This window comes from Streptomyces sp. NBC_01283 (assembly GCF_041435335.1).
Lineage (GTDB): Bacteria > Actinomycetota > Actinomycetes > Streptomycetales > Streptomycetaceae > Streptomyces.
The window spans coordinates 793,140-848,369 of sequence record NZ_CP108430.1 but is presented as its reverse complement, the minus strand read 5'-3'; the positions used below and the strand labels follow the sequence as shown (position 1 = coordinate 848,369).

The following is a 55,230-nucleotide window of genomic DNA, read 5'->3' as shown; positions in this document are numbered from 1 at the left end:
GTTGCGCGGAGTGATCTCGTCGAACGGTATCGCGTGAGGGGTGGCGACCGGTGGCGGCGTGTGCGGCCACAGGTCGGCCAGGGCCCATTGCTCGCCACCGGTGCCGAAGGCGCCGGTGCCGTAGGTGAATATGGGTCCGACCACCGGGAAGATCATGTAGATGGCCGGTCCAAGCAGGCCGATGACCAGGAACGTGCGCACAAGGTGATGGCCCGGGAAGCGGCGCTCGACGGACACGTTGCGCAGTTGGTACAGCGCGACGATGACAGCGGCCACCGCGAGCTGGATGTAGACGTAGTCGAGGACGTGGGCGCCGACCGGGCCGGTGGCCGAGACCAACCGCCCCGCCAGCCAGGAGGGGTTGCCCAGCGCGTGGTCGGCGGTGGCGACGTACTGGTCGAGCACCGTCGGGCGGGTCTTCGACGTGATGAGCAGCCAGGTGTCGCCCGTCTTGCGGCCGGCCACCAGCAGCAGGCTCAGCCCGACGCCCTTCAGGAGCAGGACGCGTTCCTGACCGGTGCGGCGCGTGACGGCGATGACCGCGCAGCCCAGGATCACCCACAACGCACCGTTGCCGAACATCATTTCGGCGTCGACAGCCCACCGCACCAGGAAGAAGACGACGTCGATGCAGACGGCGACACCCAGCGCGATGAACCGCTGCCGCCAGGTGAACACCACCATCATCAACGCCATGCCGGCGTACAGCAGCGGCCCCGACTTGGGGGCGAAGATCACCTCTCGCGCCTGGTTGGTGATCGGCCCCGCGACGCCGTAGTGGCGCGCGGCGATCTCCAGCGCGACGAGGAACCCGAAGGCCACCACGGCCGCCGCGGTCCACAGCATCGCCCGCGGTCGGCGCCACGCCGCGAGCACTGATCGGTAGTCGATTCGCGAAGAAGTCCGCGATGCTCTAGATATCAATTGATTTGGCCGATTTGTTAGTTGTGGGTAATAGCTCACTCTTCGTGCTAGATGGCGTCAATTCCTGGCGAAATAGGGGCGATCAGGGCACTCGTCGTGAGTTCGATCATGTTAGCGGAGCGGCGCGGATGGCGGTATGGATGAGTTTCGCTCCCTGGAAACACCCCGTTCACGCTTCGGGGCGGACCTGGACTCCCCGCTCAGGTCAGGGCTTCCCACCCGTTCTCAAGTAGCTCGAAGGCGCGGGTGATGGCCTGCCGGGGGTCCTCGCTGCCGCGCGCGGTCCGGGGGGCTTCGAGGGCGAAGTGGGCCAGCGCGGCGCAGGCGGGGTCGTTCGCCGGCAGGCCGCTGTCCTCGGCGATGACCCGAGCCAGGGCGGAGGTGTGGCGCAGCCACATGTTCTGGACGTAATCGCGCAGGGCCGGGGTGCTGTTGACCAGGCCGAAGAAGGCGGTGAAGCGGGCGTCGCCGCCCGCGGCCGCCATGCGGTGGCGCAGCGCGTGCTCGCGCAGTGCCGCGGGGATGGACTGGCCCTGGGGCCGCTCGCGTACGGCGGCGAGCAGACGGGCTTCTTGCGCGGAGTCCTCGTCGAAGACGAGGGCCTCCTTGACCGGGAAGTGCTTGAACAGCGTGGTGGTGCTCACGTCGGCGGCGTCGGCGATCTCGCGGATGCCGACATCGTCGTACCCGCGCTCCAGGAACAGCCGCAGGGCCGCATCCGCGATGGCCTGGCGGGTGGCGGCCTTCTTGCGCTCGCGGCGCCCCATGGGCGCCGGCGGGGCGCCGGTCTCGCCCTCGGTGCCGCCTTGGGTGTCGCCCTTGGTCTCGATCTCGGTCATGCCGCGACTCTACCCCTTCGGTTGCCCAGCTTCAAAAGTTGAGTCGTTGCACTTAGTGAGTCGATGTGCTTTTCTGGATCGGCGGGCTGCGAGGCGCCGCCCGGCCCTCACGTCTCCCCTCCTGGTCGTCATCTCCGAAGTTCCCGAAGCCCCGAAAGGGGTGATCAGCCATGTCCGCGTCTGCGTCCCTCCCTGATGGCTCCACCGACCCCACCGGCCCCACCGCCGTACCGAAAAGCGTGCGCTGGGTGCTGCTCGGCGTCATGCTCGCGATGCTGCTGGCGATGCTCGACAACATGGTCGTGGGCACCGCGATGCCCACGATCGTCGGCGACCTCGGCGGCCTCGAGCACATGTCCTGGGTCGTGACCGCGTACACGCTCGTCACCGCCGTGACCACGCCGGTCTGGGGCAAGTTCGGCGACCTGTTCGGCCGCAAGCCCATGTATCTGGCCTCGATCGCCGTGTTCGTCCTCGGCTCCGCGCTGTGCGGCGCCGCACAGTCCATGACCGAACTGATCGCCTTCCGGGCCCTGCAGGGAATCGGCGCGGGCGGCATCGGCGCAGGCGCCTTCACCCTGATCGCCGCCCTCGTGCCGCCCCGGGAACGGGGCAAGTACCAGGGCATGACCGCCTCGGTCATGGCGATCGGCACCGTCGGTGGCCCGCTCCTCGGCGGGTTCATCACCGGGCACTGGGACTGGCGTTGGGCCTTCTACGTCAACCTGCCGCTCGGCCTGATCGCCCTGGTGTGGCTGTGGCGGATGCTGCACGTGCCCACCCAGCGCCTCAGGGCGAAGATCGACTGGGTGGGGATCGCCCTGCTCACCCTCTCCATCGGCGCCATCGTGCTGGCCGCCACGTGGGCGGGCACCACTTACGCGTGGGGCTCCTGGCAGATCCTCGCCCTGGGTGCCGTAGCCGTGATCGGGCTCGCCTTGTTCGTCCGTACCGAGAAGCGGGCCGGTGAGCCGGTGCTGCCCTTGTCGGTGTTCACCGGACACCGCAACTATCCGCTCGCGGTGACCATGATCCTGGCCGCAGGCGTGGTCACCTTCGGCGCGGGGCTCTACCTGCCGCTGTTCCAGCAGACCGTCCAGGGCGCGTCGGCCGCCAACTCCGGGTTGCTGATGCTGCCCATGATGATCCCGGTGGTGATCGTCTCCACCCTGGCGGGGAAGGTCATGTCCGCCACGGGCAGGTACAAGATCTTCCCCGTTCTCGGCACGGCGTTCCTGGCCACGGGCCTGGCCCTGCTGGCCACCATGGACACCGGCACCTCACGGCTCCTTACGGGGCTCTACATGGTGCTGGTCGGCATCGGCCTGGGCTTCACCCTGCAGATGGCGGGCACCATCGCGCAGAACAGCGTCGCCATGCGTGACATGGGTGCCGCGATGAGTTCGGTGAACCTCTTCCGCACGCTGGGCGGCTCACTCGGCGTCGCGGTCTTCGGCTCGCTGTTCACCCGCTCCGTCCACTCGCACCTGCCGGGCGTCGGTGCCCCGGCCGACATGTCCGCCGTGTCCGTGTCCGAGCTGCCCGCCGGTGTCAGGAACGCCTACCTCGGCGCGGTCACCGACGGCACCCACCAGATCTTCCTCACCGGGGCGGCGCTGTGTGCCCTCGCCTTCGTCGCCGCACTGTTCGTCATCGAAGTCCCCCTGAAGAAGGCGGGGCCGCCGCCCGCCACCGACCGGCCCCGGAACAGCCCCGCCCCCACGGCGGCCAACTGACCTCCGCTCCACCGCACATCGCGTCGTAGAAGAGCGCGGCACACCACTACGCACCACAGCACGGCACCGCTGTGCGACCCGAAGGGACACCACTTTGAACACCACCTTGAATGCCGCCTCCGCACCCCGCATCGCCATCATCGGCGCCGGACCCGGCGGCCTGACCTGCGCCCGCATCCTGCAGGAGCACGGCATCACCGCCACCCTCTACGACGGGGACGCCTCCCGCACCGACCGCGACCAGGGCGGCACCCTCGACATGCATCCCGAATCCGGCCAACACGCGCTGCGGACAGCGGGGTTGCTGGAGGACTTCCTGGCGGAGGCCCGGCCCGAGGGCCAGCAGATGCGGCTGATCGGCCGCGACGGCCGGATCCTGTTCGACGCGGTGCCGCCCGAGGCCGACGTCGCCGGGGGCAATCCGGAGATCGACCGCGGCCGGCTCCGCGCCCTCCTCCTGGACTCCCTCAAGCCGGAGGCGGTGCGCTGGGGCCACCGGCTGACCCGCGTCGATCCCCTCGGTGACGGCACTCACCGCCTGCACTTCGCCGACGGCACGATCACCGAAGCCGACCTCGTCGTCGGAGCCGACGGCGCCTGGTCCAAGGTGCGCCGCCAACTGTCCGACGCGACGCCGGTCTACACCGGCGTCACCTTCGTCGAGACCGGCCTCAGCGATGCCGACCGCCGCCACCCCGGCCTCGCCGAACTCACCGGCGACGGCACCATGATGGCCCTCGACAACAACCAGGGCTTCGTCGCCCAGCGCAACAGCGGCGGACACATCCGCGTCTACGTCGGCATGCGCACCGACGAGAACTGGCACCGGAAAGCCGGACTCGACCTCACCGACAGCGCTGCCGTACGCGACGCCCTCCTCGACGAGTTCACCGGCTGGAGCCCCGACCTCCTCGGCTTCATCACCGCCGCCGACACCGGCTACACCAACCGCCCCCTGTACGCCCTGCCCGTCCCGCACACCTGGCCCCACACACCCGGCCTCACCCTCCTCGGTGACGCCGCCCACCTGATGTCCCCCTTCTCCGGGATGGGCGCCAACCTCGCCATGCTCGACGGCGCCGACCTCGCCCGGGCCCTCGTCGACCACCCCACCGTTGACGCGGCGATCACCGCGTACGAGAGGACCCTCCTGCCCCGCTCCGTCGAAGCCGCCGAGGGAGCGGCCGAGGGAATCGACGGCGCCTTCGCCCCCGACAGCGCCGCGCAGACCCTCGCCCACATGACGCAGCAGCACTGAAACCGGGGCCGAAGCCGCCCCGGCGCGCGCTCAGCGGGTGTGTGCGTCCAAGGTGTCGATGATCTCGGGCCAGAGTTCCCGGGGGCGGTCGTGTCCCATGTCGGGGATGAGTACGAGCTTCGCTCCGGGCGCCAGGTCGGCGGTTCGGCTGCCGCCGCTGGGATCGATCAGCGTGCCGTCCAGACCGTGCGGCACCAGAGTCGGCACGCGAAACTCTCGCAGTGCGTCGGCGCGTGAGCCACCGAGGATCATCGCGCCGAGTTGCCGCCCGATCCCGGACGGGCGGTAGGCGCGGTCGTAGCTCTGGACGGCCAGTCCACGCAGGAGCGCAGGGCTGCCGTAGCGCTTGGAGGCCCACACCATTTTCTTCGCCGCCGCGGCGATGTACCTCTCGCGGTCTGCCGGCCTCGGGCTGAAGAGCACCGCCTGGGCGTCGGCGCCGACCCGGCCGTACTCGCTCTCGCCGGTCCAGGACATCATCGACGTCAGGGTCAGCACGCGCTCCGGGCGGCTGATGGCCATGGTCTGGGCGATCATGCCGCCGATCGAGGATCCGACCACGTGCGCTCGTTCGATCCCGAGGGCTAGCTCACCGCGGCGATGAACCGGCCCATGCCGACAGGGATCGTCGAAGGTGGTGGAAAGACCGCAGTCGCGGTTGTCGTAGCGGATCACATGGCGCCCACGCCGGGCGAGCGCACGGCAGAAGTCCTCGTGCCAGGCGATCATCTGGCTGCCGAACCCCATCACCGGCAACACGGCCGGATCCGCGGGATCACCGAACTCCTCGTTGGCGATGGACACTCCGGGCGAGGCTTAGACGATCGGCATGGCGGAAGTGTCCCAGTCTCGCGTGAGGAGGCAGATGGAGGGTTCCTTGGTCTATACCAGCACTCTCCGTCCCAGTAGTCTCATGCGTGGCCAGTAGCACGCCTTCCCCCACCCAGGTTGCGCGCCGGCGCGGGCGACATCGCCTCACCTCTGCCCCCAGCAGCCGGGTGACCTCCCCCTTTTCGCCGCCTCCAGGAGGATCACGGTGAACGTTCGCACCAGAAGCACGGCCGTCATCGGCGCCATCTGCCTTGTCGCCTCCCTCGCCTTGACCACCGCGTCCGCCGACGAGCCCGCCGCCCCACGGAAAGCCCCGGCGGTCGCGCTCGAAAAAGTGGCCACGGCCACGAACCCGACCGCGGGCACCGCCGGCCCCGGCGGCACGGTCTGGCTGGCCGAACGCGCGGGCACCGTACGCGTCCTGGACCGCCATGGGCTCGGCCACCCCGTCCTCGACATATCCAAAGAGACCACCACCGACGGCGAACGCGGGCTGCTCGGCATCGCGTTCGACAAGAAGTTCGCGCACTTCTACATCTCGTTCACGAACCTCGAAGGCACCAGCACCGTCGACGAGTTCGCCGTCCGGAAGGGCAAGATCCGGCCGGAGACCCGGCGCACCGTCATCACCCAGACGCAGCCGTACCCGAACCACAACGGCGGCGACATCAAGATCGGCCCGGACGGCTACCTCTACATCGCCCTCGGCGACGGCGGCTCGGGCGGCGACCCGCACGGCAACGGCCAGAACCTCGACACGCTGCTCGGCAAGCTGCTGCGGATCGACCCGAGGGGCGGCAAGCCCTACGCGATCCCGCGGGACAACCCGTTCGTCGACGACCCGAAGGCGAAGGACGAGATCTGGGCGTACGGCCTGCGCAACCCCTGGCGGTTCTCCTTCGACAAGGGCACGGGCGACCTGCTGATCGGTGACGTCGGTCAGAGTGCCTGGGAGGAGATCGACTGGGCCCCGGCGAACAGCGAGGGCGGCGAGAACTACGGCTGGTCCCAGATGGAGGGCACCCACCCCTTCCGGGACGGCACGGAGCCCGCGAACCACGTCCCGCCGGTCCACGAGTACGACCGCACCGGCCTCGGCTGCTCGGTGACCGGCGGATACGTATACCGGGGCAAGGCGATCCCGGCCCTGCGGGGTCAGTACGTGTTCAGCGATTACTGCGACGGCACCATCCGCGCGCTGCGGATGGAGAACGGCAAGGTGACCGGCGCGAGCGACCTCGGGGTGAACGGCGGTGAGGTCATCTCCTTCGCCCAGGGCGGCAGTGGCGAGCTGTACGTGCTCGACATCGGCGGCAGCGTCTACCGCATCGCCCCGGCGTAACGACCGCTACGACCGCCCGCCGGAGATCATCCGGCTCGGGCGCATGCGGGGACACACGGCTCCGGTGGCAGAGTGGAAGTGCTAGTTCCGTCGCCGCCCAGGGAAGGTAGTCCCCGCATGCGCCTGCTGCTCATACGCCATGGCCAGACCCCGTCCAACCTCAAGCACCTCCTGGACACCGGGGCACCGGGCCCGGGGCTGACACCGCTGGGGCAGGACCAGGCGGCGGCACTGCCGGAGGCGTTGGCGGCAGAGAAGATCGATGCCCTGTACGTCTCCACGCTGCTGCGCACCCAGCTCACCGCCGCGCCCCTCGCCGCCGCGACGGGGCTTGAGCCCCGGATCCGGGACGGTATCCGGGAGCTGGTCGCGGGGGACCTGGAGATGCGGGGCGACAAGGAGGCCGCCACCGTCTACATGGGCACCGCCTTCGCCTGGTCCGGCGGCGACACCGAGCGCCGGATGCCCGGCGGCGAGAACGGCGTAGAGGCCCTCGGGCGCTTCGACGCCGTCGTAGCCGAGGCGGCCGCTACGGGAGCCGGGACGGTGGCGCTGGTCAGCCACGGCGCCGTGATCCGTACGTGGGTGGCGGCCCGGGCGGCCAACGTGGACGTCGCGTACTCGGCGGGTCACCCGCTGGCCAACACGGGCGTGGTGATCCTCGAGGGCTCACCCGACGAGGGCTGGCAGGCACTGGTGTGGGAGGGCCGCCCGCTGGGCCCGGAAGGGGAGTTCCCCGAGGAGAGTGGTCCCGCGGGAGAGGTCACGGTCCCGGTGGCCTGAGACGCGGCCCCGGCAAAGGGCGCCGCGCCGCGGCGAACGGCTCGGACCGCATGCTCGGCAGGCGGAACCGTGGCGGTGATCGTACGGTGGCCGCATGCGTTCCCGAGGACGCTGTGGGTGGGTCCGTTTCCGTTCGCACGTGGCGGGCCCACCTTTTCCTCTGCCCCCTGCTGCACGGGCGGGTCAGGCCCGGCGGGCCGCCCAGACGCTGCGTTCGGTGCGGACCGCGAGGTCGCCGCGGCGCAGGATGCTGAACGGGCTTTCGGCGTCGAGCAGTTGGTCGAGGGCACCGAGATCCTCGGCGGGCAGGGCGTGGGCGGCGCCCGCGCGCAGGCGCTTCATGCTGCTGAGCGCGTACCGGCCGACCGCCGCGCTGCGGGAGCCGTCGACGTGCACGGTGATCGTGCGTTCGCCCTCGATGCCGAACCCGGCGCCCACGAGCTTGGGCCCCCAGTCGGCGCCGCGGTGCGGCATATGGGCGGCTTCCTCGTGCGCGAGAGCGGCGTGGCAGCGCTCCTCGAGGCCGGGCCGATCCGTTGGGGCGTCGGCGGGCAGGAAGCGCGGGAAGCCCGCCAGCTCGATGACGGCGAACAGGCCGCCGGGCGCGAGCAGGCCGTGCACCTCGCGCAGGGTGCGGTCGGGGTCGGCCATGTGGTGCATCGACGCCGACGCCCACACCAGCTCGGGCCGGTCGAGGCCGGGCCGTCCGAGGTCGGGCCAGTCCGCGTCGAGATCGGCCTGCACCGTGTGCACTTGGCCGACCAGACCGAGCTCCGCGGCCCTTGTCCGCAGGCGGTGCAGATGATCGGCCGACGCGTCCACGGCGGTCACCTGCGCTTCGGGGAAGCGGGCGAGCAGGGCGAAGGTGCCGGCCCCGGTCCCGCATCCCAGGTCCACGATGTGGCGCGGCGCTTTCTCCAGGGGCAGCCATGCGGTGATGGACGCGAGGTGCTCGGCGAGCAGTTCCGCGTCCAGGTCGAGGATCTCCGCCTGGCTGTCGGTGTCCGGCTCGTGCTGGTGGTCGGCGCCGTGGTGGCCCGCGTGTGAGGCAACGTGGTTCATGCAGGCGACGCTAGGTCGGTCATGCGCTCGCGGCACCATCAATCCCGGACTGCGCAAGAAGTTGGCCCGCCGCGCTGCCGTACGCGCAACTGACTGGTCGGCGCTCCTGGGTGCGGACCTGCGCGGCGGGGCCCGACGCCCGGCAGGTCAGTGCCCGGTGCGGCCGCTTTCGCTCTCGTTGCCCGTGTCGTCCTTGGCCTCGCGCTGGTGCCCGCGGCGGGCGTCGCGGTCGAAGATGCCCAGGATCTCGCACGGCCCGTGCTCGGCGCCGATGGCGTGCGGGAGCATCGTGGGGAACTCGGCGGCCTGGTTGGTCTCGATGCGGAAGCGCCGGTTGCCCAGCAGAAGGACGGCGGTGCCGGACAGCACCACGAGCCATTCGCGGCCGGGGTGCGCGCGCATGCGTGCGGGGCTGTCCGGCGGCGGATTCGTCATCCGCTGGCGTACGACACTCATGCCGGGCTCCGCCTTGATCGGCCAGCGCATCTGTCCGTGGGCCCCGTCGATCGTCGGGCTGGTGATGACGTCGTCGGTGGCCGTCTCGACGAGCTGGTCCAGGGAGGTGTCCAGGGCCCGCGCGAGGGTGACGAGCTGGTCCAGGGCCAGGCGGCGTTGACCGTTCTCGATGCGGCTCAGGGTGGACTGGCTGACCGAGGCGCGGGTGGCCAGTTCTTCCAGGGACCAGCCCTGTGCGACCCGCAGGGCGCGGATCCGTTTGCGTACCAGGCTGTCCAGCTCGCCATTGTCTTGCGTCATAGGCAACATCGTATGTCTTGGCCGCAAGGTGTGCCTATCGTCGTGGCCGTAGCCCCCGGATGGCTGGGGGCCCGCGTGAAGAACGCGATGTACGTGAAAGACGTGCTGGACGAGAGGGAAAGGGCGTGCCGCCATGTCTGAGACCACCATGACCACCTTGACCACTGTGAATGCTGGGACTGCTGTGACCGGTGCCGTGGAGGCGACCGACGAGCTGCCGGGGCTCTGGCGGGCGCCCACATGAAAGCCGACCTGGCCGCCGCCGACACCGAGGCGGCCCTCGCCGCCACGCAGCGGGCCGCCGTCACCCGCGCCTGAACCCTCCGCCGTTCCTCTAGGGCCTCTCCGTCGCCGGGGGCGGCGGCATCCTGGGCATGTTCGTCTCCGCGGCCCTGGTCGACGTGGCGAGCTGGCGCCGGCTGTTCGTCCTGCCCATCGCGCTGGTCGTCGTGGCCCTCGTGATGGCGCTGCGATCCCTTCCCAACTCCCGCGACGACTCCGGGCACAGGTTCGACACCGGCGGCGCGCTGACTTCCGTCGTTGCGGTGGCCGGGCTGATCTTCGTCCTGAAGCAGGGGCCCGAGCGGGGCTGGACCGCCCCCGCGACCTTGTTCGCCCTCGTCGTGGGTGTCCTGGCCGCTGCAGGCTTCGTGGCCTGGGAGATGCGCCGTCGGGATGCCGCGCTCCTGGACGCGTCTGTTCGGTGAGCGCTCGTTGGCGGGCGGTTCGATCACGCTCCTTGTCGTCTTGGGTGTCCAGGCGGGCATCTTCGTGGTGCTTTTCCGTTCTTCCAGGCCGTGCTCGGCTGGTCGGGTCTGCTCTCCACGCTGGGCCCTGATGCCCATGGCCGTACTGATGATGACGGCCTCGGGCCTGGCCCCCGAACTGGCCGCGCGCATCGGCGCCCGCTCGACCATGGCCACGGGAATTCTGCTGGCCGGTGCGGGCCTTGCCCTCATGGCGGTCTTCGTCTCCGTCGACGGCGGCTGTCTCTCCGTACTGCCTGGCATGCTCGCGATGGGAACCGGCATGGGGCTGTCGATGATGCCCTCGACCGAGGCCATCACCGGCGCCCTGCCGCGTGAGCGCCAGGGGGTCGCCTCCGCACTCAATGACGTCACACGGGAGTTCGGCACCGCGCTCGGCGTAGCCCTGCCCGGCGCGCTCCTGTCCTCCGGCTACCACAGCGCCATCGACTCCCGACTGGACGGCGTTCCCAGGGAAGCTGCCGACACGGCACGCGAAGGCGTCGCCAACGCGATCGGAGCGGCGGACGGAACCGGCGCCCACGCCCAGGCGCTGATCCGCGCCGCGAAGGAGTCGTTCGTCGACGGCTGGCAGCAGGCCATGTGGGCGGGCGTCGCCGTCATGGCCGTCCTGCTCCTCTACATCCTCGCGCGAGGACCGCGGCGCCTGGAGTACGCAGCGGCGGATGAGGCAGAGGAGGCCGGCTCGCGCGCGCCGCTCGATCAGGTGCGTCGGTGACGCCGGTGGGCGAGGCTTCTGGCTGGCGCGTCACCTGGCGCGTCCCTCACCGCAGAGTGACCTCGCTCGGACCGTTGAACGGTGCCAACGACACCACGGTCCTCGGCGTCCGCAGTCCCTCGTGCTCCGCGAACAGCTTCCGCGCCGCATCGAAGGGAACGTCGTCGCCCACCACGAGCGAGACCTGGTCGTAGAGCTCACAGGTCTCGTCCGTCATCTCCCTGTGGCCGCCCGCGTCCGTACCCCATGTGTCCCACAGCAGCGTCTCCACCTTGTTCAGCGCCGCGAGGTCGATCCGGATGTCGTGGGCCACGAACCACTCCCCGAACATCGGCCCCTCCTCCGGGGGATGGAGTCCAAAGGCCGCCGGATCCGCATCGCCTGCCCGGATGACTCGCCACGCCTTGCCCGCGACCAGAAAGCGGTCGCGCGGCACGTCCATCGGATCGAAGTCCACGCCCCAGGCGCTGATGACCAACGGGTCTGCCAGCTGCGGATCGGCGAGCAGCCAGCCTCGCTCGTTGTCCCAGTACTCGGTGACCACGTGGTCACCGTGGAATCCGTCCGGGCCGAGGTAGTCGGCGAACCCGGACCGCAAGCGCGCGGGTGTCCCCGTGTGACGCAGGAACGAGCAGTGCAGCAGCGCGAAGTCTCGGCAGACGCCCACGAACCGGTCACCGGCCTCGCGCCGCTGCGTCAGTGGGGCGTCGTTGCGCTCGATGACGATCCGCAGGATGTCGTCGAGGTAGCGCGTCTCGGCATCGTTGTGCAGGCGGTCCTGCGGGACGACGTGGTGGAACAGCTCACCGTCGAGACGGTGGAGCATCAGATCCCGTGCCGCGCGGGCGAGTTGAGCGGGGTCATCCGGTAGTTCGGTGTAAAACCGGCCGAGCCCGTGGGGGTCGGAGAATGCGCTCTGCGCGGCATAAAAGGCGGCAGTGTCCCGTGCGAGGCGGGCGGGCGGCATGGCTGAACTCCCAGCAGGCTTCGGCCGCGCGTTCGGCTCCCGGGCCGGTGCGTCTCACCGTGTCAAAATCTCGCCGCGCATGTCCAGATGCCTTGTGTCGACGAGTCGCATCAGAGGTTCAACTGATCGGCGAAAGGTGGGTCAACACGGCGCCGCAGCATGACGGGTATGACGGGCTGCGGTGCTTCGCGGGGTGAAATCCCAACTGAAGGAGTGATCTATGCGCTCGCAGGAGTGACGCTCCTTGCTGGGGCGCCGACAGTGTTGTGACCATCGCCGGATGAACGGACAGAAGCGGAAGGCCGAGTTGGATGGCGTCGCCGAGACGACGCTATGGACGTTGCACCACCGCGCTCTGGCCGCGAAGGACCCTGGCTCGGCACTGCGGGACCCGAAGGCGATCGAGGTGATCGACGCTGTCGACTATCCCTTTGAGGGGCGGTTCGGCACCGGCAACTGGGGCTTCGCGCAGGGGATGGCAGTACGGGCGCGCTGTTACGACCGTGAGGTGCGACGTTTCCTCAGTGATCATCCGGACGGCACGGTCGTCTCGCTCGGGGAGGGCCTGGAGACGCAGTTCTGGCGGGTGGACAACGGCCGGGTGCAGTGGCTCGGGGTCGACCTGCCCGAGGTCGCGGAGCTGCGCCAACGGCTGCTGCCGGACGCGCCACGCCACCGCACTCTGCCCTGTTCGGCCACCGACACCCGGTGGATGGACGAGGTCGATGTCTCCCGCGGGCTGTTGATCCTCGCCCAGGGGATGCTGATGTATCTCCCGCGGGACGCGGTCCACCGGCTCATCGAGGCGTGTGCCGCCCGATTCCCCGGAGCGGAGCTCGTCTTCGACACCCCGCCCGCCTGGATGGCCGCCCGCACCGAACGTGGCCGGTGGAAGTACCCCGCCGGGTACCGTCCGCCGCCGATGCTCTGGGGGATGACACCGGCGGAACAGCGCAAGCTGCGCGCGGTGCACCCGAACATCGCCGCCGTGCGGGCAGTGCGCGCGCCACGGGGCCGGGGATTTCTCTGCGGGTGGCTCCTGCCGCTCGCCAACGTTCTTCCTGCGATCCGTACGCGAAAGCCCCTCTGGGTCACGCGTGTGTCGTTCGGCCCGACGAAACAGCACCAAGGAGTCAACGCATGACGGATCGCCTGCAAGTCGAGGCCGAGCGGGAACAAGCCCACCTCTGGCCCCCGCGAGAAGCGCCCCAGGCGCTGGTCGACGAACGGCCGCCGCCGGTGCCCGAGCAGCGTGCGGTTCTCGTCGAAGGCTCCACGCTGCGACTGCGGGAGTTCGTGCCCAGCGATGTCGACGGCGTACTCGGCATCTTCGGTGACCCCCGCACGACCCGCGAGTTCGGTATGCCGCCCTTCCGGCGCTCCGACGCCGCGGCGCTGGTCGAGCAGGCCAGGGCAGGCGCCCGGCGCACTCCTCGCTCGCACTACCGGCTGGGCGTCAGCGACATCGCCACGGGCGAGCTGATCGGCTCGGCGAAGCTGATCCTCGAGGATCAGTCGGGCGAGGGCGGGATGGTCCGCGTCGGCTACCGCAGCGCGGAGGTGGGCCTGGCGCTGCGTGCCGACCGGGTGAGCGTCGGCCACAGCGTCGAGATCGGCTTCCTGCTGGGCATCCTGGGCTTCGACCGGCTGGGCCTGCACCGCGTCTGGTCGGGATTCATGCCGTCGAACGTCGCCGCGCAGCGGGCCATCGAGAAGGCAGGGATGGTCCGGGAGGGGTGCCTGCGCCACTACGGCCACGTGGACGGGGTGTGGCACGACATCGTCCAGTACTCGATGCTCGAGGACGACTGGAAGGCTCTGCGGGGCCGCTGAGACCCCTGCCATTGGTACGGGGCGACGAGTTCCCCGTGCCAACTTGTATCCGCACACGAACGTCGGTGATAGTCGCCCTCTTAGCCTGAGGTGGTGACCAGTGACGTGCCGATGAACCTTCGCACCAGTCTTGCCCGCGTGCTCGAGGACTTCAGCCCTGCCCTGCTCGATCTTGTCCAGGGGACTCCCGGGCTGACGGACGAGGTCGGAGGGGTCGTCATCCACGACCCGGGGGATGCCGTCGCGTACCCGCCGCGGGCCATCGTGCTGGGCGTCGGCGTCTACGGTCCGGTGGAGATCGCCCGGCTCATGCACGAGCTGGGCGCGCACGGTGCGGCGGCCCTGGTGGTACGCGGCCCGGTGGAGCGGGACGAGGCGCTCGCCGAGGCGTCGGCGGCCTCGAACGTGGTCCTGATCAGCTTGACGAAGGGCGCGTCGTGGTCGCAGCTCACGGAACTCCTGCGGACGCTGCTCACCGAAGGAGACGTCGGTGACGTGGGCGTCGAGTCGCTCGGGGGAGTCCCCTCCGGTGATCTGTTCGCGCTCGCCAATGCCGTCGCGACGCTGCTGGACGCGCCGATCACGATCGAGGACCGCCGCCAGCGCATCCTGGCCTTCTCGGGCCGTCAGGACGAGGCCGACCAGTCGCGCGTCGCCACGATCCTGGCCCGCCAGGTGCCGGACGGCTATCTGCGGATCCTGGAGAGCCGCGGGGTCTTCAGCGAGCTGTACCGCAGCGACCGTCCCGTGCACATCGCCCCGGCGACGCTCGAAGAGGGGGAGACGGCCATCCCGCGGGTGGCCGTCGCGGTGCGGGCCGGTGACGAGTTCCTGGGGTCGGTGTGGGCCGCGGTCGAGGAGCCACTGACCCCCGATCGTGAGCAGGCGTTCCAGGACGCGGCGAAGCTCGTCGCCCTCCACCTGCTGCGCCACCGGGCGGGCGCCGACGCGCGGAACCGGCTCCGGGCCGACCTCGTGAGCACGGTCCTCGAAGGCGGCACGGGTGCGGTGGACGCCCTGGACCGGCTGGGACTGGTCAAGGAGCCCACGGTGGTGATGGCCATGGGCCTCGCCGGGCAGAAGGGTGACCATGCCCAGCTCGCGGCGGAACGGCAGCGGCTGACCAGCGCCCTGGGCATCCACCTCAACGCGGTGCAGCCACGGTCGGCCCTGGCACTGCTCGGCGATGTCGCCTACGCCGTCCTCCCGGTGCCGGCGGATCCCGTGGCCGGCCGGGAGCGGGCGGTGCAGATCGCGGCCAACTTCCTGGAGCGGGCCGGCAAGCGGTCGCAGGTGGTGATCGGCATCGGGTCGGTGGCGACCGACCCGTCGGCCCTCGGCCGGTCACGGACCCGGGCGGACCGCGCGCTGCGTGTGCTGATGAGTGACCTGGGCAGCAGGCGGGTGGCCTCGATCGGCGACGTGTACATCGACGCGCTGCTGCTCGACCTGCGGGACCTGGCCGCGGTCCAGGGGGATGAACTGCTCAGCCCGGTGGCCCGGCTGGTGGAGTACGACACCAGGCATCGCTCGCACCTGGTCGGGACAGTGCGCGCATGGCTGGACGCCTTCGGCGACATCATCGCCGCGTCGGCGAGCGTCTTCGTCCACCCCAACACCTTTCGCTACCGCATCCGCAGGGTCGCGGAGGTGGCGCAGGTCGATCTGCAGGATCCGTCCGTGCGGTTCGCCCTCATGCTGCAGCTGCGGCTGATGACTGCCTCGGGCACCGGCCCACCGGAGGAGTGAGCCGGGGCGCCCCGAGGTGTCCGCCGCGCGGCGGTCCGGCTGACGGCCACGCGGTAGCGCCCCGCGCGACGGCCCCTGGGGCAGGTCCGGGAAGGACCTGCCCCAGGGGCCGTTTCACGCTGTCGCCGCCGAGTGGATCCGCTACAGCTGGATCCACTCCTTGGCCGTGGTCACCCGTTCGAGGATCTCGTCGACCGGCTCGACACCGAGCCCGGGGCCGGTGGGGACGGAGAGATGACCGTCGGCGAGTTCGAAGGGCTCGGTGACGTCCGTGGCGAAGTAGCGGCTTGAGCCTGACGTGTCGCCGGGCAGTGTGAAGCCGGGCAGCGCGGCGAGCGCGACGTTGGCGGCGCGGCCGATTCCGGTCTCCAGCATGCCTCCGCACCACACGGGGACGCCGTGGGCCACGCACACGTCGTGGATGGCCTTGGCCTCCAGATAGCCGCCGACCCGGCCCGGCTTGACGTTGATGATCGACGCGGCGCCCAGGGTGATGGCCGCGGCGGCGTCCTCGGCGGACTCGATGGACTCGTCCAGACACACCGGCGTACGCAGCTGCTTGGCCAGTGCGGCGTGCTGGACCAGGTCGTCGTCGGCCAGCGGCTGCTCGATGAGCAGGAGGTCGAAGGCGTCGAGCTTGGCGAGCCGGCGCGCGTCGGCCAGGGTGTACGCGGCGTTGGCGTCCACCTGGAGCAGCAGGTCGTCGCCGAACCGCTCCCGCACCGCGCGGACCGGCGCGATGTCCCAGTCCGGTTCGATCTTGAGCTTGATGCGTACGTAGCCCTCCTCGATGAAGCCGCCGACGGCGTCGAGGAGTTCGGGGACCGAGTCCATGATGCCGACGGAGACACCGCACGGAACGGTCTCGCGCTCGGCGCCGAGGAAGCCTCCGAAGGACTGGCCGGTGGCGCGCAGCTGGGCGTCGAGTACGGCCGTCTCCAGGGCCGCCTTGGCCATCTTGTGACCCTTGAACGGCTTCATGGCGCGCTTGACCGCGTGGGCGTCCGCCTCGGCGGGCAGCGCCGGGATCAGGAAGCGGCGCAGCACGTCGGCCGCCCCGTCGACGTACTCGGAGCAGTAGCGCGGTTCGGACATGGCGACGCACTCGCCCCAGCCCTCGCCGTCGGGCGTGACCACGCGGACGAGCAGGACGTCGCGTGCGGTCTCGACGCCGAAGGAGGTCCGGAACGGCGCCCGCAGGGGCATCGCGATCCGGCGCAGTTCAATTCCGTTGATCTTCATGCTGCTTGGCTCCTGGAGGAGGGGGAGAGGACGGCGGTCACGTGGCGTCGGTGGCGCGCGCGACGACGTAGGAACTGCGGTCATGGAAGCCGGTGACGCGGGCGCCATCGGCAAGGAGACCGCCGAGCACCTCGCGCATCGCGAGCCGCCACGCCTTGGCCGCGCCGGGGTCGGTGCGGCGCAGTCCCTCGATGTCCGGCGGCACCTCGACGATCAGGGTCGCGTCGTCCAGGCGCCCGACGGCGGGCAGGCCGTCGCGCACGGACAGCGCGGTCGCGGCGTCGTCGGGGACCGTCACGGGCAGGAGGCGCGACTCCACGGCGGCGATGGCCGCGGCGTCGTTCAACTCCCAGGCGATGAGCGCCCGGTCGGTGTCGTCACCGCCGTTGATGACGTCGTCCATCGCCCCGTAGAAGCTGGTGAGGTACTCCACCGGCCGCCCGCCCAGCTTCGTCAGGTTGAAGTGGGCGTTGCGCCGCACCAGCGGGTCGTAGGTCCACGTGATCCGGCGCAGCCCGCGGTCCAGGGCCCACCGGCGCTGATGGAGCTTGAGGGCAAGGCCCGCACGGCGGCCCGGCAGCGCACCGGTGACGTGCGAGTGCAGGGCCTCGCCGGCCGGGGCCGCGAAGAAGGCGACGGACGCGCCGACGAGCCGGCCGTCCTCGAAGGCTCCGGCGACGTAGTTGCCCGCGTGGGACAGCGCCCGCATCTGCTCGACACCCATGGGCGAGCTGCCGGGGGAGCTGCCCCAGATCGTCTCGAACAACGCGTTGGCGCCCTCCAGTTCGTGCAGTTCGTGCAGCTCCCGTACGACGAGACCGTGCTGGGTGGCCGGTGCCTGTACGTCGAGGGCGCTCACCGGGCCACCTCCTCGACGAGGGCTGCGAGCAGCCGGGCGCGGGGGACCATCTCGGCGACGACCAGGTGCTCGTTGTCGGCGTGCGCTCCGCCGCCGACAGCGCCCAGGCCGTCGAGGGTGGGGCAGCCGAGCCCGGCGGTGAAGTTCCCGTCGGACGCGCCGCCGACCGCGGCGGATGACAGGTGGCCCAGGCCCTGCCGCTCGGCGATGCGCTGGGCCCGCTCGAACAGGCCGGCCGAGGAAGTCGCCTCGAGCGGCGGCCGGTTGGGGCCGCCGCGTACGTCGAGGCTCGCACCGGGCACGGTGGTCTTCAGGGCGCGCATCGCCACGTCCACCCGCTCCTGCGCGCTGAGGGTCGGGACGCGGACGTCCACCGAGACGCGCGCCTCGGCGGGCACCGTGTTGGTCGTCGTGCCGGCCCCGACCACCGTGGGGACCACGGTGGTGCGCCAGTCCTGCGGGGCGCCGATGTTGATCTCCTCGGCCAGCGTGTCCAGGGCGAGGGTCAGATGCGCGGCCTCCACGGCCGCGTTGATGCCCTTCTCCGGTTCGAGGCCGGAGTGCGCTGCCCTGCCGTGCACCACCAACTCGTAGGCGGAGGTGCCCTTGCGGGCAGTCTTCAGCGCGCCGCCGTCCGCCGACGCCTCCAGGACGAAGGTCGCCGCGCACTGGCCGGCGGCCTCCTCGATCAGCGCTCGCGACGCGTCCGAGCCGACCTCCTCGTCGCCGGTCACCAGGACACAGACTCCCTCCAGGGAGGGCAGCGTGGCCAGCGCGTGGAACATCTGCACAAGACCGGCCTTCATGTCGAAGATCCCCGGGCCGCGCGCGATGCCATCGGTCACCGACCACGGATGAGTGGCCAGCGAGCCCATCGGCCACACCGTGTCGTGATGCCCGAGGAGCAGCACCCGGGGCGTGCCGAAGGACCACCGCAGGTGCGTGATGCCGTCGACGACGATGCGTTCGGGCGGGACGCCCAGGTGACGGGTTCCCTGCGCGGCCACGACGTCCGCGCTGTGCGCCACCGCCTCCAGGTCGGAGGAGAAGGACTCGCACACCACCAGTTCCTCCAGGTCCGCGAGCATCGCGGGAAGACTGAGGTCCGGCTGCTCCGGTATCGCGCCGCTCATCGGGTCCTCCCCAGCTGCTCGCGGAAGAGGCGCTGCACGTTGCCGCCCAGGACCGCGCGAATGGTGTCTTCGTCCAGGCCCCGCTTGGCCATGGCCTCGGTGAGTGCGGGGAGCTCCGCAGGTCCGTCCAGGCCCGGGAGCGAGGCGTCGAGGGCGACGCCCGTGTAGTCGCCGCCGTCGCAGCACGGCGGGGTGATGTCGGCGGCGACCTCCCGCAGGAAGTCCGGGCCGATGCCGACATGTTCGACGCCGACCAGCTCGACGACGTACTCGATGTGGTCGACGACCCGGTCGATGGTCTGCCGCTCCCGCTCCGCGGCCAGGAAGTCGGGGACGAAGTTGACGCAGACGACGCCGCCGGTGGCCGCGACGCCGCGGATCTGCTCGTCGGTCAGATTGCGATGGTGGTCGCACAGCGCGCGTACCCCGGAATGCGAGGCGATCAGCGGCCGGGAGGCGAGTTCGAGCACGTGCGCCACACCGGCCGCCCCCAGATGGGAGACGTCGAACACGATGCCGAGCCGCTCCAGTTCGCGCAGCGCCTCGACGCCGTCGCGGGTGAGTCTGGAGCCGGTGGCGTCCTCCCCGCTGCCGTCCCCGAGCGCGGACCGCCCCCAGTGGGCGATCGACACCATGCGGACGCCGAGACGGTGCAGCGTGCGGAACAGCTCCACGTCCGCGTCCACACCGGGTGCGCTCTCCAGAGCGAGCACCAGGGCGATCCGGCCCGCCGCCAGCGCGGCGTCGATGTCCTCGCCGTCCAGGCACAGGCGTACGTGGTCGGGGTTCCCCTCGGCGATGGCGTGCGCGCACTCGATCATCCGCAGGGTGCGGCGCAGTGCGCCTTCGGGGCGGTACTGGTCGTCCACGAACACCGGCAGGACCTGTATGTTCACGCCGCCCTCGCGCAGCTGCGGAAGCCAGCGCTCGCGGAAGAACTCCGCCCATCGGTGCGGTGGTCGCTCGACCACCGACATGAGCAGGTCGTTGTGCGTGTCGGCGACGACCGTTCGGCTGTGCAGATCTTCGGTCACCTTCGACTCCTCCTCTGATACATGCCTGCGACGCTATGCGAGTCCGGAGGAGCAAGGTTCGTCGGGAAGAACCAACATCGACAACGAGCTCCGTATCCCCGGACGATTTGCCCGGCGTCCATCGCCCAGGGCAGGGGAGCCGTGCCGGCCTGGGATCCCCGCATACCGGCCGCGCAGGGTTCGGACCGGGCGACGAAGCGCGCGACGCCCCGGGCCCCCAAGACTTCTCGGCGCAGGACGTCCAAGGGTCTCCGCACCACCGGAAGAGATACGTCCGCCGCTCGGCATCCTGGGGGCATGGGCCCGAAGGTCACCGGCCACTTCTACCGCCGACTCATCGAACGTACACCGGCGCACCGCGACCAGGAACACCTCCCCGCTGAGCGGCATCGCCGTGGCCGTCGGTCAACTCCACGCGGCCGGAGCCGAGACGACCGTCGCCGCGTCTGCACCGAGATCCCCTGGTGCAGACGCGGCACGGCGGATCAGCCCTCGTACCCGACCGCCTTGGCGTTGCGCCGGAAGTCCGACCAGACAGGTGAGGAGCACGCGCGGCAGTCGGCGCCGAAGAATTCGCCGCGCGCCTCTTGGTCGCCCATCAGGAAGAACCGGAACCAGGCGGTGATCGGACCCCGGAACCCGCCGCCGTCCCCTGCGGGAGTCACGTGCGATGCTCCCGCCAACTCCCCGTAGACGGCGGGGACATGACCGGCGCCGTGGTAGCGGGGAATCACCAGAAGCTCGGGGATCACCACCAGGTCGTGCTCGCCGCCGAGGATGAACATCGGGCCCTTGAGATCGCCGATCCTGCCCTGGGGGCCCGGCTCGACGGGGACGGTCACGTCGACGCGCGGGTCGGCACCGGCGTTGATAGCTCCGCCGCCGCCCTGCGAGTGCCCCGACGAGCCGACCCTTTCCAGGTCGACCTTGCCGTAATACGGGCTCCGGGGGTCCGCATCGGCCTTCTTCAGCACGTCGAGACCGTCGAGCATGGCGGTGCCCGAGCCCGACTGCGTGGTGTTCGCGGCGACCACGATGAACCCGTGGGAGGCGAGGTGTTTCAGGAGCCCGTCGTAGATGACCGGCGTCACGAACGAGCCGTTGCCCCAGATGATCACCGGGTGCTTCGTGCATCCCCTGCTGCCCAGTTCAGCGGGTCGCAGGATGGTGTGACTCGGTCCGGCGCGCTCCTTGGTCACGGCGAAGGGGCCGTCCTCGGCCCAGCGTCCGCCGACCGACGGACAACCGTCGACCCTACGAGCGGCCGTTCCAGGACCGGTGTCGGGCCGCCCGGCGTCCGGCCCGGGACTCGGCTGCGCGAGCCCTTGGCCCGTGAGCGCGGCCGACAGCGCGAGCGACGCCGCAAGGACGGCGGCGGACCGCCGCACCCGACGATTCCTCGGCATGGGGATCTCCTCTCCTGCGGTGCGGGCCGTCACGCGGTGCGGGCCGTCACGGACGCGCCGCGGCCTGGGCGACGGCTTCGCCGAAGGCGGCCATGCCCTGGGCGTTCGGGTGCAGCGGTGCCGCGACGCTGGACGGCACCAGACCCTCGATGTAGCGCTCGGAGGTCGCGGCGCAGGTATCGTGCCCGGCGCTGACGGCAGCGGTGTCGACGTACGTGGCGCCGTTGGCCTTGCTCTGCTGCGCGAGCACGCCGTTGAGCTGGTTCACGCGAGCCTGGAGGTAGTTGCCGTCCTTGTCCCAGATGGGCTGGGTGGGCCAGCAGCCGTCCTTGCGGATGTAGGTGGCGTACCCGGCGACGACGATCCGGGCGTTCGGGGCGCGCCGGTGCACCTCGTCGAGGGCCCGGCCGAAGGTGGCGCTCCAGGCCTCGATGGCCTTCGCGGTGGGGTCGCCCTTGGCCGCGGCGGTGTCGGCGCAGGAGATGCCGGCGGGCTTCGGCAGCAGGTTGACGCAGCCGAGCGCCGTGGCGACGAGACTGACGTCGTTGCCGCCGATGGTCAGGGTCACCAGGTCGGTGCTCGGCTTGAGGGCCTCGTACTGGGGCGGCAGCAGCCCGAACTGGCGGCCCGAGAAGTCACTCACCTTCGCGCCCGAGCAGCTGACGTCGGTGAGGTGTGCGCCCAACGCCTCGGCGGCGACCGCCGGATAGTTCCGTGCGGAGCGCAGACAGGACCACTGGCTCTGGTCGGGGACGAGGGGTCCTGCCGCGAACGAATCGCCGATGGCGACGTACTCCAGCGGCTCCGCGGCCCGCGAGGACGTCGCGCCGGCCGGAGAGACTCCAAGGGCGCAGGCGGACAGGGCGGCGGCCATGACCGCGGTGGTGCGGGCGCGTGTGGGGCGCACGGGCTCTCCTGTGTGGGGTGTACCGGGGGTAACGGACGCCCTTATGATCCGGGCCATCGCCGCCCGGGTGTTCTGGGCGCGCCACCAGACTTTCCGGGGGATCAGTTGTGACCGGTGACAAAAGCGTGGGCCGCTTCCTGATCGCCGACGTACCCGGACTGGCCGCGACCGTCACCCGGCGCATCGCCGACGACCTGCCGGTCTACGCGCGGCTGCCCGCCGAGGAACTGCACGGCGACGTCCGGGCCATCGTCGACATGACGATCCGCGCCTTCGCCGACGTACTGCGTACCGAGCGCATGCCACCCCCGGAGTTCCTCGAGACGGTGCGCCGCTCGGCGGCCAGGCGCGCCGAGGAGCGCATCCCCGTGGAGGCGGTCATCAGCGCCTACCACTACGGGGCCCGCATCTGCGTGGAGGAGGTGACGGCCACGGCCGAACCGCACGACCTGATCGAGGCCCACCGGCTGCTGCTCGACTGCCTGCGGGAGATCACGGCCGCCGTCACCTCGGGATACGTGGAGGAGAGCCAGTCCCTGATCGGGGAGCGCGACGCGGCCCGCCACACCGTCCTGTCCGCCCTGCTCGACGGCAGGGGAACCCAACTCGACTCCGCCCACCTGGGGATACGCCTCCCGCCGTGCTATCTGGCCCTCGCCTTCACCATCGGGCGCCACCCCGACGAGGACCGCCGCGACGTCGACGCCACCGTGGCCTCCCGCCGCAAGATCAGACGCCTGCGCACGGAACTCGACCGCACCCTCGGCCAACCCGTCCTCTCCCGCCTGTCCGCCGACGAGGGCCTGGCGCTCATCCCGTCCGAGGCGCCACCGGACCGCGCGGCCGACACCGACCGGGCCCGGCTCGAAAGGCTGACGGCCTCCCTCATCACCGTCAGCGGAGTACCCCTGGTCGCGGGAGTCGCCGCGAGCACCCCGGCCGACGTCCCGCACGCCGTCCGCCTTGCCACTGAGCTGCGCGACACCGCGACGGGCACGGGACGGCCGCCGGGTGTCTACCCCCTGACCGCGCTGCTCCTCGACTACCAGCTCACCCGCGCCAGCCCCGCCCGCGCCCACTTGGCCGCGCTGCTGACCCCCCTGGCGGACGGCCCGGACCTGCCGGCGACCCTGCGGACGTACTTCGCGTCGAACCTGGACCGCCGCGAGACGGCGGCGCGCCTGCACGTGCACCCCAATACCGTCGACTACCGCCTGCGCCGCATCGCCACCCTGACGGGCCTCGACCTCGCCGCACACACCGATCTTCTGACGCTGCGGGCAGCACTGAGCGCATACGACGCGACGGGGCGCGCCTGACGCAGGACGGGGCACGTGCGCACAGGGCAGAATCCAGAACCGTGATGATCACCGCGCGCGAACTGAACCGTGCCACCCTCAGCCGCCAACTGCTCCTCGAACGTGAGCCATTGACCGTCCAGGACGGCATGCGCCGCGTGGTCGCGCTCCAGGCACAGCAGCCTGTCTCCCCCTACCTCGCCCTGTGGAACCGGCTCACCGACTTCACCGCGGCGGACCTCGATGCCGCGTTCACCGACCGTTCGCTGGTGAAGGCGACCCTGATGCGGATCACACTGCACGCGGTGCACGCCGAGGACTATCCCGCCTTCCGCGCGGCGATGCAGCCCACGCTGTACGCCTCCCGGCTCGGCTCCCGTTTCGCCGCCTCGGGGCTGACCCCGGCGGACGCCGACGCAGTGGTGCCGGAGCTGCTGGACTTCGCCGCCCTGCCGCGGACCTCGGCACAGATACAGGAGTGGCTCGAGGAGCGCCTCGGCGCGGAGAAGGCGTCGAAGGCGGAGAAGTACGAGGGAGCGTGGTGGGGGCTGAAGGCGTACGCGCCGTTGCACCACGCCCCGACCGGCGCGCCCTGGTCCTTCGGACTCCGGCCGTCCTTCGTCGCAGCACTGAACGGGACCGTGCCGGCCGGCCGGGCTGCGGACCCGCAGGCGCTGCGGGCCCTGGTCCTGCGCTACCTGGCAGGGTTCGGGCCCGCGTCGGTCGCGGACGTGGCGCAGTTCTCCATGGCACAGAGAACAGCCGTACGCACGGCGCTCCTTGCCCTGGGTGACACGGTCGAGCGGCTCCAAGGGCCGGACGGGGAAGCGCTCTTCGACCTCCCGGGCGCTTCCCGGCCGCCCGCCGAAACCCCCGCCCCCGCGCGGCTCATGGCCATGTGGGACAGCATTCTGCTGGCGTACTCCGACCGCGGTCGCGTGATACCCCCGGCGTACCGGCCATGGGTGATCCGGCGCAATGGCGACGTATTGCCCACCTTGCTGGTCGACGGTCATGTCGCCGGTGTGTGGCGCCCGTTGCCCGACGCCATCGAGGCCACGGCCTTTCACCCGCTGTCACCCGCCACTTGGGACGCACTCGCCGAGGAGGCCCGGTCCCTGACGGCGTTCCTCGGCGACCGCGAGGCGGCCGTCTACAGCCGATTCCACCACTGGTGGACGAAACTTCCGGAGACCGAGGTCGAGGTGCGCATGCTGTAGCCGGCGCACCTCGACGGGCACGTGCGATCCGCGCCCTTGTGTCACAGATCGTCGACAGCGCCAACCGGACGCGGAGTTCTTCTCTCTTGCCCTGCGGACCGACCACCCCGTCCGCCGCGTTCCGTCACCACTGAGGAGATCTCCACCATGCCCGGGACATCCACTTCCATGATCCTGCGTCTCCACGGCCGCGTCGCGGCACTCGCCGTGGCCGGTATGGCTCTCGCCCTCGCTGTCCCGGTCCCGGCCACGGCCGATCCCGTCGGCGCCGCCGCCGCGGCCGACCCGGTCTCCGTCCTGAAGTTCACCGCTCAAGAACGCCGGGAAGCCCTCGCCTACTGGACGCCCGCCCGTATGAAGGCCGTCGGCAAGTCGGTGGACCTCGGTCCGACCGGGCCGAAGGCCAAGCCATGGCGGGGCACCACCCTGAAGAGCGTGGGGCGGCTGTTCTTCGTCAATGTGAACGGCGCCGACACCTGGTGCACGGCCACTGCCGTGAAGAGCGCCAACCGCTCCGCCGTGATGACCGCGGCCCACTGCGTGCGCCGGGGCTCCTCGCCCGTCAACACCAACTTCTCGATGGTGTTCGTCCCCGCCTACCACAAGGGAAAGGCTCCCTACGGCGCGTTCGCGGTGCGCTCGGCGGCGGCCCCGCGCAGCTGGGAGAAGGACTCCACCAACGACATGTCGGCACTGACCGTCGACGCGGACAAGAACGGCAAGAAGCTCACCGACCTCGTGGGCTCCCAGGCCATCGCCTTCAACCGCCCCGTCGGCGGCACCATCTCCTCCTTCGGCTACTCCGCCACCCGCCCCCAGCTGGGCGAGGAACTGCTGCGCTGTGTCGGCACGGCGAAGAAGGAGAACGGTACGCAGGCCATCCCCTGCGACATGAGCGGCGGCTCCAGCGGCGGCCCGTGGCTCGCCGACTTCAACGCCACCACCGGCAAGGGCGTCCTCGTCTCGGTCAACAGCTCACTGGACTCCCTGACTCCGACCAAGATGTACGGAGAGGTCTGGGGAGCCACGGCCAAGAAGGTGTACGACCGGGCCCAGCAGGGCTGAGGCGTCCGTCACCGGTTTCTGCGGGTGTTCCACTGCGGCAGTTGCTCGAAGAGGGACACGGCGTCGCCGTTCCAGTGCCCGTGCCAGGTGGCGGCTTCGGCTGTCGCCTCGTGGGCATAGTGATCGATGGTCTTCTGCAGGCGGGTGTGGACGTCGTGGCGGTGGGCGATGTCGCGGATGCGGTCGATGGCCTGCGGTGTGCAGTGCGGGTTGCCGAGGGCGGCCTTGACGGTGTCGTGGTCCTCGCCGTCTGTGGCGGCGAGGAGCTCGCGGGTGAGGTAGGTGTGGCGGCCCGCCCGCAGGTCGGCGCCCCTGGGCTTGCCGGTGACGTCGGGATCGCCGAAGAGGTCGAGGTAGTCGTCGCGTATCTGACCGCTGAGCCCGGCAGGCCGGGCGTAGCGGCGCAGGCTCTCCTCGTGTTCCGCCAGGTTCTCGCCCGCGGCGAGCAGGCCGAGGCGCAAGGGAGCGAGGATGCTGTAGCGCGAGGTCTTGTACTCGCACACCGTCTCAAGGAGCCCCTCGTCGTTCGAGGGGTTCACGTCGCGTTCGAGGTCGAGCACCTGGCCGATGACGGTGTCGGTCGTCACCCCGAGCTGGACGTCGAGCATGGCCTGCTTGCGGTCGGCGGGCAGGTCGGCGTCGAACAGGACGCGCAGGGCCAGGAAACCGGCGAGATCGCCCGCCATCATCGCCAGGCCAAGAGCGGCCTGCGGGTGGTCCGGGAAGTCTTCACGGCACGCGTAGTACGTCGAGGGGCCACCGCGCCGCATCGGTGAGTCGTCCATGATGTCGTCGAGGATGAGCGCGTGGCTGTGGAGCAGCTCAAGGCTCAGCGCGGCTTCCGCGAGCCCGGGCACCTCGTCCCGGGTGACGAGGCCGGCCGCCTCGTGGAGAAGGGTGATCCGGATCCGCTTCCCGCCGCGCAGCGAAAGCTGTGACAGGAGTTCCAGGCAGCGGGCCGGGAAGCGGCCCAGCCGCGCCCCGTTGAGGTCACCCGCGAGCTCGGCGAAGTACTTCTCGAAGGACGCGTCGAACCGCCGCTGGTGACCGGCGGCACGCTCGAAGGCGCTGACAGTGCTGCTGTTCATAGACCTGCGGGCCGACCTTCCTGTACGGGTGCGGTGTCCAGCCTGCCATTCGGGGTGGAAGGCTCCGTCACCGGTACCGGGGGCCGTGAACAGAGGCCGTAAAGGGGGCCGTGAAGAGGGAGCTGTGAACAGGCCCGAGGCTCACTCCTGCTTCTGCAGCACCCCTGCCTTCACGCACGAAGCCATCACCGCGAAGTTGCGCCGTACCTCTTGCTCCCCGATCAAGAACGGGTTGGGCACGGCTCCGCGCTCGCGCAGCGCGTCGATGTTGCGGGTGCCCATGACCAGGAACGGATGGGTGCTCAGCACGGTGTCGACGTGCTGCCGCTGGGCGCACGGCTCAGGTCGACCACGCAGAAGAGGTTGCCGTCCGGGTCGGCGAGGACGACGAAGTCGGGGTCGGGCGGATACAGCTCCCACTCGACGGCTCGCGCACCCAGTGAGATCAGCCGCCCGACCTCGGCCCGTTGCTCCTCCGTGGTGTCGGTGAACAGGTCCAGGTGGAGACGCGGCCGGGGCTCCGCCGGCGACGTGCTGTGCTGCAGGCCGAGGGCCCGGCCGGAGCCGTCCGCGTGGTCGAGCGTCCGCCAGGCCTCGCTCTTCCACTCCTCGGTGGCCACCAGGTCCAGCGCCTGCGTCCAGAAGGCGACCGCGCGGGGGATGTCGCCGACACCGATGACGGGAACTCCGAGTTTCAGCATGTGCCGGAGCCTAGGCCCCCGCTTCCGCGGGGCGGGCGCCTCCTGGGCCGAGCGGTCCACCGACGAGCACGAGGCCGATGCCCTGTTCGCGGCCCGCCGACTCGCCTACCCCGCGCTGGAACGCCTGGGCCCGGTCCTCACCGAGGACGTCTGCGTACCCAAGGAGCGCATTCCGGAGATGCTCGGCCGCATCGAGAAGACCGCCGTCCGGCACGACATCCTCATCGCCAACATCGCGCACGTGGGCAACCTGCATCCGCTGCTGATCACTCAGCCCGGCGACGACGCCGCACGCACGCGCGCCCAGGCGGCCTTCGCCGAGATCATCGCCGATGCCATCGCCCTGGGCGGTACGGTCACCGGCGAGCACGGGGTGGGCCTGCTCAAACGCCCGGGGCTCGCCGCGGAGATCACGCCGGAGGTCATGGCCATGCAGCAGGCCGTGAAGCGGGCCCTCGACCCGTACGGCGTGCTGAACCCCGGCAAGGTGCTGTCCTGAGGGCCGCTCGGCAGAGCCCCGTTGACCTGCCCGAAGGCAGGTCAACGGGGCTTTCTCACATCCGCTGGGCGGGCAGTTCCCGCACGTATCCGGCGACCAGCGTCGCCACCGCCTCAGGAACCTCCATGTTCATGGGGTGGGTGGCCTCGATCCGGCGGACAGTGACCGTCGGCCGGGCGCGGGAGAGCACGTCCAACTCGCCGGACACCCCCTGGGCGAACCGGGCGCTGAACTCGGCGAACCACTCCATGCCGGGCGCGGGCGGCAGCTGTCGCCCGGCCTGTACCAACAGCAGTGGGCGCTCGACCCCCTCCAGCCATGCCGTGACACCGAGCGCGGAGAGCCGGTGGAGTTCGTCCACGATCTCCCTCGCCTCCGCCGGCTCCGGCAACGTCTGCCACTTGCCGTCGGGCAACGGGCGTGCGGCAGCGCGGGCAGCGGCCTCCGCGTGATCGGCGGGAATCCCGAACCGGACAGCGGCGTCGACCTTCTGCTCGACGTACTCGGGTGGCGCGATGGCCCCGGCCGTCGCCAGCAGCCCTTCACTCACGCGTTCGGCGCCGGGGTATGCGCGTGGCCACCAGAAGCCGTCTAGGTTCACGGCGGCGCGGGCACGTTCCGGGTAGGTCCGGGCGTACTCGACGGCGATCATGCCACCGAGGGAGTGGCCCACCAGCACGGCCTCCGACACCCCGTGGGCGTCGAGAGTCTCCGCGATGTCCCGCAGCACGGCGGGGATGGTCCAGGGGGAGAGGCGAGAAGAGAGGCCGTGTCCGGGAAGGTCGACGGCGAGAACACGGTGCCCGGCGGTGAGGAATGCGGCCGAGGCGTCCCAGTCGGTGAGTGACCGTGAGAAACCGTGCAGGAGAACCAGTTGAGGGCCTTCGCCCCCGTAGTCGTGTGCATGTAGGAGTGTCATCGCCGGTCACTGTAGGAGGCACACGGTGTTTCGCACACCGAATAAATAAGAGCGAAAAAGCGAGCGCCGCGGCAGGGCTAGAACCGGCCCGGTGTGTCGTCCCCCGGATCACGCGTCCCGTCGGTCCTGCGCTGACCCGCCAGCAGCCCGTCCACGCCGAGGAGCTGGAGGATCTGCCGCACGGCCCGGGACGGATGGAGCACGATCAGGCGGCCGTCCGCCGCCCGGCACCGTTCGTGATGCGACAGCAGTTCGTTGACGCCGGAGGAGTCGATGAACGTGACGTTGGCGAGATCCAACTCGACCCTCCTGGCCAGCAAGGGCTCCAGCGCGTTTCGCAGCGTGGGCGCGCTCTCGATGTCCAGGTCCCCGGACACACGCATCAGTACCGGATCCAGGCCCAAGACCGTATCCACATGCAGCGGTTCGGATGAGGCGGGAGCCATACCGGGTGGTCTCCTCAGGTGCGTGGATCGGGTCAGGTGCGCGGATCGGGCCGATGGGGTGTGCGGGTGGGTCCGTCAGACAGCGGCCTCCTGGTTGCTCGTCCGTCGCGCATGAATATGCCCCGAAATGCTGCGCCGCACGCACGTCATAAGTGGAACGCTGCTTGCAGGGACACCTCGGGGCGGAGTCGGTGCCGCGCTGGGGTGGGCAGACCGCCGGAGCACCAGGGTATGTCTGCGCGGGCCCCGCCTGGAGTGCTCCCTCCTCGAGAGGCGAGGCCCGCTCCTCCACCAAGTGCTCAGGAGCCGGCGAGATCTCCTGGTCGGCGCGGCACTTGGGAGGCTGCCTCGCTGGCATGCCTGCCCTCGTCGCGAACAGGTAGGCAGGCCAGATCGCGTCAAACGACGGCAACGGTCCTCGTGCCGCTCAGGCCGATTTCGTCACGGGTGCCGGGCGTGGCCCGCTCGGGACATCGGGCCGGGGGAGTTCGCGCCGGGTGCGGACCGGCGACAGCAGGACCGGCAGGAACGCGACCGACATCAACGCGCCGCCCACCCACAGCGCTGTCTTCAGTCCGGTGAACTCGCCGAGCGCTCCCGCCACCGCGGAGCCGACCGCGATCGCACCGGTCAGCAGAAAGCGGAAAGTGGCGTTCATGCGGCCGAGCAGGGCGTTCGGCGTCAGCTGCTGGCGCAGGCTCACGCCGAGCACGTTGTCGACACCCATCTTGAAGGTCACCATCAGCCAGCCGGCACCCGCCACATACAGCCAGCCGCCCCGGTCGATCAGCGGGACGAGCAGCGCGGCGGGAGCCAGGCAGAGGCCGACGAGGCCGAGGGTACGGCCGTAGCCGAAGCGCCCGGCGATGGCGCGGGCGGTGCGGGCGCCGAGAAGGATCCCGAGGCCGCCCGCCGCCCAGTACAGGCCCAGCACGCCCTCGGGCAGCTTGAGCTCCCGCACGAAGAGCACCGGGAGCAGGGTGTTCACGATCACCGAACCGAAATTGAGTATGGCGGCGGAGAAGGCAAGGGCGCGCAGCTCCTGGTTGCCCAGCACGTGCCGCAGGCCCTGCGCCATCTCCGTGCGCAGCCCGGTGGGGTGCTCCCCTCGGGGCGGGGCCGGCTGGGACGGGCGTACGCGCGTAAGACTGATCGCCGAGGCCAGATACCCGACGGCGCTGCAGATCACCGCGAGCGGCGCGGTGAGCAGCTGGACGAGACCGCCGCCCGCGCCGCGGCCCCCGATGCTGCCCGCGGCCTGGAGGCTGACCATCGCGGCGTTGGCCCGCACCAGCCCGTCGCGGCCCACCAGTTGGGGCAGCACGGTCTGCGAGCCGACGTCGAAGAACACGGTCGCGCAGCCATTGAGCAGCGCGACCACGTAGAGCTGGCCGAGCGTGAGCCGGTCGAGCCCCCAGGCCACCGGGATCGAGGTGAAGAGCGCCGCCCGCACCAGATCCGCGACGATCAGCACCCGCCGTTGCCGTATTCGGTCCACCCAGGCTCCCGCGGGCAACCCGATGAGCAGGAAGGCAGCGGTGCCGAGCGCGGCGAGCAGTCCCACCTGTCCGGCGCTCGCGTCCAGTGCGGAGACGGCGAGCAGCGGGAGGGCGACGTACCCGATGTTGGTGCCGAGCTGGCTGATCGCGCTCGCGGTGAACAGCGCGCGGAAATCGGCTGTCCAGAGGGAGTCGGCGGTGCTGGGCGGCTGGTCCGGTCGTCTGATCATGGCGGCCAAACTGCCCCACGGTCCGTGCGGCCCCCCAATGATTTAGCGTGAGCTGAATGCTGCAGATCGAGTTCACGGCCGAGGACGTCGCCCGCACCCGCTTCGCGGTCTCCCCGCTGTGGGAGGTCGTGGCCAGCGTGCGGGTCCTCAAGGGCGCCGACGAGCAGGGACTGCACCGGCGTTGGGCCGATCAGGTCCGCCCCCGCCTCGCGGCCGCGAAACTGGACCTGGCCCCGCTCTCCGCTCTGGTCCAGGTCCCCACGTACGGCATCCCGGGTTTCCTGGTTCCCCCGCCGACCACCCCGCAGCCCTCCCTCGACGTGGAGTTGGCGGCCCTGCGCACGACCCCGTACGAGTTGCTGCGTACCTCGTCGGACGCGGCGCAGGCAGGCGTCGAAGCCCTGCGCGCAGACCCGGAGCGCGGCCTCGGCCGGCTCGCGGACACCATCGCCGCCTACTGGGACGTGGCGATCGCCCCGCACTGGCCGCGCATCCGCACCCTGCTCGAAGGTGACATCCTGCACCGCGCCACACTCCTGGCCGAGGGTGGCGCCCGGCGCCTCTTCGACGACCTGGACCCCCAACTCGCCTGGAACTCCGGCACCTTGAACCTGGAGCACCGCTTCGTCCGCGGCGAGCGCACCCTGGACGGCCGCGGACTCCTGCTGTGCCCCTCCGCGTTCATCTGGCCGCGCATCTTCTCCACGATCGGCTTCGACCCCTGGCAGCCGACCCTGCGGTACCCGCCCCGGGGCGTCGGCACGCTGTGGCACCCCCGTGCCGCGGCGCCCTCCACCGCCCTGGCCGCCGTCCTCGGCCGCTCCCGGACCCTTCTCCTCACCCAGCTCACGGCCCCCGCCACCACGACCGACCTCGCCGCGCGCACCGGCCTCACCGCCGGAGGCGTGTCGCAGCATCTGACGGCGATGCGGGCGGCGGGCCTGGTGACGGCGCACCGGACGGGGCGGCTTGTGCTCTACGCGCGGACGAGCGTGGGAGAAGCGCTGCTCACGGCGGGCGACTGACGGACGAGTCCGCAGGGTCAAGCGGGGGCGGCACCGTCGGCGAAGTGCGGCAGCACCATAGCGACCAGCGCGTCGACATCGGCATCGACCATCGGCTCGTCCGTCATGCCCATCCGGTGGCCTGCGTCTCAGACGCGTTCCAGGACCACCACCGGGATCTGCCGGTCCGTCTTGCGCTGGTAGTCGTCATAGGAAGGCCAGGTGGCGGCCATGGTCCGCCACATGTCCGGCTTCTCCTCCGGGGTGGCGGTGCGTGCACGGGCGGTGTACTTGTCGCCCTTCACCTGCACCTGGACCTCGGGGTTCGCCTCGATGTTGCGGAACCAGAGGGGCGGTTCGTCGGCTCCGCCGTTGGATGCCACCACGAGCACGTCGTCTCCGTAAGGCTGGTAGATCAGCGGAGTGCTGCGCTGCTCGCCGCTCTTGCGGCCGATGGTGGTGAGGATCAGCACCGTCGTGTTCTGCCAGTCGTGCCCTTCCTCGCCATCGGTCGCCACGTAACGCTCGACATGCTCTTTACCGAAAAGCATCTGCCGTCTCCCTTTGTGTACCTGTTCCGACTGTGCTGACCAACTCTTCACGGTCGCGCCGCGGTTTCCCGCCAACGTGGCGCCGCGTCGGCGCGCCCGGCGTAACGAGACGTCGAACATGGTCTTCGACCGCTTGGCCGACTTCGGCCCCAGAGTCGAGGAAGATCACGCGCGACACGTCGAAGAAGCGGGTGGCATCCGGGACTCCTTGCCCTTCGGAGCCAAGCAGACGTACTCACCGCTCCCTATTCGCTGCCACGCCGGAGCACATGGTCTCTTCGTGGTGACCGCCGCGGCCGTCGGCCCCGCCACCGGGCGCACCTGACCTGGGGGAATCAGTAGCACGATCCAGCCGCTGGGCATCGTTCTCGTCGCCTCCGCCGACGACGTAGGCGGCCCCGAAGCCGGCTGACCGGGGGCAAGGTCATGGACGGCGACAGCCCAGGCCTGGAAGCCAGAAGTCGCTTCTTCTACCCGCTCTTTGCCGTTTGATGACACCGCAGAGGAAACTTCAGGCAGATGGGCTGCTTGTGGGAGTGGTGTGATTGGCGCCCCCAAAACCCCGCCCACCAGGGCTCGTTGGGCGGAACATGGATGATGACACGAGAGACACGCTTCCCGCGCCGCCCCAGGGTCAACTCCTCACCGGTGCCTACTGGTTGGATTCGCCCGCACATGCGGGTGAGGAATGCGTGTGGTGCACGCAGCTGATGCAGGCAGGCGCCACGTCCGAGCCACGGGCCCGCTCGCAGGTCGAATGATGCCGCGCCATGTCGCACCGGGCTCGGTGCGACACGGTGGCCGTCGCTCGCTCAGTCCTCGGGCCGGACGCGGCCTTCGACGACGAGGTTGCCGTCTTCGGTGAGACGGGCGAGGGCGCCGGTCTTGAAGAAGCCATCGGGGGTGAAGGCGCGGGCGTTCTGGCCGGGAGCCTTGTAGTAGCCGCGCAGGGTGTAGGGGCCGCGCGTCCAGAGGTGCCCCGGAGATCCCGCCGGGACGTCGGTGCCGTCCGGGCCGGTGAGACGGACCTCGTCCCCCGGCGAGAGGGGGCGCCCCTGGGTGTGATGGATGACCTCGTCGGTGTCGGCGAGGCGGGTGAGGGAGAGCAGCCCCTCGGCCATGCCGAAGACCTGCTGGAGCCGGCAGCCGAAGGCAGGCCGGATGCGGGCCGCGAGTTCGGGGTGGAGCGGTGCGTCGACGACCTGGACGAGGCGCAGGCTGGAGAAGTCGTACCGGCCGTCGGGGAGGGCGTCCAGCCACGGTTCGGCGTCGGCGGCGCTGAGGGAGGCGATCGTGACCTTTTCCGTCTCGATCGCACGGAAGACGTCGGCGGGTTCGGGGTCGTCGATCAGTACGACGGTGCCGCCGGCCGCCAGGGTTCCGACGATGCCGGGACAGCCGAAGACGAAGTTGGACGCGGCGGGGAGGGCCGCGAGGCAGACGTCATCGGGGCCCAGGCCGATGAGTTCGGCAGCGGCTCGGCTCTGGTACGCGTAGTCGTTGTGGGTGCGCGGGACCAGATCGGGCACGGCCATGGCGCTGTCCGACGGCTTGTCCGGCGACCTGCCCGACGGCCTGTCCGAGGGCAGGAAGAACGCGGCGTCGTTTGGGTCGTACGCGCGGTCCGGGCCGCGCGGAGCGTCCAAGGTGCTGAAGGGGAAGAACAGACATCCGCTGGCAGCGGTGGCGAAGCCGCCCTGACCGCCATCGGGGTCGTCAAGGGTGAAAGCGCGGCGCAGGCGCGGATTGTCGTCGCTGACCTGCGAGGCCATCTTCGTGTGGTCGAAGCCGCGATGGACGCCGGGGCCTATGTACGCGGCGGCTTCGGTGACATGGGTGAGGTGCCCGATCTCGTCGGTGCGGTGAGAGGTGGGCGCCAGCACGGGAAGGGCACCGGCACGCATGAGGGCGTAGACGGTGATGACGAACTCAGGGATGTTCGGGAGCTGGACGATGACCCGGTCGCCCGCCCGGACGCCTCGGAGCGTGAGCCCGGCAGCCATGCGGTCGACGCGGCGGTTCAGCTCGCGGTACGTGAGGCGACGCTCGCCGTGCACGAGGGCGGTGCGGGTGGCGTACGTACGGGCGTGCTCGGCGAGGAGCTGGGGCAGGGCGGCGCCCTGGTAATACCCCTGGTCGTAGTAGCGGCCGATGGCCTCGGGCAGGCGCGGGGTGCAGCCTTTCAGCATGATCCGGGCTCCTTCCGGGTGGCCGCGTGAGGATGTGGATCACGGGCGGCTCAGACTTGCATGCCGGATGCGGAAGCGACAACCAGCATTTGCTGCGCCGCGGGTCTTGGGTGTCTGCCGCTCCCAGGCGTCGGCCACCGGTAGAGCAAGCCCCTCAGGCGTCAGTAGGGCAAGCCCTCCGACGCCGCACGCAAGGCCGCGAGCAGGCAAGCGGTGATCTCTTCGCCCGATGCCGCGGGGTCATCCGCATACCGCTGGGCGAAGTCCTCCGCCGCCGCGCGCAGCGCGCCGTTGAGGGTCGCCGCGTGCACCTTCACGCTCAGGTCGTCGGCGCTGCCGCCGGACCGCTGAGCGAGGAGCCTGCCGAGTACGGGCAGGGCGTCGTCGTGGGCCTGGAGCCAGACCGCGCGCAGCGCCGGGTCGGTGGAGGTCATCCGGATCAGGTCGAGGATGACGGGGGTGTAGGCGGGCAGTTCGCCGACCCGGCAGGTCTCCGCGAAGAAGTCCAGCAGGCTCATCTCCGCGGGCCAGTTGCGCAGTTCCGCCACGGCGAAGTCCAGCCCCGCCGACAGGAGGGGCAGCACACAGCTTTCCTTGGTGGGGAAGTGACGCCACATCGTGCGGGCGGAGATCCCCACGGCTTGCGCTATCTGCTCGCCCGTCGTGGCGGTGACGCCTTGTGAGGTGAACAGGCGGACGGCTTCACGGGCGATCTCGAAGCGGAGAGCCGCTTTCCGCCGTTGGACGAGCGACGGTCTGACGTCGTCCTCCGGCGTCCGGCCTGGCTCGGTGGGTGGCGCGTCGCGCACTCTCGACTCTCCTCTGCCTCGATCACGGCAGCATAGCGAGCCGCCAGGTGACGCATGCAGACGTCTTGTCACAGACTGACACCCAGCCCTACTCTCCCGTAAGTGACCAGCGGGTAACCCTTGTTGGCTGGAACTGTCATGCGCACGTCAATCACGTCGCGCTCGTACTCGCACCCCCACCCGCCCGTCCAGGAGCCGCTCATGCCCCCTCCCAGTAGACGCGCCCTGCTCACCGGCGCCGCCGGACTCGCGACCGCGAGCGTCCTCCCGTGTCCGACCGCCTCGGCTGCACCTTCCCGGGCAACCCGGGCACCGCTGACCCGCGTACGGCTGACCCGGGAAGAGCACCGGGTCGTCATCATCGGATCCGGCTTCGGGGGAGGTGTGGCGGCGCTCCGCCTCGCGCAGGCCGGCCTGCCGGTGACCGTGCTCGAACGGGGCCGGCGCTGGCGGACAGGACCGAACGCCGAGACCTTCCCCCGGGTTTCGGGCCTCGACAAACGCGTGCTCTGGTACGGCACCCTCCCGGCGGCGGTCAGGCCCCTCGCCAAACTGCTGGGAACCCCGCTGAACTTCGCGCCCTACACGGGGCTCCTGGAACCCGTGCTCGGAGAGAACATCCTCAGCGTCTGCGCGGCCGGGGTCGGCGGCGGATCGCTCGTCTACCAGGGCATGACCCTCCAGCCGTCGGAGGCGGTGTTCAACACCTGGCTGCCCGAAGAACTCGACTACCGGCGCATGAACGAGATCCACTACCCGCGGGTCGCGAACATGCTCCGGGTGGCCACGGCCCCCGAGGCGCTGGTCAGCACGCCCACCTATGCCGCGGCCAGGGTGTTCGCCGAGCGGGTGCGCGGAGCCGGGTACGGCCTGGAGAAGATCCCGATGCCGATCGACTGGGACTACGCCCTCGCCGAACTGCGCGGCGAGATGAAACCGTCGTACACGAACGGCGATTGCGCCCTCGGCGTCAACAACGGCGGCAAGCACTCCGTCGACGTGACCTACCTTCGGCAGGCCGAGGCGACCGGCAAGGTGACCGTCGCGACGCACCACAACGTCACGTCCGTGGCGCGGACCGCCGACGCCCGCTGGGAGGTGCGGGTCGACCGCACCGACGACTCGGGACGGGTGCGGGAACAGAAGATTCTCATCACGCGTGGCCTGGTCATGGCGGCCGGCAGCGTCAACACCAGCAAGCTCCTCGTCCGCGCGGCGGCCACCGGCACAGTCCCCGGCCTGCCCGACGGCCTCGGCGAAGGATGGGGCACCAACGGCGACCGCATCTACGCATGGACGAACCTGCGGGACGACTTCGGGAGCGAGCAGGGCGGCCCGGTGGTCTTCGGCAGCAAGGCGTGGCAGGACCCGGCCACCGCGAACACGATCATCCAGGCGTCGCTGCCGCCCCTGGGCCTCGACACCAGGACGACCATGCTGGTCGGTTTCGGGGTGAGCCCCGATCGCGGCCACTTCCGTTACGACGCCTCCGCGGACTCCGTGTCGCTGCACTGGCCCCGGGACGGCGACGCCGCAAGCCACCGGCACATCCAGCGCCGGATCTCCGGGGTGTCCAAGGGGCTCGGCGTGCTCACGGACACCAACTCCCTGGTCAACAGCACCTGGCACCCGCTGGGCGGAGCACCGATGGGCACCGTGTGCGACATCGACGGCCGGGTGCGCGGACAACGCGGGCTCTACGTGCTCGACGGCGCGCTGATCCCCGGCACCACGGGTGCGTGCAACCCGTCCATGACCATCGCCGCCGTGGCCGAACGGGCGATGGACGCCATCACCACCCACGACATCGACACCATCATCTGAATCCCGGGATCCGGCGATCTCGGCACCCCGAGCCAGGAGCACACCATGAGCCGCAAGAGACAGCCTTCGCGTTCTGCCCCCACCACCCGCTCCACTGCCAAAGCCCGGATGGAGTTGGGGGAGTTGACCCCCCGGCGTGGCACCGGCGTCCGGCTGCGCCTGGTGGCGGGCATCGCCGCCGGCACCGTCTGCGTGGGTCTCTCGGGAGCGCCGGCCACCGCGGCCGACGAGCAGCCCGTCGTCTCCCGGGGCGTCACCATCCCCACCTTCTACAACCCGCCCGCCGAACTACCGGCCGCCAACGGCGCGTTGATACGAACCGAGCCCCTGCCGCTCGGGCTGAGCATCCCCGGCCTGGACGGGCGCCCCATGCCGGGCACCGCGAGCCGCCTCATGTACAAGTCCACCGACTCCGCCGGGCAGCCCGTCGCGGTGACCGGTGCCTACATAGAGCCCTCGGCCGCCTGGACGAAACCCGGGCCGCGCCCGCTGGTGGCCGTGGCCTCCGGCACCATGGGGCAGGGCGACCAGTGCGCCCCCTCGTTCGCGCTCCAGCACCCGCTGACCCTCAACGGCGAAACGGTGTCCGTGGGCTACGAAGCCCTGGCCATCTACCGGATACTGGCCACCGGGGCGGCCGTGGTCCTCACCGATTACGTCGGCCTCGGTGCCACCGACCGCGTGCACACCTACGTCAACCGCCTCGACCAGGGGCACGCCCTGCTGGACGCGGCCCGCGCCGCCCGAGCCGTACCGGGGGCATCCGTCACCGCGGAGTCCCGCACCGGCCTGTACGGCTACAGCCAAGGCGGTGGCGCCAGCGCGGCGGCAGCCGAGCTCCAGTCCTCGTACGCCCCCGACATCAACCTCGCCGGGACCTACTCCGGCGCACCGCCGGCGGACCTCACCTCGGTCATGAAGGGGATCGACGGCAGCGCCCTGGCCGGTGCGCTCGCCTGGTCGATCACCGGCTTCGCGCAGGCGGACCCCGACCTGCGTGCGGTCGTCGACGCGCACATCAGCACCGCCGGAAAGGCGGCCCTGAAGGACGCCTCGACGATGTGCGTCGGTGACGCGCTGTTCGGCTACGGCTTCACCAAGAGCAACAAGTGGACCACCGACGGCAAGTCCGTCGGTGACATCATCTCCGCCGACCCCCGGGCGAAAGCCGCCCTGGACAAGCAGCGCATCGGTACGCTCAAGCCCACCGGTCCGGTGCGGCTGGCGACCGGCGTGCAGGATGACATCGTTCCGCACGCGCAAGCCCGGCAACTGGCCGTGGACTGGTGCCGCAAGGGCGGCAACGTCACCTACGAGCCCTTGGTCCTGCCGAACCTCGGCGACAAGATCCTCACCAACCACCTCGTGCCCCTCATCACCGACCAGGGCGATGCCGTCTCCTGGCTGACCGACCGGCTCTCCGGCAAGCCGGCCACCTCCACCTGCTGGAAGATGCCGCTCCAGCCCTGACCGGACCGCCGTCCCCGCCCCGGCCGCGACAGGGCTCAGGCGGGGACGGATTCGTCGAAGGGGGGATAGCTCCCGCTGCCCGATCGCTCGGCCGCATCGATGTAGACGGTGAGGGCGTCGCGGGACTGAGCGAGCCGCCGCATCTGATCCTCCAGCCGCTGCCGTCGCGACCGCATCGCCGTCAGCAGCTCGGAGCACCCGGGCAGCTCCGGGGCTTCCCCGACCGCACAGGGCAGCACGTACGCGATGTCCTCGGACGACAGCCCGGCGCCGAGCAGGTGCCGGATCTGCGTCACCCGCAGCACGGCGCTCTCGTCGTAGTCGCGGTAGCCGTTCGCCCTGCGGTCCGCCTCAAGCAGTCCCTGGGCCTCGTAATAGCGCAACTGGTGGGCATTGACGCCCGTACGACGACTCAGTTCCCCGATTCGCATCGCACCTCGCTTGACCTTCATACCGGTATCAACGTTGACGATGTTGCCATGAACAACAAAACCGCTACACCTGTTGCCGTCATCGGACTCGGGCTGATGGGCCAGGCACTCGCCGGCGCGTTCCTGAAGGCCGGACACCCGACGACCATATGGAACCGTACGACCTCCAAGGCCGACCAACTGCTGGCCCAGGGAGCGCAGTTGGCGCCCACCGTCGGCGATGCACTCAAGGCGGGCGCCCTGACGGTCGTCTGCCTCACCGACTACCAGGCCCTGCAGGAGGTGCTGGGCGGTGCGGACGAAACCGCCCTCGATGGAACGACGTTGGTCAACCTGACCTCGGGCGACTCGACTCAGGCCAGGGAAACCGCCCGCTGGGCCGAGCAGTACGGTGCCCGTTACCTGGACGGCGCCATCATGGCCATCCCGTCGGGGATCGGGACCGTCGATGCGGTGATCCTGCACAGCGGGCCGCAGTCGGACTTCGAGGCGCACAAGCCGACGCTCGACGCTCTCGGCACGGTCACCTACCTCGGTGCGGATCACGGTCTCGCGTCCCTGTACGACGTGGCGGGCCTGGCCATGATGTGGAGCGTCCTGAACGCCTGGCTCCAGGGCACCGCCATGCTCAGGACGGCCGGTGTCGACGCCGCGACGTACGCGCCGTTCGCGCAGCAGATCGCCGCCGGGGTGGCCGCATGGCTGCCCGGATACGCCGAGCAGATCGACCAGGGGTCCTTCCCGGCCGAGGTCTCGGCCATGGAGACCGACGCGCGGGCGATGGCGCACTTGGTCGAGGAGAGCGAGGCGCTGGGCGTCAACGCCGAACTGCCGCGGCTGATCAAGGCCATGGCCGACCGCTCGATCGCCGCTGGACACGGAGGGGAGCAGTATCCCGTACTGATCGAGGAGTTCGGCAAGCCCGGTATCGACTGACTGCCTGCCCGAGTGGCCTGGGGGGCTACTGGCGGGTGGCGAGGGCCAGTTGATGCAGGTCTTCCAGGGCGTCGACGAGGACGGTGTGCTGGTGCCACTTGATCCAGGTGCCGAGCGTGCGGCTCGTGGTGTCCAGGGTCTGGAGCTGTGCCTGGGTGAAGCCGACCAGGGGGCGCGCGTGATGGGAGGAGATGACACCGCGGACGACGTCCTGGTCGTCGACGAGCGGGATGCTGTGGCAGGCGCGGCTGCCGGCCATGAGGATCACTTGGCGGGTCTCGTCGTCGAAACCGGCTGACGAGGCCACGTCCTTGACGGTGACCTGGTTGCTGGCCGCGGCGGCTCGCGAGCACGCGGTGTTTCCGTCGACGAACGCGAAGAAGTCGGTGAACTGCCGGGACAGGCCCGTGTGCTTCGCCATCCGCAGGACGCCGTCCTCCAGCAGCTGCACGTTCCCCATGTCCGTACCGGTGACGGTCAGGACGCGCTGCAGGGCGGCGCCGAGGACCTCGCCCTGGTTGGCGGGGTTGAGGGTGCCTGCCTCGAGTGAACTCAGGTCGGGTACCGGATGCTGTTCGCGTCCGCTGAACCATGCCTTGGCGCCCGGTCGCGGTCCCGGTGTCCTGGCCACCGCGGCGGCCAGCTGGTGCAGCTTGATGTTGGCCCGCTGGGAGGCCTGGCGCAGCAGGTCGAACGCCGCCTCCGCGTTCGCCAGGCGATAGCGTTCGACCAGGACACCCTCGGCCATGGCGATCCTGGGGCGTGCACGTGCCTGGACCTCCAGCTCGGACACCTGCCCGCGCAGGTGCTCGGCGGTGGCGCGCAGCTCTTCCGTCTCGTTCCTGAGGGAAGGGGAGTCGCCCTGGGAGCCCCGGCCCATGGGCCGGTCCTCGGGCTGGGGCGCAGACGGAATGTTCGTCACGTTCTCTCCCATGGCGGCACGCTGCCCCATCCTTCTCGTCGATCAGCGAGCAGCGGCCGCGACGTCCCTGACGCCGCCCACGCCAGCTCCGTTCGCTGGAGGGGTCCGCTGCTCACACACCAGGCAGACCTTAACCCGAGGTGTGGACGGTGTGACGGCCGCCCTGAAACATGGGCGCACGCAGGGGTGATTGGTGGCGATGTGCCGGATTGCGGAGGGGGCGTGCCTGCCCGATCGGCTCCGGATCCGGCCTTGATCCGCAGGGGCGGGCTTGGCTGTGAGGCGCTCGAAATCTTGTGGTGGAGCGCCGCCGTGAGCCATTACCGTGCTGCCGGACCGATTCGCCGAGGCAAGGACGTGCCGTTGTACACCCTGTGAGTCTTCCCGAGCGCTGATTCGTCGCCGTCGCGCATGCGCGACGTGCCGCTTCTTGCTGCGGACTTCTCACTGGAACCGGTGTACTTCTGTGCTCAATAGCTGGGTGGTCATGCCCACCTGCCTGCCGACCGTTCTCCGCCGTTGCCACGCTTGCGCGTCGGAGCGTTTCCGGGCGAACGGAAAATTTCGCGTCAACGCACACCACAAGCTCCTCGATGCCTGGCTCCTCGCGCTCTGTACCGCTTGCGGAGAGACCATCAAGCTCACGGTCCTGGAGCGGAGGAATGTGCGCTCGATACGTTCTGAGCTCCTGGACCGGATGCACGACAACGACCCTGGCCTGGCAGCCGAGCTGCTCCAGGACCCGGTCGTGCGGCGCCGTAATCGCATCGCCCTGGACTGGGACGACGCCTGGCGCCTCGACACCGGCGGATCGGATCACCTGGACCGCGAAGTGATCGACATCTTGGTCCGCTTCGCGGCACGGATCCCTGTCCGGCCGGTGCGGCTGATCGCCGAGGGGTGTGGTCTCTCACGGGCCGAGGTCGAAAGGCTGATCACGGAGGGGAAGCTCGTCTCGGCGGTCCGGCTGACCGGCAAGCTGTCCGGCGACTTCACCTTCACCCTCAAGCGCTGACCCCTTCCTCGGGGCCACAGGTCCCTGGCCATGGCCAGGGACCTGTCCGGCGGGATCCGTCAAGATCCGCCGGGCAGGCCCCAAGAGGCGGTGGGGGACTGAGGGCCGGGGTCAGGCGTCGCGCTTCTGGACGTCTTCCTGCGCGCCTTCGTTAGGGGTCAGCGCGTCTGCCGCCTCACCCTCATGCTTGCGCCGCCTGCCGTCGTCCCCCACACGCGCCTCGGCGTCCTCCACCTCGTGCAGAATCTCGTCGGCGGCGGTCTGAGGGTGCTCCTCGTCGTGCGAGGGCTGGTGCTCGGGGGTGTGCCGGCTCATGTGTCTCCTTGCTCGCGTGGCGTCCGCCGAGGGCGGGCACCGTGCTTTCCGTCGTGTGCACGTCCGATGGGTCCCACCTGATGCGGTGCCCTGGAGTGGCGCAAGGAAACAACGCCCGAACGGATGAGCGGACGACTCGGGTCCGATACCGGACGCAAGCGCTCGGCTCCCGGGCCGGTGGCGGCGGCACTCAGGCCGACTGGAGCCGCATCACCGACAATACGGCCCCAGCCTCCGCCCGCCAGGCGCGGCGGCGAGGCAACTCCCGCAACCTCCCGCCGCCGGGGGCACCAAGCGCAAGAGCCGTTCGTGGAGGAGCCCCGGTCCCTCGCGCCCCCGGACGCTGCCACGCTCGGGCGGCGGCGCCGCGCCGGACACTCACAGCGTCCCACTACGAACGTGACCCGTCCCCATGCGGTCGCCCGGATAGAACACTGTTTCCGCTGCCTTTCCGCTGCTGCTCCCGTCCGCTGCTGCTCCCGTTCTCGGTCACCGGGAAGGGCGGATCTGCTCACGCACCCATGCGGGATCGGGGTTGACGTGCGGTTGGCCCGCCACGACGAGGGTCGGCACGGTCTCGTTGCCCTCGTTCGCCGCCCTCACCGTTGCCGCTCCGTCCGGGTCGCGCCAGATGTCGACCCAGTGCAACTGGCGGGCGCTGCGCCCGAGGCGGAAACGCAGTCGTACGCAGTACTGGCAGCCCGACCGCCAGAAGACGATCGGCCGACCGTCGACAGCGCTGCGGCGCTGCGCCTCCAGCGCACTGACCGGCCTAGGAAAGAACAGCGGCGAGTTCACGCCCGCGAGCAGCGCGAACACCAGCAGAAGCACGGCGGCCGTGCCAGGACTCCCGCCGAGGATCAAGCCGATCGAGACGACTGAACCACACAGCACCAGCAGCATCGGCAGAACCCAAGCGCGCATCATGAAGACGCAGGCTACCGATGAGCGGACATGCCGCCCGAGCCAGGCAGGTCAGCTGCGCGTTCACTCGTTCGCCTCCCGCTGCCGCAGACCCACTCGCCTTCCACGCCGACATGGTCGCCGCTGTCACCGATGCCGACGCTGATCAACGACCCCTTCGACGATTGTCATCAGTCGGTCCCCGGCCCGGTCGATGCTTCCGTTCTGCGTGCTGACCTGGGCGCCTTCGAGCACGACGGTGATCTCGGCCGCGGCCTGTTCGGGGTCGGGCAGTCCGGCTGGTGCATCGCTGGTCGCACGGCCGGGGAGGGTGTCGGTTGACGGTCTCCGTCAACTGACGCGCCCCCACCGGGCGGTCGACCGCTCGGTCACGGGGATGTGTCGCAGTACTCGGCTTCGGTGAGCTTGAGCCAGGACGCCGCGTCCCAGTCCCCGTTGAAGTTGTAGGCGAGTTGATGATGGCCGTCCGGGGTGGTCACGGCCATGGAGAGCCACCCGACGATGCCTCCGGCGTGGCCCCAGAGCGTGGTGCCGCAGCTCGTCTCGAGCCGGGCGAGGCCGAGCCCGTAGGCCGCGTACGGGGCACCGGGGGAGTCGACGGTGGTCTTCATCGCCTTCAGCTGCGTCGGCGGCAGGAGCTTGCCGGTCAGCAGAGCCTTGTAGAACCGGTTCAGGTCGCCCGTGGTGGAGATGATGTCGCCGTCGGCCCAGCCCTGCGACCCGTTCATCTCGGTGATGTCGTCGATCCGGTCGGGTGCCGACTTGAAGAGCTTGGAGTAGCCCCGACTGCTGGGCCGGGGAAGGTGGACGCTGTTGCGCGGGTTGGAGGTGTTCTTCAGCCCCAGGGGCTCGATGATGCGCGCGCGGACCTCGTCCTCGTACGACCGCCTCGTGCCGACCTTTTCGACGATCAGCCCCGCCAGGATGTAGTTGGTGTTGGAGTAGGCGTGCTTGGCACCGGGCTTGGACGGGGGCCGGTGGGAGAGGGCCGCCTTCACCTGGTTCTCGGGCGGCACGGTGTCGTAGCGGTGCTTGAGATAGCCCTCGCCCGTGTACGTCTCGATGTACTTCTCGTCGTCCAGGTAGTCGAACAGGCCGCTGGTGTGGTTGAGCAGTTGCCGGACAGTGATCCTGCGGCCGTTGTTGCCGTTGCCCCGCACCAGGCCGGGCAGGTGGCGCTCCACGGTGTCGTCGAGGCTGAGTTTCCCCTCCGCCTCCATCTGGAGCAGGACGGTGGCGACGAAAGTCTTGGTGATGCTGCCGGCGCGGAACTTGTCGTCCTTGCCGCGTGGCGCACCCGACCGCAGATCGCCGACGCCCGACGTCGCTTCCCAGACTCCGTCGGCGTCACGCGCCTGGGCCGTGATGCCGGGGGTGCCCGCCTTCACGATCGCGTCCATCGAGCGCTGTGTGGCCCGGTGGCCGTCCCCCGCGGGTGGTGTGTCCGACGCTGCCCTGGCGGGCACCATGAACGCACCGGCCGCCATCGCGGCCGCCGCGACACCCACCACGCCGGTCCTCGTGTTCTTCCGTAACGCCATTGCGTACTCCTCGCAGTCGCTCGAACCGGGTCGTACTCGCGCGGCACCCTGCCCCGGGGCGACTGTGGAGATCACCGACCGCGCTGCGGGAGGGCCGCCTGCGTACCAAGACCGCGACAGTGGCGCAACGGTTGAGACGGGTCTGCTGAATCGTCTTCGGTGCGGGTCTTTCTATCTCCAACCCGCGTTGTTCCTAGAATGGCCGGGTGGAGGACATCGAAGCGATCGCGGTGCTGCAGGATCCCGTGCGGCGCCGCCTGTACGAGTACGTGGCGGCGCAAGGCCGTGAAGTCGGCCGTAATGAGGCCGCCGAGGCGGCCGGGGTGGCGCGCACGCTCGCCGCGCACCATCTGGACAAGCTGACGGACGCCGGGCTGCTGGAGAGTGGCAGCCGCCGCCTGACGGGCCGCTCGGGACCGGGGGCGGGCCGCCCCGCCAAGGTCTACACGCGGGCGCGGGTCGAGCGGTCGGTGTCACTGCCCGCCCGCGACTACCGCACCGCCGCCGAGTTGCTCGCCGAGGCTGCCGAGGAGGCAGGTCTCGACGCCGGTCTCTGCGCGGCGGCCCGCCGCCGGGGCGAGGCTCTGCGCGGCTCGGCGGCGCCGTGCGGGGACCTCGGAGAAGCCATGGAACTGCTGGCCGCGCGCGGCTACGAACCGCACCTGGAAGAGGAGACCGAGGAGACGGGGCAGGTCGTCCGTATGCGCAACTGCCCGTTTCACGCCGTGTCCGAGCGCTTCCCTCCGCTCGTCTGCGGAATGAATCTGGCGCTGTTGGAGGGGTTGCTCGGGGCGCAGGGCCCCGTCCGTGCTCGTATGGACGCTCGGCCGGGGGAGTGCTGCGTGGCGCTCGACGCTTCGAATGTACCCAACCCCTCGAACGTGCTCGACTCTTCTAAAAACAATTCTCATTGACATAGAAAAGCGGGCCGTGCTGGGATGGCGCCATGACCGCAGCCACGCATGCCGCCCACCTCGCCGAGCTCAACATCGCCACGCTCCTCCATCCCCTGGACGACCCGCGCATCGCGCCGTTCGTCGAGATGCTCGATCCGGTCAACGCCGCGGCTGACGACACTCCCGGTTTCGTGTGGCGGCTCGTGGAGGACGGGGCGGCCGATGCCACCGGCCTGCGCCCGGCGGGCGAAGATGTCATCGTCAACCTGTCGGTGTGGGAGACCCAGGAGGCACTGTGGGACTTCACCTACCGCAGCGGGCACCTCGAAGTGATGCGCCAGCGCCGTGAATGGTTCGAGCGGCACGTCCAGGCGCACCTGGTCCTCTGGTGGGTCCCCGCCGGTCACCTGCCGACAGTCGGCGAGGCACTGGTGCGGCTGGCGGACCTGCAGGCGCACGGGCCGTCCCCGCGCGCGTTCACCTTCACCTCCTCCTACACGGCGGCCGAGGCGGCTCCGTTCCAGACTGTTCCGTTCCAGACTGTTCCGGCCGAGGAGGGCGCGGTCGAGGCGACTCCGGTCGACTCGGCGCGGCCTTGATAGGTTCGTCTGTCATGAACCCGACCACCCCTTCCGGCATACGGCTCCAAAGACGCGCCAAGAACGCGGAGGCGTGGGGATTCCTGCTGCTGGGCGCAGGTATCGCCTTGTGGGCGTGGTTCGCCCTGCTCCTGGTCCTGCCCTACGACGCGGGCGGCATGTGCGAGTCACGCCTCTTCACGGACGGCCCCACGGCCCATGCGAGTTCGAGCTTCCGCGATGCGTGCGCCGCCCAGCGGGACTGGCCCGAGATCCTCGGCGTTCTCGGTCTTTCGGTGCCGGTGACCGTCGCCGGAGCGGTGCTCCACACCAGCGGCAAGACCTCACAGCGGCTGAGCGAACACGCGGCCGAGATCGCCCAGCTCAAAGAGCTGATCAGCCGAAACGCCTCGTAGGCCGAAAGCGGTGGTCGCCATGGGGCGCCGACGGTTCGACGACCGGTGTGGGTCCGGACAGCACGCTGTCCGGACCCACACCGGTCGAACGGGGGAGGAGCCGCCCTCCGCCTGCCCCGCTAGTCGAGGGTGAGCAGGCCGGTGCGGAGTGAGGCGAGGGTGGCCGACAGGAGCCGCGAGACGTGCATCTGGGAAAGCCCCAGAGCGGCGCCGATCTGGGCCTGGGTCATCTCCTGGCCGAAGCGCATCTCGATGATGCGGCGTTCGCGTTCGCCGAGACCGGCCAGGAGCGGGGCCAGCGCGTGCAGGTACTCGAACACCTCGATGGCGGGGTCTTCCTCGCCGATGACGTCGGACAGGGAGCGGCCGGTGGTCTGGGACCCGGTTTCCTCGCCCTCGATACGCGGGCTGTCCAGCGATCCGGCGGCGTACCCATTGGCTGCCACGATCACCTCCAGGACCTGCTCCTCGGACACCGTGAGGTCGGCCGCGAGCTCCGGGACCGTCGGTTCGCGACCGAGCTTCGAGGACAACCGTTCCTGGGACTTGACCAGTTGCAGGCGCAGTTCCTGCAGTCTGCGCGGTACGTGCACGGCCCAGCTCGTGTCACGGAAGTGGCGCTTGATCTCCCCGAGGATGTAGGGGACGGCGAAGGATATGAACTCGTAGCCGCGGCCGACGTCGAAGCGGTCGATCGCCTTGATCAGGCCCACGGTTCCGACCTGGACGATGTCCTCCAGCTGACCGTTGCCGCGGTTGCGGTAGCGGCCGGCCACGTAGTGCACCAAGGACAGGTTCATCTCGATCAGCGTGTTGCGTGTGTACAGGTAGGCGGGGGAACCCTCCTCAGCATTCCGGAGCTGCTCGAAGAAGAGCTTCGAAAGCTCCCGGGCGTCCTTCGGCGCGACCTGGTCGGCTTCCTCGATCCACGGCAGCGCCACGCTCTCGCCGTGGTCCCGCACCGTCGGTTCAGCGGCGGCGTCCACATCCGCTGCCTGCACAAACATCCTCTGCTCCTCACACTCTTGTCCTGGATTGCTCAGCTCGCGACGACCGTGAAGGGGTTGCCCTCACGGTCCGCAAGCACGGCCTCGCGCCGACAACGAGGCCCTTCGGGCGGCGAGATGACGCGCCCGCCCCAGCCGGACGCCGCCGCGGCGGCCACGTCGGCGTCGGCCACGCGAAAGCACGGGCGCCACCCCGACGTGGTGGCGTCCCTGAGCGCGGCGACCGTGCGCAGCCCTTCGCGCACCGCGATCTGCCCGTGCGTGTACTCGACCTGGCACGTGTCACCCGATGTGCCGGCCCAGCCCAGTACGTCCCCGTAGGAGCAGGCGGCGGCGAAGATGTCCGGCGTGTGCAGCTCGAACCGGGCGACGGGACCCTCACCCGCCCGCCAGCGGTGGTCAGGGGCCTGCTGGCGCAGACCGAACACCGCTTCCCGCGGGCCCGCCGCCACGGCGAGCCGCCCGGTCTCGGTGGTCAGCGGCCCTACGGCGACGGTGGCGCCGCGCACACGCAGGCGGCCCACCGTGGCGTCCACGTCATCGACGCCGAAGTACGGAATCCATCCCGCGGAGACGCCCAGCTCGCACGTGGCCTGGCTGAGGGTTCCCACCGGCGCCCCGGCCCGCAGCGCCAGGAAACGCGGCTTGCCCCGCGGGCCGAGCAGCGGGACGTGGCACCAGCCGAGAACCCGGGCGTAGAACTCTCCGGCGGCCGAGGCATCGCCCGAGGCCAGGCTCAGCCAGCAGGGCGCGCCGCGCGTCCTGACCGCAGTGCCCGGCGGCAGGCGCTTGCCGGGCAGGGCGGGCCCCCGCTCACCGGTCGGCGGGACCAGACGCAGCCCTCCGGCCCGCCGGAAGGGCCTGATGCCGGCCCACGCGCGTCGCGCCTCCCGGCCCCTCGCGCGCGGAGCCGGACCCTCCCGCCGCTGCTGTTCACGCTCACTGCTCACACCGATGTCTCTTGGCACAGTGCCCTCTCCCCATCTGGTTCCGGCGGTCTCGCGAGTCGTTCCGCAGACGGGAGTCGCCATACCGGGACCTTCCTCACCCATCCCGGGGACCAAGGCCCTGTCCTGCCCGGTGCCAAAGCCCCGCCGCGGGCCCTTGAGCCCGGCAGGGGGCGGCGCACCAGACTGTTCCCAACTGTTCCTATGTCTGCGGTGACCTCAGGTCCGCGAGTACAGCGGCATGGTCGGAGGGCCAGACGCCGTCCACCGGCTCGTCGCCGACACGTCGCACGGAGCGGACGGAGCCCAGTCCTCCGGGGCCGGGTGGGGCCACGTGGATGTAGTCGATGCGGACACTGGGTTCGTATCCGGCGGCGATGTACGGGTTGGCGGCGAGCCAGGTCGCTGCGGGCTGTGCCGGGTCGGCGTACTCCCACGCGTCGAGGAAGACCTGACCGGGGACGGCGGGGGCTGTCTTGTAGCCACCGAACTGCCGTATCTCGTCGGAGTCCGGCCACGCGTTGAAGTCGCCGGTGACCACGGGCGGGAAGTCGGTTCCACCCCTGTGCTCGGCCACGAACTCCGCGAGCGCCCTGACCTGTTGGCAGCGCACCGCGGAGGCGTCGACGGCCGACGTGAGGTGAGTGGTGAAGAACGGGACGTGCCGGGCAGGGGCGTCGACGCGCGCGTAGAGCGCCAGGCGGCCGTCGTAGTCGGCCTCGCGGGCGGGTAACTCCATCATCGCGTGCTCGGTGATGGGCCAGCGGCTCAGGACGGCGTTGCCGATGTCGACGGTCGAGTCCCCGATCCGCTTCTGCCACCGCTCGGGCGCACGGGACGCGGCCCAGGTCCAGTGCATGTCGAGCTGGCCCGCCAGCCATTCCGCGAGGTTCTCGCCGCCGCAGGCCCACACCTCCTGCAGGCCGATGACATCGGGGCGGACCTCACCCAACACCGCGAGGATGGCCTTCCGGCGTTCCTCCCACGGGCCGAAGCGCCACCAGAGGTTCCACGTCAGCACGCGCATCACTGCCGCCCTGCCTTCTCGTAGCGGATCGGTCGCACGAGCATCCTGGCCGATGCCGGACTCCGGTCAACCGCGATCACCGCCCGCATGACCGGTAATCGCCGGTGCGCTCAGGCAGCACCGCAGGGTGGAGACGACCGGGCCCCGCATGCGCGAAGCTCGGCCACGGCGCGCTCAGCCTCCCCGCGCACGCCGGAATCAGGGTGGGACAGGAACGGCTCGACGGGCCGCAGCGCACGCCTGTCATGGGTCGCCGACAGGCTGAACAGCACGTACTCGAGGAGCAGGGGCTCAAAGGCGTCGATGTGGAAGGCCAGCGGTTCGAGGACGACATACGGGAGCGCGTAGTGAACTCCGGCCTCACACACGGCATGCAGGGCCGACTCCCGTACCGCGTACTCCGTGTCGGAGACCGCCGCCTGGACCAGCCGACCGACGGCCCGCTCGGCTTCGGCCTCCTCCAAGCAGGCCGAAGCCAGGACATCGCCGAGGCTGTCGGCCCACACCTCGCGCCGACGCGCGTCGGCGTCGGCGGTCAGCTGGTGGTGCTCGTCCACCGCCTCACGCCTGCCCGCACGGCAGCACCGCGCCCGCTATGACATGAGCCGTCCGTCGCCCGAGGTCCGACACGGAAGGCTCCTTCGTCGGCAGACACCGCCCGGCAGCGGGGTCGTACGCGCAGCCCAGCACCCCGGCGTGGTCGGTGACCGGCTCGGACAGTCTGGAATCCCAACCGTGCGCCAGCAGGGCTTCGTGCAGTTCGCGCGAGGAATCGACGGGTACGACCTCGTCCGCGGTGCCGTGCACGAGCCGGATGGGGATGGAGGCCACCGCCCGGCCAACCGCTTGGAGAGGCACGGTGCCCGTGGTGGGTGCCGTGCGCCGGTAGCCGCCCGCGATGCCCACCATCGCGGCAGGCCGCCAGCCGTCGAAGTGCTCCGGCTGGAGGGCCACACCCATCGCGGCGCCTGCCCCCGCCGACCACCCCGCGAGGACCAACTGGCTGCCGCCGTCGCTCAGTTCGCGTACGTACTCGCGGCCGTACCGCAAGGCGTCAGTGAGATGTTCCCGCCCGCCGTCGGGTCGGTCCGAACGCCAGTCGGGGACAAGGACGGTGGGACCCAACCTGGCGATCTCCTCGGCCAGCGAGGCCATCACGTCACGCTCATCGGGCCCCATCCCGTGCCACAGCAGGACACACCGGTCGTCCTGCTGCCCGGAGGCGTAGATGTCGAGCAGTTTGCTGTCGCCGCCGGTGGCGTATCGCACGGTCCGGGTCGTGATGGTCAAGTCGGTTCCTCCAGAACTTCACGAGGGGCGAGGGGTACAGGGGTGCATCCGCGGTCGAAAGAAGTCGCTCGGCGGTGCGGGAGACCCGTGCCGACTCCGCCCCCGTGGCGGACGCGACCATAATGAGTCGCACCAGCCCCGAGGAGAACACCACCATGGCCAAGTACCTGCTGCTCAAGCACTACCGTGGCGCCCCGGCTTCGGTCAACGACGTGCCGATGGACCAGTGGACGCCGGAGGAGATCTCGGCGCATGTGCAGTACATGAGCGACTTCGCGGACCGGCTCGTGGAGACCGGTGAGTTCGTCGACAGCCAGGGGCTCGCCCCCGAGGGGACATGGGTCCGCTACGACGGAGAGGGACGCCCGCCGGTCACCGACGGTCCCTTCGCCGAGACCAAGGACCTCATCGCCGGCTGGATGGTGATCGACGTCGACAGCCACGACCGCGCCCTCGAACTGGCCGGGGAACTGTCGGCCGCGCCCGGGGCGGGCGGCAAGCCGATCCACGAATGGCTCGAGGTCCGCCCGTTCATGGGCACGAAGTCCACCGCCACGGAGTGCCCGCACGGATGAACGAGGTCGAGCGGATGAACGAGGTCGAACTCCGCAGCCTCACCCCCAGCGTCCTTGGCATCCTCGTCCGCCGCGGAGCGGACTTCGCGGCGGCCGAGGACGCCGTACAGGACGCCATGGTCGAAGCGCTCCGCGTCTGGCCGGCCGACCCGCCCCGGGATCCCAAGGGCTGGCTGGTCACCGCGGCGTGGCGCAAGTTCCTCGACGCGACCCGCGCGGACACCGCCCGCCGCCGGCGCGAGGAGCGCGTAGACGAGGAACCGGCGCCCGGACCCGCACCCGCCGCGGACGACACGCTCCAGCTCTACTTCCTGTGCGCCCACCCGTCGCTGACACCTGCCTCCGCGGTCGCGCTCACCCTGCGCGCCGTCGGCGGGCTCACCACCCGCCAGATCGCCCAGGCCTACCTGGTGCCCGAGGCGACCATGGCGCAGCGCATCAGCCGGGCCAAGCGCACCGTCTCCGACGTGCGCTTCGACAAGACCGGGGACGTCGCCACCGTGCTGCGCGTCCTCTATCTGGTCTTCAACGAGGGCTACTCCGGCGACGTCGATCTCGCCGCCGAGGCCATCCGGCTCACCCGGCAGCTCGCGGCCGCGATCGACCACCCCGAGGTGGCGGGCCTGCTCGCCCTCATGCTGATCCACCACGCCCGGCGCACCGCAAGGACCGCGCCCGACGGCAGCCTGGTGCCGCTCGCCGAGCAGGACCGCGGCCGGTGGGACACCAAGGCGATCGCCGAGGGCATCGCGATCCTGCACGCGGCCCTCGCCCGCGACCGGCTCGGCGAATTCCAGGCCCAGGCCGCCATCGCGGCGCTGCACGCCGACGCGCCCACCGCGAAGGAGACCGACTGGGTGCAGATCGTCGAGTGGTACGACGAGCTCGCGCGCCTGACCGACAGCCCGGTCGTCCGGCTCAACCGCGCGGTGGCCGTCGGCGAGGCCGACGGACCGCGCGCAGGCCTGGCGGCGCTCGCGGAGCTCGATGACTCCTTGCCCCGCCACGCCGCGGTGGCGGCGTACCTCCACGAGCGCGACGGCGACCTGGCGACGGCGGCACGGCTGTACGCGGAGGCGGCCGACAAGGCCCCCAACATCCCCGAACGCGACCACCTGACACGCCAGGCGGCACGGCTCAACGCCCGCCGGACCTGCTAACCGGTGCTCGGCGGCTGCGGAGTTCATGGCCCCTCATGCTCCCTGACGACATCCGCCGGATCCTTGTCGTCCCGCAGCCCCTGGTAGCGGGGGTGGCGGAGCATGCCGTCGCGTGTCCACTCCGTGAAGGCGACCTGTGCGACGAGCCGTGGCCGTGCCCAGTGTGCGGTCCGCTCCGCGACTGGATCCTCGAACGGCGGGTCAGCCACCTGGAGTTCGTCGAGTTCCTGCCGCAGGGCGAGCAGCGTGCGCCGGTCGAATCCGGTGCCGACCTTGCCCGCGTAGCGCAGCCGCCCGCCCTCGTAGTAGCCGATGAGCAGTGCGCCGATACCTTCCCGGCTGCCCGTGGGCTCGGTGAACCCGCCCACCACGAACTCCTGCCCCCGGGCACACTTCAGCTTGAGCCAGTCGCCGGAGCGGCGCGCCTGATAGGTGCTCTCGGCGCGTTTGGCGATGAGGCCCTCCCAGCCGCGCCGGCATGCGTCGGCGAGGAGTTCGGGCCCGCCTTCGTTGCGATGGGTGCTGAACCGCAAGGGTGCGGTGAACGCGAGGGCGCGCCGCAGCAGGGACTTGCGGGTGCGCAACGGCAGCCGCCGCACGTCCATGCCGTCCAGGCGCAGGAGATCGAAGATGTAGTAGGTCACCGCGACCTTGGTCGCCGCGACGTCGGCGGGCCGCGTGAGCCCCATGCGCTGCTGGAGTCGCGCGAAGTCGGTCCGGCCGTGCGCGTAGGCGACGATCTCTCCGTCGACGGTGAAGTCCGCGCAGTCCTGTCCCGCGAGGGCGTCGACGATCTCCGGGTACGTGGCGTCGAGCCGTCGCCCGGAGCGGGAACGGAGGGTCACCTTGCCGTTCTCGCGCACCGCGAGCGCCCGAATGCCGTCCAGTTTCCGCTCGAAGATCCAGCCGTCCGGGAAGTCACGCCGGTCGGTGAGCGTCGCCAGCATCGGGGAAGCCGCCAGGCCGACGCCCGGTGCGGCCTCGCGGATGCGGCCGTCGAGGCCGGGCGGCAGGGTGTCGAGCAGGCCGGTCATCCCTCACCACCGCCGTGCGGATCCCATCTGGGTGCGTCGGGCGCCTCGGCGACCTGGCGCAGCGTACGGCCGCTGCGTGCCGACCGTGCCCGCCGTGGATCGGGGGTGCCGCCGCCCGATCCGTGCCCGGTGCGCACGAGCAGCCAGGTGGGCTTCGCGGCGGATCCGCCGCTCTTCTCCTCGCGGCCGTGGAAGCGGGTGAGCGCGTACTGTCCGCGCAGTTTCTCGCCGTGCAGGTCGAACGTGACGTGGCCCTTCTCCAGGGCCTCGCCGAACGGCACCGGCCGGTTGCGCTTGTCGTGGCTGGTGGGACGGTAGGTGCCGCGGTCCCAGACGATGACGGTCCCGCCGCCGTACTCGCCCTCGGGGATCACGCCTTCGAAGTCCCTGTACTCCAGCGGGTGGTCCTCGGTGGGGATGGCCAGGCGTTTGTCGTGCGGATCGGTGGAGGGACCCTTGGGGACCGACCAGGACTTCAGTACGCCGTCGACCTCAAGGCGGAAGTCGAAGTGCATCGTGCTGGCGTCGTGGATCTGCACCACGAACGTGGGCTCATCGGACGGAGCCGGATCGGCGGCGTCCCGAGCCGCCTGCTCGCCGCTCGGCTCGCTCGTCCTGTCGAAGTGCCGCTTGCCGCGGTAGGTCCGCAGGCCGTCCTTCTCGCTCACGGCGGGCCCCTTCTCTCGGGTCGCTGACCGCGGTCGGCAGTGGTCGGCGCGGCCCCGGCCAGGTTATGCACCCCCGACCCCACCCGCACGGCGAGCGCTCCCTGGCCGCGGGCGCCGACAGGCGAGCGGCCCGGAGCGGCAACCCGCACGGACCCGCATGTGTGGGACCGCGGCCCGCGGGACACCCGGAGTTCCGACGCCTTGCGTCCGCTAGGGCCGTACGGCGTGAGCGGTGTCAGGCGTTCGCGCCGCCGAGAGACGCGGCGCAAGCTGGACGGAGTGGATACGAGGAAGGAAGAGCAGCGATGGGTGACGCCCCGCAGGACCCGACGACGAAGCACCCGCAGCCGGAGTTCGCCGCGCAGGACCAGGAGACGCCGGGCTGGACCGGACCCATGGACCCGCCCCCCGACCACGGCGAGGAGTCCTACCGGGGGAGCGGGCTGCTGCAGGACCGGGCGGCCGTCGTGACCGGCGGTGACTCCGGCATCGGCCGGGCCGTCGCGCTGGCCTACGCGCGCGAGGGGGCCGACGTCCTGTTCACCTACCTGCCCACGGAGGCCGAGGACGCCCAGGAGACGGCCGCCCTC

Annotated in this window: 56 protein-coding genes and 2 pseudogenes (2 of these 58 running past the window's edge); 25 read left to right on the top strand and 33 right to left on the bottom strand. The window is 70.5% G+C overall.

What is annotated here, in order from left to right; all coding sequences use genetic code 11:
* Both OG302_RS03930 and OG302_RS03925 read right to left on the bottom strand, forming a co-directional pair.
* Positions 1–846, bottom strand: partial view of a phosphatase PAP2 family protein gene (locus OG302_RS03930; protein ID WP_371525392.1) — the 5' portion only. The gene continues 441 nt to the left of window position 1, outside the view; the window shows 846 of its 1,287 coding nt (coding positions 1–846); it begins with the start codon at positions 844–846; its stop codon lies off the left edge, out of view.
* 278 nt (positions 847–1,124) lie between these two features.
* Positions 1,125–1,691, bottom strand: a complete 567-nt coding sequence (locus OG302_RS03925; protein ID WP_371750013.1) for a TetR/AcrR family transcriptional regulator — start codon at positions 1,689–1,691, stop codon at positions 1,125–1,127.
* A 242-nt stretch (positions 1,692–1,933) separates the two neighbouring features.
* Here OG302_RS03925 and OG302_RS03920 point away from each other — a divergent pair, with 242 nt between their 5' ends.
* Both OG302_RS03920 and OG302_RS03915 read left to right on the top strand, forming a co-directional pair.
* The gene (locus OG302_RS03920; protein WP_371525391.1) at positions 1,934–3,499 is read left to right on the top strand and encodes an MDR family MFS transporter; all 1,566 of its coding nucleotides are present in this window, start codon (positions 1,934–1,936) and stop codon (positions 3,497–3,499) included.
* A gap of 94 nt (positions 3,500–3,593) precedes the next feature.
* Positions 3,594–4,757 (top strand): FAD-dependent oxidoreductase, encoded by a 1,164-nt coding sequence (locus tag OG302_RS03915; RefSeq protein ID WP_371525390.1) that lies wholly within the window; start codon positions 3,594–3,596, stop codon positions 4,755–4,757.
* A 30-nt stretch (positions 4,758–4,787) separates the two neighbouring features.
* On the opposite strand, the gene OG302_RS03910 is transcribed toward OG302_RS03915, so the two are convergent.
* On the bottom strand, positions 4,788–5,561 hold the full coding sequence (locus tag OG302_RS03910) for an alpha/beta fold hydrolase (RefSeq protein ID WP_371525389.1): 774 nt from the start codon (positions 5,559–5,561) through the stop codon (positions 4,788–4,790).
* A 232-nt stretch (positions 5,562–5,793) separates the two neighbouring features.
* Here OG302_RS03910 and OG302_RS03905 point away from each other — a divergent pair, with 232 nt between their 5' ends.
* Positions 5,794–6,930 carry a sorbosone dehydrogenase family protein gene (locus OG302_RS03905; protein WP_371525388.1) on the top strand — a complete coding sequence of 379 codons (1,137 nt, stop codon included), beginning with the start codon at positions 5,794–5,796 and terminating at the stop codon, positions 6,928–6,930.
* A gap of 117 nt (positions 6,931–7,047) precedes the next feature.
* A complete protein-coding gene (locus tag OG302_RS03900; RefSeq protein WP_371525387.1) occupies positions 7,048–7,713 on the top strand; it encodes a histidine phosphatase family protein in 666 nt (221 codons plus the stop codon).
* A 183-nt stretch (positions 7,714–7,896) separates the two neighbouring features.
* Here the strand turns inward: OG302_RS03900 and OG302_RS03895 are convergent, their stop codons facing one another.
* Complete coding sequence (locus tag OG302_RS03895; protein WP_371525386.1) at positions 7,897–8,775, bottom strand: trans-aconitate 2-methyltransferase; 879 nt, start codon at positions 8,773–8,775, stop codon at positions 7,897–7,899.
* Between the two features lie 147 nt (positions 8,776–8,922).
* Positions 8,923–9,531 carry a helix-turn-helix domain-containing protein gene (locus OG302_RS03890; RefSeq protein WP_371525385.1) on the bottom strand — a complete coding sequence of 203 codons (609 nt, stop codon included), beginning with the start codon at positions 9,529–9,531 and terminating at the stop codon, positions 8,923–8,925.
* A 347-nt stretch (positions 9,532–9,878) separates the two neighbouring features.
* Here OG302_RS03890 and OG302_RS03885 point away from each other — a divergent pair.
* Positions 9,879–11,016: pseudogene (locus OG302_RS03885) on the top strand (MFS transporter); the annotation flags it as partial.
* A gap of 46 nt (positions 11,017–11,062) precedes the next feature.
* Here OG302_RS03885 and OG302_RS03880 read toward each other — a convergent pair.
* On the bottom strand, positions 11,063–11,983 hold the full coding sequence (locus tag OG302_RS03880) for a transglutaminase-like domain-containing protein (protein ID WP_371525384.1): 921 nt from the start codon (positions 11,981–11,983) through the stop codon (positions 11,063–11,065).
* Between the two features lie 280 nt (positions 11,984–12,263).
* Here OG302_RS03880 and OG302_RS03875 point away from each other — a divergent pair, with 280 nt between their 5' ends.
* From OG302_RS03875 to OG302_RS03865, 3 genes are all read left to right on the top strand, one after another.
* Entirely contained in the window at positions 12,264–13,127 is an 864-nt protein-coding gene (locus OG302_RS03875; RefSeq protein WP_371525383.1) for a class I SAM-dependent methyltransferase, read from the top strand.
* Positions 13,124–13,816 carry a GNAT family N-acetyltransferase gene (locus OG302_RS03870; protein ID WP_371525382.1) on the top strand — a complete coding sequence of 231 codons (693 nt, stop codon included), beginning with the start codon at positions 13,124–13,126 and terminating at the stop codon, positions 13,814–13,816. The genes OG302_RS03875 and OG302_RS03870 overlap by 4 nt, the downstream gene beginning before the upstream one ends.
* Before the next feature lie 93 nt (positions 13,817–13,909).
* Positions 13,910–15,565 (top strand): PucR family transcriptional regulator, encoded by a 1,656-nt coding sequence (locus tag OG302_RS03865; protein WP_371525381.1) that lies wholly within the window; start codon positions 13,910–13,912, stop codon positions 15,563–15,565.
* 141 nt (positions 15,566–15,706) lie between these two features.
* On the opposite strand, the gene menC is transcribed toward OG302_RS03865, so the two are convergent.
* The 6 genes from menC to OG302_RS03835 all read right to left on the bottom strand — a co-directional run bounded on the left by menC (position 15,707) and on the right by OG302_RS03835 (position 22,146).
* Positions 15,707–16,807: an o-succinylbenzoate synthase gene (menC, locus tag OG302_RS03860; RefSeq protein ID WP_371525380.1), complete on the bottom strand. Its 1,101-nt coding sequence runs from the start codon at positions 16,805–16,807 to the stop codon at positions 15,707–15,709.
* 37 nt (positions 16,808–16,844) lie between these two features.
* Complete coding sequence (locus OG302_RS03855) at positions 16,845–17,666, bottom strand: GNAT family N-acetyltransferase (RefSeq protein ID WP_371525379.1); 822 nt, start codon at positions 17,664–17,666, stop codon at positions 16,845–16,847.
* Complete coding sequence (locus OG302_RS03850; RefSeq protein WP_371750012.1) at positions 17,663–18,754, bottom strand: M20 family metallopeptidase; 1,092 nt, start codon at positions 18,752–18,754, stop codon at positions 17,663–17,665. Before OG302_RS03850 ends, OG302_RS03855 begins: the two co-directional genes overlap by 4 nt.
* A 41-nt stretch (positions 18,755–18,795) precedes the next feature.
* Positions 18,796–19,833, bottom strand: a complete 1,038-nt coding sequence (locus OG302_RS03845; protein ID WP_371525378.1) for a dipeptidase — start codon at positions 19,831–19,833, stop codon at positions 18,796–18,798.
* 485 nt (positions 19,834–20,318) lie between these two features.
* Entirely contained in the window at positions 20,319–21,239 is a 921-nt protein-coding gene (locus tag OG302_RS03840) for an acetylxylan esterase (protein WP_371525377.1), read from the bottom strand.
* Positions 21,240–21,285: 46 nt separating this feature from the next.
* A complete protein-coding gene (locus OG302_RS03835; RefSeq protein WP_371525376.1) occupies positions 21,286–22,146 on the bottom strand; it encodes an SGNH/GDSL hydrolase family protein in 861 nt (286 codons plus the stop codon).
* Between the two features lie 107 nt (positions 22,147–22,253).
* Here OG302_RS03835 and OG302_RS03830 point away from each other — a divergent pair, with 107 nt between their 5' ends.
* The 3 genes from OG302_RS03830 (at position 22,254) to OG302_RS03820 (ending at position 25,729) form a co-directional block, all read left to right on the top strand.
* Positions 22,254–23,465 (top strand): PucR family transcriptional regulator, encoded by a 1,212-nt coding sequence (locus OG302_RS03830; protein ID WP_371525375.1) that lies wholly within the window; start codon positions 22,254–22,256, stop codon positions 23,463–23,465.
* 41 nt (positions 23,466–23,506) lie between these two features.
* Entirely contained in the window at positions 23,507–24,664 is a 1,158-nt protein-coding gene (locus OG302_RS03825; protein ID WP_371525374.1) for a winged helix DNA-binding domain-containing protein, read from the top strand.
* Between the two features lie 147 nt (positions 24,665–24,811).
* Positions 24,812–25,729: a serine protease gene (locus OG302_RS03820; protein WP_371525373.1), complete on the top strand. Its 918-nt coding sequence runs from the start codon at positions 24,812–24,814 to the stop codon at positions 25,727–25,729.
* 8 nt (positions 25,730–25,737) lie between these two features.
* On the opposite strand, the gene OG302_RS03815 is transcribed toward OG302_RS03820, so the two are convergent.
* The 3 genes from OG302_RS03815 to OG302_RS03805 all read right to left on the bottom strand — a co-directional run bounded on the left by OG302_RS03815 (position 25,738) and on the right by OG302_RS03805 (position 27,518).
* Positions 25,738–26,817 (bottom strand): polyprenyl synthetase family protein, encoded by a 1,080-nt coding sequence (locus OG302_RS03815; RefSeq protein ID WP_371525372.1) that lies wholly within the window; start codon positions 26,815–26,817, stop codon positions 25,738–25,740.
* A gap of 141 nt (positions 26,818–26,958) precedes the next feature.
* Positions 26,959–27,126: a hypothetical protein gene (locus OG302_RS03810; RefSeq protein WP_371525371.1), complete on the bottom strand. Its 168-nt coding sequence runs from the start codon at positions 27,124–27,126 to the stop codon at positions 26,959–26,961.
* On the bottom strand, positions 27,120–27,518 hold the full coding sequence (locus OG302_RS03805; protein WP_371525370.1) for a VOC family protein: 399 nt from the start codon (positions 27,516–27,518) through the stop codon (positions 27,120–27,122). The genes OG302_RS03810 and OG302_RS03805 overlap by 7 nt, the downstream gene beginning before the upstream one ends.
* A gap of 22 nt (positions 27,519–27,540) precedes the next feature.
* Here OG302_RS03805 and OG302_RS03800 point away from each other — a divergent pair.
* A pseudogene (locus OG302_RS03800) lies at positions 27,541–28,017 on the top strand (FAD-binding oxidoreductase); the annotation flags it as partial.
* Positions 28,018–28,072: 55 nt separating this feature from the next.
* Here OG302_RS03800 and OG302_RS03795 read toward each other — a convergent pair.
* The 3 genes from OG302_RS03795 to OG302_RS03785 form a co-directional block, all read right to left on the bottom strand.
* Positions 28,073–28,936 (bottom strand): alpha/beta fold hydrolase, encoded by an 864-nt coding sequence (locus OG302_RS03795; protein WP_371525369.1) that lies wholly within the window; start codon positions 28,934–28,936, stop codon positions 28,073–28,075.
* A 77-nt stretch (positions 28,937–29,013) separates the two neighbouring features.
* Positions 29,014–29,319 carry an STAS domain-containing protein gene (locus OG302_RS03790; protein WP_371525368.1) on the bottom strand — a complete coding sequence of 102 codons (306 nt, stop codon included), beginning with the start codon at positions 29,317–29,319 and terminating at the stop codon, positions 29,014–29,016.
* 490 nt (positions 29,320–29,809) lie between these two features.
* Positions 29,810–31,111, bottom strand: coding sequence for an MFS transporter (locus OG302_RS03785; RefSeq protein ID WP_371525367.1), 1,302 nt, complete (start codon positions 31,109–31,111; stop codon positions 29,810–29,812).
* Positions 31,112–31,167: 56 nt separating this feature from the next.
* Between OG302_RS03785 and OG302_RS03780 the strand changes: the two genes are divergently transcribed.
* Positions 31,168–32,136, top strand: a complete 969-nt coding sequence (locus OG302_RS03780; protein WP_371525366.1) for an ArsR family transcriptional regulator — start codon at positions 31,168–31,170, stop codon at positions 32,134–32,136.
* Between the two features lie 128 nt (positions 32,137–32,264).
* On the opposite strand, the gene OG302_RS03775 is transcribed toward OG302_RS03780, so the two are convergent.
* Positions 32,265–32,666, bottom strand: a complete 402-nt coding sequence (locus OG302_RS03775) for a nitroreductase family deazaflavin-dependent oxidoreductase (RefSeq protein WP_371525365.1) — start codon at positions 32,664–32,666, stop codon at positions 32,265–32,267.
* A 118-nt stretch (positions 32,667–32,784) separates the two neighbouring features.
* On the opposite strand from OG302_RS03775, the gene OG302_RS03770 reads away from it, so the two are divergent.
* Positions 32,785–32,991 (top strand): hypothetical protein, encoded by a 207-nt coding sequence (locus tag OG302_RS03770; RefSeq protein WP_371525364.1) that lies wholly within the window; start codon positions 32,785–32,787, stop codon positions 32,989–32,991.
* A 487-nt stretch (positions 32,992–33,478) separates the two neighbouring features.
* On the opposite strand, the gene OG302_RS03765 is transcribed toward OG302_RS03770, so the two are convergent.
* Together OG302_RS03765 and OG302_RS03760 are read right to left on the bottom strand one after the other, a co-directional pair.
* Positions 33,479–34,855 (bottom strand): (2,3-dihydroxybenzoyl)adenylate synthase, encoded by a 1,377-nt coding sequence (locus OG302_RS03765; protein WP_371525363.1) that lies wholly within the window; start codon positions 34,853–34,855, stop codon positions 33,479–33,481.
* A 161-nt stretch (positions 34,856–35,016) separates the two neighbouring features.
* On the bottom strand, positions 35,017–35,664 hold the full coding sequence (locus OG302_RS03760) for a TetR/AcrR family transcriptional regulator (RefSeq protein ID WP_371525362.1): 648 nt from the start codon (positions 35,662–35,664) through the stop codon (positions 35,017–35,019).
* A gap of 201 nt (positions 35,665–35,865) precedes the next feature.
* Here OG302_RS03760 and OG302_RS03755 point away from each other — a divergent pair, with 201 nt between their 5' ends.
* Complete coding sequence (locus OG302_RS03755) at positions 35,866–37,488, top strand: GMC oxidoreductase (RefSeq protein ID WP_371525361.1); 1,623 nt, start codon at positions 35,866–35,868, stop codon at positions 37,486–37,488.
* 45 nt (positions 37,489–37,533) lie between these two features.
* Positions 37,534–38,958 carry a lipase family protein gene (locus OG302_RS03750; RefSeq protein WP_371525360.1) on the top strand — a complete coding sequence of 475 codons (1,425 nt, stop codon included), beginning with the start codon at positions 37,534–37,536 and terminating at the stop codon, positions 38,956–38,958.
* A 35-nt stretch (positions 38,959–38,993) separates the two neighbouring features.
* Here OG302_RS03750 and OG302_RS03745 read toward each other — a convergent pair whose 3' ends face one another.
* Positions 38,994–39,389 carry a MerR family transcriptional regulator gene (locus OG302_RS03745; protein WP_371525358.1) on the bottom strand — a complete coding sequence of 132 codons (396 nt, stop codon included), beginning with the start codon at positions 39,387–39,389 and terminating at the stop codon, positions 38,994–38,996.
* Between the two features lie 48 nt (positions 39,390–39,437).
* Here OG302_RS03745 and OG302_RS03740 point away from each other — a divergent pair, with 48 nt between their 5' ends.
* The gene (locus OG302_RS03740; RefSeq protein WP_371525357.1) at positions 39,438–40,325 is read left to right on the top strand and encodes an NAD(P)-dependent oxidoreductase; all 888 of its coding nucleotides are present in this window, start codon (positions 39,438–39,440) and stop codon (positions 40,323–40,325) included.
* Positions 40,326–40,350: 25 nt separating this feature from the next.
* On the opposite strand, the gene OG302_RS03735 is transcribed toward OG302_RS03740, so the two are convergent.
* The gene (locus OG302_RS03735; protein ID WP_371525356.1) at positions 40,351–41,259 is read right to left on the bottom strand and encodes an ANTAR domain-containing protein; all 909 of its coding nucleotides are present in this window, start codon (positions 41,257–41,259) and stop codon (positions 40,351–40,353) included.
* A 454-nt stretch (positions 41,260–41,713) separates the two neighbouring features.
* On the opposite strand from OG302_RS03735, the gene OG302_RS03730 reads away from it, so the two are divergent.
* On the top strand, positions 41,714–42,262 hold the full coding sequence (locus OG302_RS03730; protein ID WP_371525355.1) for a DUF1062 domain-containing protein: 549 nt from the start codon (positions 41,714–41,716) through the stop codon (positions 42,260–42,262).
* A 111-nt stretch (positions 42,263–42,373) separates the two neighbouring features.
* On the opposite strand, the gene OG302_RS03725 is transcribed toward OG302_RS03730, so the two are convergent.
* Entirely contained in the window at positions 42,374–42,577 is a 204-nt protein-coding gene (locus tag OG302_RS03725) for a hypothetical protein (protein ID WP_371525354.1), read from the bottom strand.
* A gap of 489 nt (positions 42,578–43,066) precedes the next feature.
* Entirely contained in the window at positions 43,067–43,504 is a 438-nt protein-coding gene (locus OG302_RS03720; protein WP_371525353.1) for a glutaredoxin domain-containing protein, read from the bottom strand.
* 129 nt (positions 43,505–43,633) lie between these two features.
* Here OG302_RS03720 and OG302_RS03715 point away from each other — a divergent pair, with 129 nt between their 5' ends.
* Positions 43,634–43,822 (top strand): hypothetical protein, encoded by a 189-nt coding sequence (locus OG302_RS03715; protein ID WP_371525352.1) that lies wholly within the window; start codon positions 43,634–43,636, stop codon positions 43,820–43,822.
* 47 nt (positions 43,823–43,869) lie between these two features.
* Here OG302_RS03715 and OG302_RS03710 read toward each other — a convergent pair whose 3' ends face one another.
* Positions 43,870–45,042 carry a serine hydrolase domain-containing protein gene (locus tag OG302_RS03710; RefSeq protein ID WP_371525351.1) on the bottom strand — a complete coding sequence of 391 codons (1,173 nt, stop codon included), beginning with the start codon at positions 45,040–45,042 and terminating at the stop codon, positions 43,870–43,872.
* A 206-nt stretch (positions 45,043–45,248) separates the two neighbouring features.
* Here OG302_RS03710 and OG302_RS03705 point away from each other — a divergent pair, with 206 nt between their 5' ends.
* The 3 genes from OG302_RS03705 to OG302_RS03695 are packed head-to-tail and all read left to right on the top strand — an operon-like array spanning position 45,249 to position 46,932.
* Positions 45,249–45,956 carry a helix-turn-helix transcriptional regulator gene (locus tag OG302_RS03705; protein ID WP_371525350.1) on the top strand — a complete coding sequence of 236 codons (708 nt, stop codon included), beginning with the start codon at positions 45,249–45,251 and terminating at the stop codon, positions 45,954–45,956.
* A 32-nt stretch (positions 45,957–45,988) separates the two neighbouring features.
* Positions 45,989–46,537, top strand: a complete 549-nt coding sequence (locus tag OG302_RS03700; RefSeq protein WP_371525349.1) for a DUF3291 domain-containing protein — start codon at positions 45,989–45,991, stop codon at positions 46,535–46,537.
* A gap of 14 nt (positions 46,538–46,551) precedes the next feature.
* Positions 46,552–46,932, top strand: a complete 381-nt coding sequence (locus tag OG302_RS03695) for a hypothetical protein (RefSeq protein WP_371525348.1) — start codon at positions 46,552–46,554, stop codon at positions 46,930–46,932.
* A gap of 119 nt (positions 46,933–47,051) precedes the next feature.
* Here the strand turns inward: OG302_RS03695 and OG302_RS03690 are convergent, their stop codons facing one another.
* The 5 genes from OG302_RS03690 to OG302_RS03670 all read right to left on the bottom strand — a co-directional run bounded on the left by OG302_RS03690 (position 47,052) and on the right by OG302_RS03670 (position 51,203).
* Complete coding sequence (locus OG302_RS03690) at positions 47,052–47,939, bottom strand: SigB/SigF/SigG family RNA polymerase sigma factor (protein ID WP_371525347.1); 888 nt, start codon at positions 47,937–47,939, stop codon at positions 47,052–47,054.
* A 32-nt stretch (positions 47,940–47,971) separates the two neighbouring features.
* Positions 47,972–48,889, bottom strand: coding sequence for a VOC family protein (locus OG302_RS03685; RefSeq protein ID WP_371525346.1), 918 nt, complete (start codon positions 48,887–48,889; stop codon positions 47,972–47,974).
* Positions 48,890–49,088: 199 nt separating this feature from the next.
* Positions 49,089–49,913 (bottom strand): endonuclease/exonuclease/phosphatase family protein, encoded by an 825-nt coding sequence (locus tag OG302_RS03680; RefSeq protein WP_371525345.1) that lies wholly within the window; start codon positions 49,911–49,913, stop codon positions 49,089–49,091.
* 110 nt (positions 49,914–50,023) lie between these two features.
* A complete protein-coding gene (locus OG302_RS03675; RefSeq protein WP_371525344.1) occupies positions 50,024–50,470 on the bottom strand; it encodes a hypothetical protein in 447 nt (148 codons plus the stop codon).
* Between the two features lie 4 nt (positions 50,471–50,474).
* A complete protein-coding gene (locus OG302_RS03670; RefSeq protein ID WP_371525343.1) occupies positions 50,475–51,203 on the bottom strand; it encodes an alpha/beta hydrolase in 729 nt (242 codons plus the stop codon).
* 155 nt (positions 51,204–51,358) lie between these two features.
* Here OG302_RS03670 and OG302_RS03665 point away from each other — a divergent pair, with 155 nt between their 5' ends.
* Positions 51,359–51,778, top strand: coding sequence for a YciI family protein (locus OG302_RS03665; protein ID WP_371750011.1), 420 nt, complete (start codon positions 51,359–51,361; stop codon positions 51,776–51,778).
* 14 nt (positions 51,779–51,792) lie between these two features.
* Entirely contained in the window at positions 51,793–52,938 is a 1,146-nt protein-coding gene (locus tag OG302_RS03660; RefSeq protein WP_371750010.1) for an RNA polymerase sigma factor, read from the top strand.
* Positions 52,939–52,961: 23 nt separating this feature from the next.
* On the opposite strand, the gene ligD is transcribed toward OG302_RS03660, so the two are convergent.
* Both ligD and OG302_RS03650 read right to left on the bottom strand, forming a co-directional pair.
* On the bottom strand, positions 52,962–53,972 hold the full coding sequence (ligD, locus tag OG302_RS03655; protein WP_371525342.1) for a non-homologous end-joining DNA ligase: 1,011 nt from the start codon (positions 53,970–53,972) through the stop codon (positions 52,962–52,964).
* Positions 53,969–54,640, bottom strand: coding sequence for a DNA polymerase ligase N-terminal domain-containing protein (locus tag OG302_RS03650; RefSeq protein ID WP_371525341.1), 672 nt, complete (start codon positions 54,638–54,640; stop codon positions 53,969–53,971). Before OG302_RS03650 ends, ligD begins: the two co-directional genes overlap by 4 nt.
* A gap of 305 nt (positions 54,641–54,945) precedes the next feature.
* Between OG302_RS03650 and OG302_RS03645 the strand changes: the two genes are divergently transcribed.
* Positions 54,946–55,230: the 5' portion of an SDR family oxidoreductase gene (locus OG302_RS03645; RefSeq protein ID WP_371525340.1), read on the top strand. It continues 597 nt past the right edge of the window; only the first 285 of its 882 coding nucleotides appear in the window; the start codon lies at positions 54,946–54,948; the stop codon falls past the right edge of the window.

What these genes read in the sequence shown, in the direction of transcription:
- OG302_RS03925 (WP_371750013.1), bottom strand. Translation starts at nt 1,691, where the DNA reads ATGGGGCGCCGCGAGCGCAAGAAGGCCGCCACCCGCCAGGCCATCGCG.
- OG302_RS03920 (WP_371525391.1), top strand. Translation starts at nt 1,934, where the DNA reads ATGTCCGCGTCTGCGTCCCTCCCTGATGGCTCCACCGACCCCACCGGC.
- OG302_RS03900 (WP_371525387.1), top strand. Translation starts at nt 7,048, where the DNA reads ATGCGCCTGCTGCTCATACGCCATGGCCAGACCCCGTCCAACCTCAAG.
- OG302_RS03895 (WP_371525386.1), bottom strand. Translation starts at nt 8,775, where the DNA reads ATGAACCACGTTGCCTCACACGCGGGCCACCACGGCGCCGACCACCAG.
- OG302_RS03890 (WP_371525385.1), bottom strand. Translation starts at nt 9,531, where the DNA reads ATGACGCAAGACAATGGCGAGCTGGACAGCCTGGTACGCAAACGGATC.
- OG302_RS03880 (WP_371525384.1), bottom strand. Translation starts at nt 11,983, where the DNA reads ATGCCGCCCGCCCGCCTCGCACGGGACACTGCCGCCTTTTATGCCGCG.
- OG302_RS03875 (WP_371525383.1), top strand. Translation starts at nt 12,264, where the DNA reads ATGAACGGACAGAAGCGGAAGGCCGAGTTGGATGGCGTCGCCGAGACG.
- OG302_RS03870 (WP_371525382.1), top strand. Translation starts at nt 13,124, where the DNA reads ATGACGGATCGCCTGCAAGTCGAGGCCGAGCGGGAACAAGCCCACCTC.
- menC (WP_371525380.1), bottom strand. Translation starts at nt 16,807, where the DNA reads ATGAAGATCAACGGAATTGAACTGCGCCGGATCGCGATGCCCCTGCGG.
- OG302_RS03850 (WP_371750012.1), bottom strand. Translation starts at nt 18,754, where the DNA reads ATGCTCGCGGACCTGGAGGAACTGGTGGTGTGCGAGTCCTTCTCCTCC.
- OG302_RS03840 (WP_371525377.1), bottom strand. Translation starts at nt 21,239, where the DNA reads ATGCCGAGGAATCGTCGGGTGCGGCGGTCCGCCGCCGTCCTTGCGGCG.
- OG302_RS03820 (WP_371525373.1), top strand. Translation starts at nt 24,812, where the DNA reads ATGCCCGGGACATCCACTTCCATGATCCTGCGTCTCCACGGCCGCGTC.
- OG302_RS03815 (WP_371525372.1), bottom strand. Translation starts at nt 26,817, where the DNA reads ATGAACAGCAGCACTGTCAGCGCCTTCGAGCGTGCCGCCGGTCACCAG.
- OG302_RS03805 (WP_371525370.1), bottom strand. Translation starts at nt 27,518, where the DNA reads ATGCTGAAACTCGGAGTTCCCGTCATCGGTGTCGGCGACATCCCCCGC.
- OG302_RS03795 (WP_371525369.1), bottom strand. Translation starts at nt 28,936, where the DNA reads ATGACACTCCTACATGCACACGACTACGGGGGCGAAGGCCCTCAACTG.
- OG302_RS03790 (WP_371525368.1), bottom strand. Translation starts at nt 29,319, where the DNA reads ATGCGTGTGTCCGGGGACCTGGACATCGAGAGCGCGCCCACGCTGCGA.
- OG302_RS03785 (WP_371525367.1), bottom strand. Translation starts at nt 31,111, where the DNA reads ATGATCAGACGACCGGACCAGCCGCCCAGCACCGCCGACTCCCTCTGG.
- OG302_RS03780 (WP_371525366.1), top strand. Translation starts at nt 31,168, where the DNA reads ATGCTGCAGATCGAGTTCACGGCCGAGGACGTCGCCCGCACCCGCTTC.
- OG302_RS03775 (WP_371525365.1), bottom strand. Translation starts at nt 32,666, where the DNA reads ATGCTTTTCGGTAAAGAGCATGTCGAGCGTTACGTGGCGACCGATGGC.
- OG302_RS03770 (WP_371525364.1), top strand. Translation starts at nt 32,785, where the DNA reads ATGGTCTTCGACCGCTTGGCCGACTTCGGCCCCAGAGTCGAGGAAGAT.
- OG302_RS03765 (WP_371525363.1), bottom strand. Translation starts at nt 34,855, where the DNA reads ATGCTGAAAGGCTGCACCCCGCGCCTGCCCGAGGCCATCGGCCGCTAC.
- OG302_RS03755 (WP_371525361.1), top strand. Translation starts at nt 35,866, where the DNA reads ATGCCCCCTCCCAGTAGACGCGCCCTGCTCACCGGCGCCGCCGGACTC.
- OG302_RS03750 (WP_371525360.1), top strand. Translation starts at nt 37,534, where the DNA reads ATGAGCCGCAAGAGACAGCCTTCGCGTTCTGCCCCCACCACCCGCTCC.
- OG302_RS03745 (WP_371525358.1), bottom strand. Translation starts at nt 39,389, where the DNA reads ATGCGAATCGGGGAACTGAGTCGTCGTACGGGCGTCAATGCCCACCAG.
- OG302_RS03740 (WP_371525357.1), top strand. Translation starts at nt 39,438, where the DNA reads ATGAACAACAAAACCGCTACACCTGTTGCCGTCATCGGACTCGGGCTG.
- OG302_RS03735 (WP_371525356.1), bottom strand. Translation starts at nt 41,259, where the DNA reads ATGGGAGAGAACGTGACGAACATTCCGTCTGCGCCCCAGCCCGAGGAC.
- OG302_RS03725 (WP_371525354.1), bottom strand. Translation starts at nt 42,577, where the DNA reads ATGAGCCGGCACACCCCCGAGCACCAGCCCTCGCACGACGAGGAGCAC.
- OG302_RS03720 (WP_371525353.1), bottom strand. Translation starts at nt 43,504, where the DNA reads ATGATGCGCGCTTGGGTTCTGCCGATGCTGCTGGTGCTGTGTGGTTCA.
- OG302_RS03715 (WP_371525352.1), top strand. Translation starts at nt 43,634, where the DNA reads ATGCCGACGCTGATCAACGACCCCTTCGACGATTGTCATCAGTCGGTC.
- OG302_RS03710 (WP_371525351.1), bottom strand. Translation starts at nt 45,042, where the DNA reads ATGGCGTTACGGAAGAACACGAGGACCGGCGTGGTGGGTGTCGCGGCG.
- OG302_RS03700 (WP_371525349.1), top strand. Translation starts at nt 45,989, where the DNA reads ATGACCGCAGCCACGCATGCCGCCCACCTCGCCGAGCTCAACATCGCC.
- OG302_RS03695 (WP_371525348.1), top strand. Translation starts at nt 46,552, where the DNA reads ATGAACCCGACCACCCCTTCCGGCATACGGCTCCAAAGACGCGCCAAG.
- OG302_RS03690 (WP_371525347.1), bottom strand. Translation starts at nt 47,939, where the DNA reads ATGTTTGTGCAGGCAGCGGATGTGGACGCCGCCGCTGAACCGACGGTG.
- OG302_RS03680 (WP_371525345.1), bottom strand. Translation starts at nt 49,913, where the DNA reads ATGCGCGTGCTGACGTGGAACCTCTGGTGGCGCTTCGGCCCGTGGGAG.
- OG302_RS03665 (WP_371750011.1), top strand. Translation starts at nt 51,359, where the DNA reads ATGGCCAAGTACCTGCTGCTCAAGCACTACCGTGGCGCCCCGGCTTCG.
- OG302_RS03660 (WP_371750010.1), top strand. Translation starts at nt 51,793, where the DNA reads ATGAACGAGGTCGAACTCCGCAGCCTCACCCCCAGCGTCCTTGGCATC.
- ligD (WP_371525342.1), bottom strand. Translation starts at nt 53,972, where the DNA reads ATGACCGGCCTGCTCGACACCCTGCCGCCCGGCCTCGACGGCCGCATC.